Annotated in this window: 47 protein-coding genes (1 of these 47 running past the window's edge); 8 read left to right on the top strand and 39 right to left on the bottom strand. The window is 38.6% G+C overall.

Features of this window, described 5'->3' with window-relative positions; translation table 11 throughout:
• Positions 1 to 124 precede the first annotated feature (124 nt).
• The 5 genes from V7266_RS08465 to pruA form a co-directional block, all read right to left on the bottom strand.
• The gene (locus V7266_RS08465) at positions 125 to 1,567 is read right to left on the bottom strand and encodes an amino acid permease (RefSeq protein WP_335467451.1); all 1,443 of its coding nucleotides are present in this window, start codon (positions 1,565 to 1,567) and stop codon (positions 125 to 127) included.
• A 316-nt stretch (positions 1,568 to 1,883) separates the two neighbouring features.
• Positions 1,884 to 2,138 carry a hypothetical protein gene (locus V7266_RS08470; protein ID WP_335467452.1) on the bottom strand — a complete coding sequence of 85 codons (255 nt, stop codon included), beginning with the start codon at positions 2,136 to 2,138 and terminating at the stop codon, positions 1,884 to 1,886.
• Positions 2,139 to 2,188: 50 nt separating this feature from the next.
• A complete protein-coding gene (locus tag V7266_RS08475) occupies positions 2,189 to 3,454 on the bottom strand; it encodes a Glu/Leu/Phe/Val family dehydrogenase (protein ID WP_335467512.1) in 1,266 nt (421 codons plus the stop codon).
• A gap of 61 nt (positions 3,455 to 3,515) precedes the next feature.
• Entirely contained in the window at positions 3,516 to 4,712 is a 1,197-nt protein-coding gene (locus tag V7266_RS08480; protein WP_420491355.1) for an ornithine--oxo-acid transaminase, read from the bottom strand.
• Positions 4,713 to 4,773: 61 nt separating this feature from the next.
• A complete protein-coding gene (gene pruA, locus V7266_RS08485) occupies positions 4,774 to 6,318 on the bottom strand; it encodes an L-glutamate gamma-semialdehyde dehydrogenase (protein WP_335467454.1) in 1,545 nt (514 codons plus the stop codon).
• Positions 6,319 to 6,527: 209 nt separating this feature from the next.
• Here pruA and V7266_RS08490 point away from each other — a divergent pair, with 209 nt between their 5' ends.
• The gene (locus V7266_RS08490; protein ID WP_335467455.1) at positions 6,528 to 7,943 is read left to right on the top strand and encodes a sigma-54 interaction domain-containing protein; all 1,416 of its coding nucleotides are present in this window, start codon (positions 6,528 to 6,530) and stop codon (positions 7,941 to 7,943) included.
• A gap of 238 nt (positions 7,944 to 8,181) precedes the next feature.
• Positions 8,182 to 8,388 carry a methionine aminopeptidase gene (locus V7266_RS08495; RefSeq protein WP_335467456.1) on the top strand — a complete coding sequence of 69 codons (207 nt, stop codon included), beginning with the start codon at positions 8,182 to 8,184 and terminating at the stop codon, positions 8,386 to 8,388.
• A gap of 58 nt (positions 8,389 to 8,446) precedes the next feature.
• On the opposite strand, the gene V7266_RS08500 is transcribed toward V7266_RS08495, so the two are convergent.
• The gene (locus tag V7266_RS08500) at positions 8,447 to 9,424 is read right to left on the bottom strand and encodes a VanW family protein (RefSeq protein WP_335467457.1); all 978 of its coding nucleotides are present in this window, start codon (positions 9,422 to 9,424) and stop codon (positions 8,447 to 8,449) included.
• Between the two features lie 311 nt (positions 9,425 to 9,735).
• On the opposite strand from V7266_RS08500, the gene V7266_RS08505 reads away from it, so the two are divergent.
• The gene (locus V7266_RS08505; protein ID WP_335467458.1) at positions 9,736 to 10,083 is read left to right on the top strand and encodes a hypothetical protein; all 348 of its coding nucleotides are present in this window, start codon (positions 9,736 to 9,738) and stop codon (positions 10,081 to 10,083) included.
• Positions 10,084 to 10,183: 100 nt separating this feature from the next.
• Here the strand turns inward: V7266_RS08505 and V7266_RS08510 are convergent, their stop codons facing one another.
• On the bottom strand, positions 10,184 to 11,509 hold the full coding sequence (locus V7266_RS08510) for a GntT/GntP/DsdX family permease (RefSeq protein WP_335467513.1): 1,326 nt from the start codon (positions 11,507 to 11,509) through the stop codon (positions 10,184 to 10,186).
• A 148-nt stretch (positions 11,510 to 11,657) separates the two neighbouring features.
• On the bottom strand, positions 11,658 to 13,076 hold the full coding sequence (gene aspA / locus V7266_RS08515) for an aspartate ammonia-lyase (protein WP_335467459.1): 1,419 nt from the start codon (positions 13,074 to 13,076) through the stop codon (positions 11,658 to 11,660).
• Positions 13,077 to 13,453: 377 nt separating this feature from the next.
• On the opposite strand from aspA, the gene V7266_RS08520 reads away from it, so the two are divergent.
• Entirely contained in the window at positions 13,454 to 15,877 is a 2,424-nt protein-coding gene (locus V7266_RS08520) for a cytochrome P450 (RefSeq protein ID WP_420491356.1), read from the top strand.
• Between the two features lie 215 nt (positions 15,878 to 16,092).
• Here V7266_RS08520 and V7266_RS08525 read toward each other — a convergent pair whose 3' ends face one another.
• Positions 16,093 to 16,521, bottom strand: a complete 429-nt coding sequence (locus V7266_RS08525) for a MarR family winged helix-turn-helix transcriptional regulator (protein ID WP_335467460.1) — start codon at positions 16,519 to 16,521, stop codon at positions 16,093 to 16,095.
• 344 nt (positions 16,522 to 16,865) lie between these two features.
• Here V7266_RS08525 and V7266_RS08530 point away from each other — a divergent pair, with 344 nt between their 5' ends.
• Positions 16,866 to 18,053, top strand: coding sequence for an MFS transporter (locus tag V7266_RS08530; RefSeq protein ID WP_335467514.1), 1,188 nt, complete (start codon positions 16,866 to 16,868; stop codon positions 18,051 to 18,053).
• A 61-nt stretch (positions 18,054 to 18,114) separates the two neighbouring features.
• On the opposite strand, the gene V7266_RS08535 is transcribed toward V7266_RS08530, so the two are convergent.
• The 4 genes from V7266_RS08535 to V7266_RS08550 all read right to left on the bottom strand — a co-directional run bounded on the left by V7266_RS08535 (position 18,115) and on the right by V7266_RS08550 (position 25,322).
• Entirely contained in the window at positions 18,115 to 18,999 is an 885-nt protein-coding gene (locus V7266_RS08535; RefSeq protein ID WP_335467461.1) for a YitT family protein, read from the bottom strand.
• A 169-nt stretch (positions 19,000 to 19,168) separates the two neighbouring features.
• Positions 19,169 to 21,046 carry a molecular chaperone HtpG gene (htpG, locus tag V7266_RS08540; RefSeq protein ID WP_335467462.1) on the bottom strand — a complete coding sequence of 626 codons (1,878 nt, stop codon included), beginning with the start codon at positions 21,044 to 21,046 and terminating at the stop codon, positions 19,169 to 19,171.
• A gap of 148 nt (positions 21,047 to 21,194) precedes the next feature.
• Positions 21,195 to 23,222 (bottom strand): YhgE/Pip domain-containing protein, encoded by a 2,028-nt coding sequence (locus V7266_RS08545; protein ID WP_335467463.1) that lies wholly within the window; start codon positions 23,220 to 23,222, stop codon positions 21,195 to 21,197.
• Positions 23,223 to 23,354: 132 nt separating this feature from the next.
• Positions 23,355 to 25,322, bottom strand: a complete 1,968-nt coding sequence (locus V7266_RS08550) for an LTA synthase family protein (RefSeq protein ID WP_335467464.1) — start codon at positions 25,320 to 25,322, stop codon at positions 23,355 to 23,357.
• Positions 25,323 to 25,587: 265 nt separating this feature from the next.
• On the opposite strand from V7266_RS08550, the gene V7266_RS08555 reads away from it, so the two are divergent.
• Positions 25,588 to 26,100 (top strand): DUF3231 family protein, encoded by a 513-nt coding sequence (locus V7266_RS08555; protein ID WP_335467465.1) that lies wholly within the window; start codon positions 25,588 to 25,590, stop codon positions 26,098 to 26,100.
• Positions 26,101 to 26,139: 39 nt separating this feature from the next.
• A complete protein-coding gene (locus V7266_RS08560) occupies positions 26,140 to 26,307 on the top strand; it encodes a hypothetical protein (protein ID WP_335467466.1) in 168 nt (55 codons plus the stop codon).
• A 75-nt stretch (positions 26,308 to 26,382) separates the two neighbouring features.
• Here the strand turns inward: V7266_RS08560 and V7266_RS08565 are convergent, their stop codons facing one another.
• The 18 genes from V7266_RS08565 to V7266_RS08650 form a co-directional block, all read right to left on the bottom strand.
• A complete protein-coding gene (locus V7266_RS08565; RefSeq protein ID WP_335467467.1) occupies positions 26,383 to 27,189 on the bottom strand; it encodes a polysaccharide deacetylase family protein in 807 nt (268 codons plus the stop codon).
• 80 nt (positions 27,190 to 27,269) lie between these two features.
• Complete coding sequence (locus tag V7266_RS08570; RefSeq protein WP_335467468.1) at positions 27,270 to 28,763, bottom strand: UxaA family hydrolase; 1,494 nt, start codon at positions 28,761 to 28,763, stop codon at positions 27,270 to 27,272.
• A gap of 12 nt (positions 28,764 to 28,775) precedes the next feature.
• On the bottom strand, positions 28,776 to 30,242 hold the full coding sequence (locus V7266_RS08575) for a tagaturonate reductase (RefSeq protein ID WP_335467469.1): 1,467 nt from the start codon (positions 30,240 to 30,242) through the stop codon (positions 28,776 to 28,778).
• A 158-nt stretch (positions 30,243 to 30,400) separates the two neighbouring features.
• Complete coding sequence (gene uxaC, locus V7266_RS08580; protein WP_335467470.1) at positions 30,401 to 31,837, bottom strand: glucuronate isomerase; 1,437 nt, start codon at positions 31,835 to 31,837, stop codon at positions 30,401 to 30,403.
• 118 nt (positions 31,838 to 31,955) lie between these two features.
• Positions 31,956 to 33,281, bottom strand: coding sequence for a multi antimicrobial extrusion protein MatE (locus tag V7266_RS08585; RefSeq protein ID WP_335467471.1), 1,326 nt, complete (start codon positions 33,279 to 33,281; stop codon positions 31,956 to 31,958).
• Between the two features lie 137 nt (positions 33,282 to 33,418).
• A complete protein-coding gene (locus tag V7266_RS08590; protein WP_335467472.1) occupies positions 33,419 to 34,534 on the bottom strand; it encodes a glycoside hydrolase family 88/105 protein in 1,116 nt (371 codons plus the stop codon).
• Positions 34,535 to 34,561: 27 nt separating this feature from the next.
• Positions 34,562 to 34,885: a cupin domain-containing protein gene (locus V7266_RS08595; RefSeq protein ID WP_335467473.1), complete on the bottom strand. Its 324-nt coding sequence runs from the start codon at positions 34,883 to 34,885 to the stop codon at positions 34,562 to 34,564.
• Between the two features lie 101 nt (positions 34,886 to 34,986).
• Positions 34,987 to 36,153, bottom strand: coding sequence for an oligogalacturonate lyase family protein (locus V7266_RS08600; protein WP_335467474.1), 1,167 nt, complete (start codon positions 36,151 to 36,153; stop codon positions 34,987 to 34,989).
• Positions 36,154 to 36,172: 19 nt separating this feature from the next.
• Positions 36,173 to 37,132: a pectinesterase family protein gene (locus V7266_RS08605; protein ID WP_335467475.1), complete on the bottom strand. Its 960-nt coding sequence runs from the start codon at positions 37,130 to 37,132 to the stop codon at positions 36,173 to 36,175.
• 9 nt (positions 37,133 to 37,141) lie between these two features.
• A complete protein-coding gene (locus V7266_RS08610; RefSeq protein ID WP_335467476.1) occupies positions 37,142 to 38,050 on the bottom strand; it encodes a dienelactone hydrolase family protein in 909 nt (302 codons plus the stop codon).
• 24 nt (positions 38,051 to 38,074) lie between these two features.
• A complete protein-coding gene (locus tag V7266_RS08615) occupies positions 38,075 to 39,643 on the bottom strand; it encodes a glycoside hydrolase family 43 protein (protein WP_335467477.1) in 1,569 nt (522 codons plus the stop codon).
• A complete protein-coding gene (locus tag V7266_RS08620) occupies positions 39,600 to 40,061 on the bottom strand; it encodes a hypothetical protein (protein ID WP_335467478.1) in 462 nt (153 codons plus the stop codon). The genes V7266_RS08615 and V7266_RS08620 overlap by 44 nt, the downstream gene beginning before the upstream one ends.
• Before the next feature lie 32 nt (positions 40,062 to 40,093).
• Positions 40,094 to 40,237 carry a hypothetical protein gene (locus V7266_RS08625; protein ID WP_335467479.1) on the bottom strand — a complete coding sequence of 48 codons (144 nt, stop codon included), beginning with the start codon at positions 40,235 to 40,237 and terminating at the stop codon, positions 40,094 to 40,096.
• Between the two features lie 319 nt (positions 40,238 to 40,556).
• Positions 40,557 to 41,891: a glycoside hydrolase family 28 protein gene (locus V7266_RS08630; RefSeq protein WP_335467480.1), complete on the bottom strand. Its 1,335-nt coding sequence runs from the start codon at positions 41,889 to 41,891 to the stop codon at positions 40,557 to 40,559.
• Between the two features lie 4 nt (positions 41,892 to 41,895).
• A complete protein-coding gene (locus tag V7266_RS08635; protein WP_335467481.1) occupies positions 41,896 to 43,011 on the bottom strand; it encodes a glycoside hydrolase family 88/105 protein in 1,116 nt (371 codons plus the stop codon).
• Between the two features lie 120 nt (positions 43,012 to 43,131).
• Positions 43,132 to 44,643, bottom strand: a complete 1,512-nt coding sequence (locus tag V7266_RS08640) for an extracellular solute-binding protein (RefSeq protein WP_335467482.1) — start codon at positions 44,641 to 44,643, stop codon at positions 43,132 to 43,134.
• Positions 44,606 to 45,289, bottom strand: coding sequence for a YesL family protein (locus tag V7266_RS08645; protein WP_335467483.1), 684 nt, complete (start codon positions 45,287 to 45,289; stop codon positions 44,606 to 44,608). The genes V7266_RS08640 and V7266_RS08645 overlap by 38 nt, the downstream gene beginning before the upstream one ends.
• Positions 45,290 to 45,313: 24 nt before the next feature.
• The gene (locus V7266_RS08650) at positions 45,314 to 46,171 is read right to left on the bottom strand and encodes an ABC transporter permease (RefSeq protein ID WP_420491357.1); all 858 of its coding nucleotides are present in this window, start codon (positions 46,169 to 46,171) and stop codon (positions 45,314 to 45,316) included.
• 445 nt (positions 46,172 to 46,616) lie between these two features.
• Here V7266_RS08650 and V7266_RS08655 point away from each other — a divergent pair, with 445 nt between their 5' ends.
• Entirely contained in the window at positions 46,617 to 47,501 is an 885-nt protein-coding gene (locus V7266_RS08655; RefSeq protein WP_335467485.1) for a carbohydrate ABC transporter permease, read from the top strand.
• Positions 47,502 to 47,542: 41 nt separating this feature from the next.
• On the opposite strand, the gene V7266_RS08660 is transcribed toward V7266_RS08655, so the two are convergent.
• From V7266_RS08660 to V7266_RS08695, 8 genes are all read right to left on the bottom strand, one after another.
• Positions 47,543 to 49,780 carry a helix-turn-helix transcriptional regulator gene (locus V7266_RS08660; protein WP_335467486.1) on the bottom strand — a complete coding sequence of 746 codons (2,238 nt, stop codon included), beginning with the start codon at positions 49,778 to 49,780 and terminating at the stop codon, positions 47,543 to 47,545.
• 287 nt (positions 49,781 to 50,067) lie between these two features.
• Positions 50,068 to 50,835, bottom strand: a complete 768-nt coding sequence (locus tag V7266_RS08665) for an NAD-dependent epimerase/dehydratase family protein (RefSeq protein WP_335467487.1) — start codon at positions 50,833 to 50,835, stop codon at positions 50,068 to 50,070.
• A gap of 602 nt (positions 50,836 to 51,437) precedes the next feature.
• On the bottom strand, positions 51,438 to 52,613 hold the full coding sequence (locus V7266_RS08670; RefSeq protein ID WP_335467488.1) for an acetyl-CoA C-acetyltransferase: 1,176 nt from the start codon (positions 52,611 to 52,613) through the stop codon (positions 51,438 to 51,440).
• Positions 52,614 to 52,822: 209 nt separating this feature from the next.
• Positions 52,823 to 53,380, bottom strand: a complete 558-nt coding sequence (locus V7266_RS08675) for a hypothetical protein (RefSeq protein WP_335467489.1) — start codon at positions 53,378 to 53,380, stop codon at positions 52,823 to 52,825.
• 40 nt (positions 53,381 to 53,420) lie between these two features.
• Complete coding sequence (locus V7266_RS08680) at positions 53,421 to 54,650, bottom strand: NAD(P)/FAD-dependent oxidoreductase (protein WP_335467490.1); 1,230 nt, start codon at positions 54,648 to 54,650, stop codon at positions 53,421 to 53,423.
• Between the two features lie 45 nt (positions 54,651 to 54,695).
• Complete coding sequence (locus V7266_RS08685; protein WP_335467491.1) at positions 54,696 to 55,565, bottom strand: fumarylacetoacetate hydrolase family protein; 870 nt, start codon at positions 55,563 to 55,565, stop codon at positions 54,696 to 54,698.
• Positions 55,565 to 56,692: a cupin domain-containing protein gene (locus tag V7266_RS08690; RefSeq protein ID WP_335467492.1), complete on the bottom strand. Its 1,128-nt coding sequence runs from the start codon at positions 56,690 to 56,692 to the stop codon at positions 55,565 to 55,567. The genes V7266_RS08685 and V7266_RS08690 overlap by 1 nt, the downstream gene beginning before the upstream one ends.
• A gap of 45 nt (positions 56,693 to 56,737) precedes the next feature.
• Positions 56,738 to 57,671, bottom strand: the 3' portion of a protein-coding gene (locus tag V7266_RS08695; RefSeq protein ID WP_335467493.1) for an acyl-CoA dehydrogenase family protein. The gene runs 770 nt beyond the window's last position; only the last 934 of its 1,704 coding nucleotides appear in the window; its start codon lies off the right edge, out of view; it ends in the stop codon at positions 56,738 to 56,740.

Genomic DNA, 57,671 nt, shown 5'->3' on the forward strand with positions numbered 1-57,671 from the left:
GGAGCCTCCTCGGCGCATTTGCGCCTGCTGGGTCTCCCCTGCCCCGTACTCCCGCAGGAGTCGAGCGCCTTCCGCTCCAATCAACAGAATATAAAAAACAAGATCGATTCTAGGAATCCTTGGTTTATATAATCATTTTTTTATTTTCATTTAGATTTAATTCTTGTTCAGCTAGGCCATCCATTTCACGGTTTTTCTTGATTCTAAAATGGTAGATTAAATAACAAATTACGACAAAAGGAACTCCTAAATAAAGAGCAAGACGCTGTTCAGAATCAAATGCTAAACTTGCCAGCACGAGACAATTTAAGGTTAAGCCTATAATCGGCAATATTGGAAAAAGTGGTGTTCTAAATTTTAAATCCTCCACTTTACCGCCCTCTCGAATAAATTTCCTGCGGAAGGCGATTTGTGAAGCCGTAATGGAAATCCAGCCAACTTGTGCACCAAGTCCGGCAACCGATAGGAGCCAAACAAAAACGGTCTCTTCTGCAAAAAAACCTGATAATAAAGATAATAGGGCAATCCCTATTGTTAAAACAAGTGCGTTAAACGGGACCCCTTGCTTGTTGACTTGTGCCAGCCTAGGACTCGCCATCTTCTCTTTTGACATCGCATATATCATCCGGGTTGCGGCGTATAAGCCAGAGTTGGCTACAGAAAGTAATGCGGTTAAGATCACAAAGTTCATAATATCTGCCGCATACGGAATGCCAATACTGTCAAACACAACGACAAACGGGCTTTCGACCACGCCAGCTTGTTTCATTGGGATTAAACTTGCTAATACAAATATCGCTAAAACGAAGAAAAATAACGTCCGCCAAACCGTTTGTTTAATCGATTTTGGAATGGTTTTCTCAGGTTCTTCACTTTCTCCAGCTGCAATTCCAATTAATTCAGTCCCTTGAAACGAAAAGTTTACGGTAATCATAGTAATCAAAAGAGCTGTGATTCCATGTGGCAACAGACCGTTGGCTGTAAAATTTGTTAAGAATGGAGCTGGCTGCCCGTCTTTCAAACTGATTACACCAAACATAGCAGCGCCGCCAAGGACAATGAATGCTAAGATAGCAATAATTTTAATACTTGAAAACCAGAATTCTGTTTCACCAAATGCTCGGGCAGATAGTGCATTAAGAGAGAACAGAACAATAGCAAATATCGCGCACCATATCCAAACAGGTGAATCTGGGAACCATCTCTGCATAAGCTGGCCGGCAGAAAGTAACTCCAATGCAACGGTAACAGACCATCCCAGCCAATACAGCCAGCCAAGAGCAAAGCCTGTACCCGGACCTATAAATTTTGTGGTATAGGTTTGAAAAGATCCCGAAACCGGCATGGCCACTGATAATTCCCCTAAGCAAAGCATCGTTAAGAACATGATAAAGCCGCCAACAATATAGGAGAGAATAGCACCCATTGGACCAGCCTGGCTAATTGTATAACCAGAACCCAAGAAAAGTCCTGATCCTATTACCCCTCCTAAAGAAATCATAAACAAATGCCTGGACTTCATGGTTCTTTTTAATTCATTTGGTGTCTTGTTTCCTTGTAAATTCATTAAGTTTCCCCCTTTTTTTATCGAAGAATACGCTTACAATATTTTCCCATCCCATTTCCTGTAGAAAAGGAAACATTCAACAGGAACCCCCCTGTTGATAAAAAGATTCCAGCTGCTGTCATTATGACCAACTGCTTAATCTTTTTAATTTTTTCACTATTCTAATCTTTATTTTGCAAGTTTTGTGCCAAATATGATAAACCGTATTGTGAACACTTATTGAACGTTATGCCAATTTTTTTTGCATTATTTTAAAAAAATTTTGCATATAAAATGCAAAAATCCCCTTCCCATCTAATGGAAAGGGGATTCCTGCTCAATCACTTCCTGTAATAATCAAATCATCTTTTATCACTGCAAGAGCAGTTTCAGTATCCACCTTTTGGCCGTCCTTCACATTCAATGAGGTGACATGTCCGCTAATACCAATTGAAATCTCTTCCATTTTACCGTTATTTGTTTTAATTAAAAATAATTTTTCCCATTCATATACATGGTTGTCTTTTTTTGTTAAAACTTTTTCAACGGTACCAGAACATGGACTGTATACAGTTTCTTCAATCCTTGGCAAGTTGTTCACTCCTCATTTTATGATTTCGATCGGCAAAAAGAATGTCTCATCTATACCCAGCCGCGGAAGCTGGAGGCTTCAGCTACTTTTCTGATCCCAACCATATAGGCTGCTAAACGCATATCTACTTGATGTGACTTAGCCGTTTCATAAATGGTTTCAAAGGATTTCTTCATCACCTTTGCAAGTTTTTCTTCTACTTCTTCTTCTGACCAATAATAGCCTTGATTATTTTGAACCCATTCAAAATAGGAAACTGTTACTCCGCCAGCACTTGCCAAAATATCTGGAACAAGCAAGACTCCGCGCTCTGTTAAGATCGTCGTGGCTTCAAGCGTAGTTGGCCCATTGGCAGCTTCCACCACAATCGAAGCCTTAATATTGGCAGCATTTTGCGCTGTAATCTGGTTGGAAATAGCCGCAGGAACAAGAATGTCACAATCTATCTCCAACAGTTCTTGGTTGGTGATGGTATCAGTAAATAATTGCGAGAATGTCCCAAAGCTATCTCTTCTATCAAGCAAGTAATCAATGTCAAGACCGTTTGGATCGTAAATACCGCCATATACGTCAGAAACAGCTATCACCTTTGCACCTGCATCATGCATAAATTTAGCTAGATAACTACCAGCATTCCCAAAGCCTTGAATCACCACTTGGGCCCCTTTTAATTCCTTACCCTTTTTCTTTAAAGCTTCTTCAATACAGATGGTTACGCCAGCTGCTGTGGCTGTTTCACGGCCTTTTGAACCTCCTAGGACTAAAGGTTTTCCGGTAATAAAACCTGGTGAGTCAAACTCGCGTAAGCGGCTGTATTCATCCATCATCCACGCCATGATTTGCGAATTTGTATAGACGTCCGGGGCAGGAATATCTTTAGAAGGCCCAACAATTTGGCTGACCGCCCGTACATAGCCGCGGCTGAGTCTCTCTAGCTCTCTAAAAGACATTTGCCTTGGGTCGCAAATAATTCCACCTTTTCCACCGCCATAGGGAAGGTCGGTTATACCGCATTTTAGACTCATCCAAATGGATAATGCCTTGACTTCTTCTTCATCCACCTCTGGATGAAAACGGACTCCGCCCTTTGTCGGCCCTACCGCATCATTATGCTGAGAACGATAGCCTGTAAAGACTTTTACGGTACCATCATCCATTCTAACAGGAATTCGAACTGTCAATAATCGCAGCGGGTCCTTTAAAAGCTCATACATTTCGTTCGTATACCCTAACCTTTTTAATGCTTTTCGGATCACTGTTTGTGTGGAATAAAATAAATTTAATGATTCTTGTTCCTGTTGTTGTTCCTTAGACATTTCATCAACCAATTGATTCTCAGGCATCTACGCCACCCCTTATTATGCTAGAGTTATATTTTTATGATAAAACGGTTTGAATTCTTTCAATAGCCCAATCAATTTCCTCTTTTGTAATAATGAGCGGCGGTGCAAAGCGAATAACCGTATCATGGGTTTCTTTACATAATAACCCTGCTTCTTTTAATTGTTCACAATAGGTTCTAGCTTCTTCAGTTAATTCCACGCCAATAAACAAGCCTTTTCCACGGATTTCTTTAATGGTTGGAGAGCTCATCGCTCTTAATTTATCAATGAAATATTTTCCTAAATCCAGCGAGCGTTCCGCTAAACGTTCCTCCTCAATGACCTCTAATGCCGCAAGTGAAACGGCGCAAGCAAGCGGGTTTCCTCCAAATGTGGAACCGTGAGAACCTGGATTAAATACCCCCAGAACGTCCGAGTTAGCGACCACACATGAGATTGGAAATACTCCGCCTCCAAGCGCTTTTCCTAAAATCAGCATATCTGGTTCAACATCTTCCCAGTCACAGGCAAACATTTTTCCCGTACGAGCCAAACCAACTTGAATTTCATCAGCTATAAATAAGACATTATTTTCTTTACACAATTCAGAAGCTTGTTTTAAGAATCCTTCAGGAGGTAATAAGATTCCTGCTTCTCCTTGAATAGGCTCCATTAAAAATGCTGCGGTATTCGGTGTAATCGCTGCCGTTAATGCCTCTAAATCACCATATGGAATTAATTTAATGCCAGGAAGCATTGGACCAAATCCACGTTTGTACTCTGGATCTGATGAAAGCGACACAGCTCCCATTGTCCGGCCATGGAAATTCCCTGTGCAGGCAATGATTTCAGCTTGATTTTCTGCAATACCTTTTACTTCATAACCCCAGCGTCGTGCTGCTTTTAGAGCAGTTTCAACTGCTTCAGCACCTGTATTCATTGGAAGTGCCATATTTTTATTGGTTAGCTGGCAAATTTTTTCATACCAAGGACCAAGCTGGTCATTATGAAAGGCGCGTGATGTCAGCGTAACTTTATCTGCTTGGTCTTTTAATGCTTGAATAATTTTCGGATGGCGGTGCCCCTGGTTCACCGCGGAATAGGCGCTTAGCATATCCATATATCGGTTGCCTTCTGGACTTTCTACCCAAACACCCTCTGCTTTCGCAATGACGATTGGCAGTGGATGATAGTTATTGGCACCAAATTTATTTGTTTGTTCAATAATTTCTGTTGTTTTCGTCGTTACCATCATGTTCGTTTCCCCCTTTATTCGTAGGGAGCACCATTGGATGCCCCCATCCCTTCCGATCTTAAAGCATTTCTGAAGTCGTTTTCGCCTGCATATGAAGCAGTAAATAGTCTGGTCCCCCTGCTTTTGAATCGGTTCCAGACATATTGAAGCCGCCAAATGGCTGATAACCTACAATAGCACCCGTACATGTACGATTAAAATAAAGATTTCCTACGTGGAATTCTTGTCTTGCACGTTCAATGTGCTCGCGGTTATTTGAAATAAGTGCTCCTGTTAACCCATAATCCGTGTTGTTGGCGATTTTCATCATATGATCAAAGTCACGTGCCTTACAGAAGGTTACCACTGGACCAAAAATTTCTTCCTTCATAAGGCGGGCATCCTCATCCAAGTCAGCGAGTATGGTTGGTTGGATAAAATAGCCCTTGGCGTCATCCCCTTCGCCGCCAGTCATTAATCTGCCTTCTTCTTTTCCAATTTCAATATAGCTCATAATCTTTTTAAATGATCTTTCGTCAATAACTGGTCCCATGTAAGTGTTTTGTAATTCTGGATTACCAAGTGTAAGTGTTTTTGTTAGCGCAACGGCCTTTTCAAGGACAACATCATACACATCTTGGTGCACAACAGCGCGGGATCCAGCTGAACATTTTTGACCGGAGTACCCAAATGCTGAGTAGACGATCGATGCTGCAGCAAGATCCAAATCCGCTTCGTTATCGACCACAACAGTGTCTTTACCACCCATCTCGGCAATCACACGTTTTAACCAAATTTGTCCTGGATTTACTTTTGCCGCACGTTCATAAATACGGCACCCTACTTCGCGGGAACCTGTAAACGAGACAAATCGAGTTTTCGGATGATCTACTAAGTAATCACCAATTTGAGCACCGCTCCCAGGTACAAAGTTTAGAACGCCTTTTGGCAGTCCAGCTTCATGCATCAGCTCTACAAATTTTGCAGCCACGATTGGTGTGGAATTAGCCGGTTTTAATAGAACCGTGTTTCCAGACACAATTGCTGCAACTGTTGTACCTGCCATTATGGCAAGCGGGAAGTTAAATGGTGAAATGATGATTCCCACTCCAAGCGGAATATAGTTGAATGTATTATATTCTCCAGCCCGGCTTTTTACAGGTACACCCTCTTTCAGACTTAACATTTGTCTAGCATAATACTCGATAAAATCAATTGCTTCAGCAGTATCTGCGTCTGCTTCCTTCCATGGCTTCCCTGCCTCCTTTACTAGATAGCTAGAGAATTCATGTTTACGGCGGCGCAACATAGCAGCTGCACGGAATAGGATATTGGCACGATGCTCTGGACTCCACGTCTTCCACGATTCAAAAGCTGCTAATGCTGACTGCATTGCGTTTTCAGCTAGCTCTTGATTGGCCATTGAAACACTGCCAATAACCTCTTCCTTGTTCGCCGGATTAATTGAAACAATCTTTTCTTCTGTTTCAATAGCTTCACCGTTAATGATCACTGGGTAGTGTTTACCAAGTTCTGATTGGACGTAGGCAAGTGCCTCTTTAAATGCCTGTATATTTTTTTCTTCCGTAAAATTAGTAAATGGTTCATGTGAATATGGATACATTGTTTTTCCCCCTTTTGTTGTACATAAAAGGATATTGCAAGTTCCGTGCCAACTTTATTTTTGCAGTTTAAAAGCTTTTTTACAGTGGTAAGAGCCAATTATTTTTGCGCAAAATTCATTTTTTTAAAAGTAATAGCAAAATTATTTTGCATTAGAATGTTTTCTTTGATTAAATAGATGCATAGAGGAAAAACAAGGGGTATAACACAATGGAAAAATCAAAGAATGACTTAATTTATTTAACAGGGATGTATAAGAGGATCTTGGACGAGATTGATGTAGGAGTCCATGCAGTCGATGAAACAGGAAAAACGATTATTTATAATAAAAAAATGATGCAAATGGAATCGATGGATTTTCAGGATGTCATGGATAAAAATTTGCTGGACGTGTTTATGTTTAAAGACGACCAATCTAGTACTCTAGTAAAAGCCCTCCAAGAAGGAAAAGAAACTAGTAACGTAAAACAAACATATTTTAATAATAAAGGAAGAGAAATTACTACCATTAACAACACCATTCCGATCTATTCCGATCATGAACTTCGGGGTGCCGTGGAAATTGCTAATGATGTTACAAAGCTGGAAAAATTAATCAAGGGCAACATGAAAAAAGGAACTTCTAAGTATACTTTTGATCATATTATCGGCACCAGCCCAGCAATAAAGGAAGTAATCGAAACGGCTAAACGTGCGACCAGAACCTCATCCTATGTATTGATTGTTGGTGACACCGGTACAGGGAAGGAACTTTTTGCACAAAGTATTCACAATGGAAGTGAGCGGTTATCAGGACCGTTCATTTCACAAAATTGCGCAGCCTTACCAGATAATTTAATCGAGAGTCTCCTGTTCGGGACAAAACGCGGTGCTTTCACAGGGGCTATGGATACCCCGGGATTATTTGAACAGGCCAACGGCGGCACTCTGCTGCTTGATGAAATAAACTCCTTAAATTTAAATCTTCAAGCAAAACTGCTGCGAGTCCTCCAGGAAAAAACAATAAGAAGGATTGGGGACACAAAGGACACGGCCGTTGATGTCAGAGTGATTGCGAATATGAATGAAGATCCAATTGATGCGGTAGCTAATAATCGAATGCGAAAAGACTTGTATTATCGACTAGGGGTCGTAACTATCTTTGTGCCGCCATTAAAAGATCGTAAAGAAGATATTCCATTATTAGTGGAACATTTTATTGAAAAATACAATGAACGGTTTCAAATGCAGGTTAAAGGATTATCGGAAGAGGTCAAACTTTCTTTCTTTGAATATGATTGGCATGGTAATGTACGTGAACTGGAGCATATTATTGAAGCCGCTATGAACATTATGATGGATGGTGAAGACTTCATCAGGTATCGCCATTTACCTTACCAGTATCGAAACAAAATGCAGATGAAGGAAAGAATGATACCCCTCTCTACGGTTGAAACCTTTATGAAAGAAACGGGAGATGTTACAGTACCTCTAAAAGAACAAATGGAGTTATTTGAAAAAACCTATATTGACCATGTGCTTAAGAAAAATGATAATAATATTTCCAAAACAGCAAATTTGCTTGGATTAAGCCGTCAGAGCTTACAGTATCGATTAAAGAAACTAAACTTTGACGTAAATAGTTAACTTTTACGATAACGAACTTTGGACTAGCATGGCTCCAGGTTCGTTATTTTTTTTTATACATTTTGTACAACCTTTTACTGGAGGACTCACTTTCTGGTGTGCATTTTCATATAATATATCAGACGCAAAAGGAGATCTATCAATAACCTAGTAAAATTCCCCCATTTTATAAGAAAACATGCAAGCATAATTATTCCATTTTTCCCCCATACTAAGAAAAAACAATGAGGTGAAGAAAATGGGACTACTCAACTCATTTAATCAATGGAAAGAGGCAAAATATCAAAATCATGTCACCAATATGAAGGAACAGGGTAAATGCCCTGATTGCGAGGGCAGAGGTTATACAGTGTACCCTTATAATGAGTTTGCCTACTTTAATTCCTTTGAATGTCCAGGATGCCAAGGCAGCGGCCACTATGCAGATTGGGAAGAAATGAGATAGTTGAAGTGGAATGACCAAGAAAAAATCCCTGCGCGCGGAGCACTGCAGGGACTTTTCCTTATTTTTGTTTTTTCACTTGACCTTGGTATACTTTTGCCGTTCTTACTTCTACAGTGATGGATCCTTTTTTTACAACTGTTTTTAACATCAATGGAACACCCGTTGTGTTTTTAAATCGAAAATCTAACCCGCCATAAGATACCGTTGCATCCCTTCCTGCTGGCACATAACCTACATGCAGAGAGTGATGATTTCTTTCAATATAACTGACAGCTAGTTTATCAATCGCGTTGTAAAGCGTGGAAGAGGTTTGACAAATACCACCGCCGATTCCTTCCACTAACTTTCCATCAAGAGCTTCTGGTGCGGGTTGATAGCCATGCTCGGCATCACTTGGTCCTACAGTTGTGTTAAAGGAGAAAGAGTCCCCGGTACCTAAAATGACATTATTAATCGCTTTTGCCGATAACGTAATATTTTTAGTTCTGCCCGACATTCCCCCATGGAAATAGGTAGTATAAGAAGAAACGACTACCTCTCCTAATTGCGGCGCCTCCTCCGGCTTATAGCCGCTTGCTGTCACATATAAGGGAATTTCAACGTCACCACCTTTTAAAGAAGCCTGAATGATTTTTTCAGTCAACTCTTCCTCTTCAAGCACCGTTTGCGGTGAACCCTTAATGACTTGTCCATTTCCATCTAACTTATCGAGGATCATTCTTTTATCATAACCTGGGGTATCTTTTGTTCCTCGAGCCAATTCCCTTGTTAATCCGGCTATTTCGTCTTTATATTTTTCATCTTCTGTCCCAAATCCCAAATCCTTTGGATTAATTGTTTTAATAACCTTTTTAGTATTTGGATCGATAAGATTGACTAAAACCGGTTTTTCAACTTTCTTTTTCTCCTCTGCTTTAAGGTTTTTCTCTTGCGGGCTTGTTTGCTGCCCTGCTGCCATTGCTTCCTTTTCTTTAGTTGTCTGCTCTGCACAACCAGCTAGTCCAAATACACAACCTGCCATTATTATTGCGATCATTCTTGTAAACCTGCTCATTTTCCCCCATCTTTTCCCCGTTAATTATTTTGGATTTACCTACTACTATCTAATTTGACGATGTACACAGAAATTGGTTTCAGATTTTAACCTAATTATCCCAATTTTATTTCTGATTTTCTGTAATAGATTTACAAATCATAGGTTCATTTTATCACTTTTCTCTGGTAATAAAATTACTTTTCTGATGTTATAAAAGAAAAATAATTCCTTTGCACTAAATCCTTGGAATAAAAACAAGCGATAGGTATATAGTAATACCTAGGTTTTGTTTATTCTTTGGAGGTGCTTAAATGTCTGTTTATATTCATCAGACGTTTGTCATTAAACAAGATAAGTTTAAAGAAGGAATTGATAATTTAAGGGAGATTAAAAAATTCAGAACTGAAAATTATGATCACAAAGTCGAGATTCTTACACCAATTTCCGGAGAGGATCATACCTACGCCCTCCTATCGATTTATGAGGGATTAGCAGAAATGGAATTACAAAATAAAAAAATGTTTGAAGATGAAGAGTACATAGAGCTGATTGGTCCCTTTTTTCTTGAGAATATTGAACAAGGCAGTATGTATACACAAATTTATCGTACCTTAAGTGACCGGAAACCTGATAAAAAGAAGGAAAAAGAGCAAAAATGATTATCTTTGATAAAGAAAAAGGGCCTATAGCCCTTTTTTTGTTTTTCATTAAAAAAAGTACCAACAATCCTCAAATAGTTGGCACCTTTTTAAGTCTCTCTTAAAAAAACATATTCAACAGCAACGCTCCCCCAAACGCCACGAATGAAAGAATCGTTTCTAAGACTGTCCAAGTTTTAAAGGTTTCCGGAACACTTAAACCTAAATATTCTTTAACCATCCAGAAGCCGGCGTCGTTAACGTGTGAAAACATTAACGATCCTGCGCCCGTCGCGATAACCAATAATTCAAGATTCACGTCTGTCATCCCTGCAACCACTGGTGAAACAATCCCAGCGGCAGTAGTAAGGGCAACAGTAGCAGATCCCGTAGCTATTCGAATTAAACCAGCAATTAAAAAGGCCAATACAAGTGGTGATAGCGATAAATTCTCTGCCATCCGTGCGATGGTATCCCCTACTCCACTTTCGATTAGAATTTGTTTAAATCCACCACCTGCCCCAATGATTAAAGCGATGGAACCGACTGGCAATAAACATTCCTCTGTCAATTTTTTAATAACTTCTTTTCCCATCCCTCTCCGTAGGCCAAGGAAATAATAAGCAACAAAGACAGAGATCAAGAGGGCAATAATTGGACTTCCAATGAAAATGAGAAATTTCGTTATCCCCGCGGTTAATTTTAAGTAAGGAGCAACCGCTGATAGAATCATTAGTAACACTGGCAGCAGAATGATGAAAAAAGAAATTCCTGTACCTGGTAACGTTCTAGCTTCCTTACTTATTCGAATCAACTCAGGTTCTCCTTGTGGTACAACTCTTTTGTTAACCCACATGGCAAACAATGGACCAGCAATAATAACGGCTGGAATCGCAATAATTAACGAATATAAAAGGACTCTACCTAGATTTGCCTTGTAGATACTGATGGCTGCCAATGCCCCGGGATGCGGTGGAACCAGTCCATGTACGATGGATAATCCTGCGATACACGGCAAGGCGATTAATAAAATATTTTGTTTAGATGATTTGTGAATTGAAATAACTAGAGGTAATAGAATTAAAATTCCCACTTCAAAAAATACAGGAATACCAATAATAAAACCTGACAGCATCATGGCCCAGGGTAATTTATTAACCCCAAAAACGCGAATAAAATATTCAGCAATCTGCATCCCCGCTCCAGAGTCTGCCATCATCTTACCTAAAATGGTCCCTAGAGCTAAAATCCCGATTAAATGCCCAAGAACCCCGCCTACACCCGTTTCATAGGCAGCGACTATTTTATCCAGCGATAGCCCGGACACTAGCGCTAAAAACAAACTAGCCACAAGCAAGCTGATAAACGCATGCCATTTAAACCATGATACACCTAAAACAACGATGACTATTGAAACAAGTGTCATCAATAATAAAAAGGTATCCATCAACCAACACCATCCTTTACAATTTCGTTGTATATATCGCTCTTATTGTTAACATTTGTTACATTTACATTCGAATTTTCCTATTTTAGTCTTTAAAACAAAAAAAAGCACTCATCCGTAATAAAATATTGGATAAGTGCTTATATTTTTAGTCTCTATCTAAAAGAGCTGCACCAGCAATTCCTGGTTTTGTCATTTCAAATATATTTAATATTAAATCCAGTTCTTCTTCTGTAAGCACATCATGCTGCAAACATAATTCTCGAACCGATTTCCCGCTGACGATTGCTTCTCTCGCAATCCTCGCTGCAACTTCATATCCCAAATGGGGGTTTACGGCCGTGATTATACCAACACTTCTTTCAACGTAATCCTTTAATCGAGCCTCGTTCGCTTCGATCCCCTTCAAGCAATAATCGGTAAACGAACGGAATCCATTGTTCATAATACTGATTGATTGCAGCAAATTAAACACTAATACCGGCTCCATCACATTCAATTCCAATTGACCTGCTTCAGAAGCAAGACAGATCGTATGATCATTTCCAATTACCTGAAATGCAATTTGATTAATAAGCTCCGGCATGACTGGATTTACTTTTCCTGGCATAATGGAAGACCCAGGCTGGCGGGCTGGCAAACTGATTTCTCCTAAACCTGCCCTCGGGCCAGATGCCATTAGACGCAGGTCATTTGCGATTTTTGACATGTTCATCATACAAACTTTTAATGTGGCTGAAACCTCCGTATATGCATCCGTGTTCTGGGTTGCATCCACGAGGTGTTCGGCGTTTACTAATGGAAGCCCGCTAATGTCGGCTAGCTGCTTTACCACATCTATAATATATTGTGGATCCGCATTTAACCCCGTCCCAACTGCTGTAGCTCCCATATTCACTTCATATAAATGATTTCTGGAATTTGAAATCCGCTTAATATCACGTTCAAGAACACGAGAGTAAGCTTCAAATTCTTGACCAAGGCGGATTGGAACAGCATCCTGTAAATGGGTCCGCCCCATTTTGATAACGTTTTCAAATTGTCTCGCCTTCTCTTGAAAAACGGCAAGCATATCATTCATAGTCACGAGTAATTTTTCAAGTAATTTTAGAACAGCGATGTGAATGGCTGTCGGGAAAACGTCATTCGTCGATTGCGACATATTTACATGTGTATTCGGACTTAAGTGAATATAAGCTCCTTTGTCATGACCAAGCAATTCAAGCGCCCGATTGGCGATTACTTCATTTGCATTCATGTTCATGGACGTTCCGGCTCCGCCTTGAATTGGATCAACAATAAATTGGTCGTTCCACTTTCCTGCTATCACTTCATCTGCTGCTTGACAAATGACATCCCCAAGCCCGGAATATAATCTCTTTGTATTCATATTTGCTATTGCAGCTGCCTTTTTTACCATGGCTAATGCTTTAATCAATTCCTCATGAATGGAGTACCCTGTAATTGGGAAATTCTCAACCGCCCTAAGTGTTTGGATTCCATAATAGGCATCCTTTGGGATTTCTTTTTTACCCAAGAAATCTTGTTCGGTTCTGTTTGTAATCATTGCTTTCTGTCTCCTTTTTATAAACAACTATCGTTACAAAAAAATAATAACAATAAAAATGGGCTATGTCTCTAGTTCTGCTTTATTTATTGCATTACACCCTAATTATTCTTTCGATATAATAATATTTCGTACCACGTTATATATCTTTTTATTTGCTTTTGGATAATAAAACAGTAATTTTGTCGTTATCTCCAACTAAATAACCAATAAAATTATATCGATTTTTGATAACCATGTAGAACCCTGTCAAAATATTTATTTTAATAAAATCTTATATTAATAATGCATTCATGTTATAATCTTCTCAATATTATTTTAATATTGTAAATTTTTGAAATAAGGATGTTCAGATGAAGGAGAGGTATAATAGAGACATGGTTACAACTACTCATGGAATTATTCCACAACCTAATACATTCGGCCCGCTCGGTAATCTCCCACAGCTAGACATACAACAACCGTCACAATCCATCATGAAACTTGCCGCTGAATACGGTCCAATATTTAAACTTAAATTCCCTACCGGCACTGGGATTTTTATTTCTTCAGCCGAATTAGTCAAAGACGCCTCCGATGAGTCCCGTTTCGATAAACTTGTCAATGCTCCATTGCAAAAAGTGAGAGCGTTTTCAGGAGATGGCCTGTTTACAAGCTGGACAAAAGAGGAAAACTGGCGCAAGGCACATAATATTCTTCTCCCCAGCTTTAGTCAAAGTGCTATGAAGGGCTATCATGCTATGATGGTTGACGTTGCCCTGCAGCTCGTACAAAAATGGTCCCGTCTTAATTCGGATGAAAGTATTAATGTTCCTGAAGATATGACAAGGCTTACACTTGATACGATTGGTTTATGCGGGTTTAATTATAGGTTTAATAGTTTTTATCGTGAAAAGCCGCATCGATTTATTAAAAGTATGGGACGCGCCCTTGACGAAGCGATGAACCAGAGCAACCGGCTCGGCATTCAAGATAAGCTGATGATTAAGAAAAAACGCCAGTTTAATCTTGATATTGACTACATGTTTTCTCTAGTTGATAGAATTATTGACGAACGGAAAAATAGCGATAGTCATGATGCGGAGGATCTGCTCTCACGGATGCTGGAATGCGCTGACCCGGAAACTGGCGAAAAACTTAGCGACGAAAATATCCGCTATCAAATCATTACCTTTTTGATTGCCGGACATGAAACGACGAGCGGGTTACTATCTTTTGCTCTCTATTTTTTAATGAATCATCCAGAGGTCCTAGCAAAGGCCTATGAGGAAGTAGACCGTGTCCTGACAGGTCCGATTCCAACTTACCAGCAAATCCGCCAATTAAAGTATATTCGAATGATTTTAAATGAATCTTTAAGACTTTGGCCGACCGCTCCACTCTTCTCCCTATACGCTAAAGAAGATACCCTTTTGGCTGGGACTTATCTACTTAAGCGAAGAGATGTGGTCAATATTTTATTGCCGGTTTTACATCGTGATCCAAGTGCCTGGGGAGAAGATGCCGAAGAATTTAAACCAGAGCGGTTTGCCGACCCTAAATCAATACCACATCATGCCTATAAGCCGTTTGGTAATGGCCAGCGCGCCTGTATCGGACAGCAATTTGCTATGCATGAGGCTGTTCTAGTAATTGGGATGATTTTAAAGCAATTTAAATTAATTGATCATACGGACTATCAATTGAAGATTAAAGAAACATTGACCATTAAACCGGATAAATTATATATAAAAGTTCAACCGCGTAAATCCAATTTCACTGTTCCTATTTTAGAGGAGACTATACGTTCATCTGTCTTTTCAGCAGAGAACCTATTTCAAACAGAGATACATAATCAAGTCCAAACAGTTTCACATAACACACCGCTGCTCGTGTTATTTGGTTCAAATATGGGAACTGGAGAGGGAATCGCACATGATTTAGCCGTAACAGCCCGTTTCAAAGGGTTCCAAAGTGAAGTCGCACCCCTGGACAATTTTGTTGACAAACTTCCAAGACATGGGGCTGTACTCATTGTCTGTTCCTCGTATAATGGAAAACCGCCAAAAAATGCTCGTAAATTTGTTAAGTGGTTAAAGGAAGCAGATAGGAACTCACTGAAATCTGTTCACTTTGCTGTATTTGGCTGTGGGGATACAAATTGGGCTAGTACGTATCAAAGTATTCCTACCCTTCTTGATGAAAAGTTAGCCGAAAAAGGGGCAATCCGTTTAATTCAGAAGGGCCAGGGAAATGTCAGTGGTGATTTTGAAGACCAATTCGAATCATGGCATGAATTGTTATGGACGAATGTTTTTAAGGAGTTGGGAATTGAAAATAAAGATAATCATTTTGAGGACACACTTTCGAGTCAATTTGTCAGAATGCAGAATCCAGATTCCTTCATGGATTCGATTTCTATTAGCACCCTTCAAACGGCAACCTTGCCTCAAAATACAGCCGAACTGGTTGTTCGTGTATTAAATCGTTTTGCAGTGGATCCTAATAAACAATTAATTTTATCAGGTGACAAGGAAAAACTGGTTCATCTGCCACTTGATTTTCCTGTCAGGGCTTGGGATCTATTGAAATATAGTGTGAATCTGGAGGAAAAGACAACAAAGCTGCAGCTGCGTGAGCTGATTGAATTTACATCCTGCCCTCCGCATAAGAAAGAGTTAGAGCATCTTGAAAAAAATGAGGAGTTAATGGCAAAACAGGGTTTGGGTTTGTCCATGCTCGATTTATTAGAAAAATACCCTGCCTGTGAACTTCCTTTTGAACGGTTTATCCAGTTACTTCCCCCTTTAAAGGGACAATAAAAATAACGGTTCTACCTATCTGGTGTTTGGCCATAATACTAGCGGATAGACTTTGGATAGTGGCGGATCACTCTAATTTCTGGCCGATAGGCGCAGCTTACAAGCGCATCATTTAACTATCTGGCGTTTGGCACGAATTAAAATGAGGTAACCGGTAAGTTCTTATTTCATACTTACCAGTTACCTCCATCCATTCCATCAAACCTTAATGGTTATTATCCTTCTAAAAACGAATAATTAAATTTTCTAAGCAGCTCGCCAAAAACCCGGCACTCCTCTTCCGGCCAATCTTTTAGTAATTCTGTTATTCGGTCCATACGAGCCTGCATATGTTCATATAATTCCTTTTTACCTAACTCGGTAATTTGAAAGGTGTATGCCCTCCCATCTAACGGATCAGGTATCTTATACAAAAACCCCTTCTGCTCTAAAGCAGCTGCTTGTCTGCTTACTGTTGATATATCTAATTGGAATTCACCCGCTAAGACCTTTACGCCTACTGCCCCTTTCATAGCAATGCGGCGAAGCAGCAGATAGGCAGATCGGTCAAGACTCCCAACTTTTTTATGGTTATTATCAGATGTGGTTCGGCGAAGCAGGATAGCTAATTCAAGTTCAATCATTTCTAGGGCCTTTTCAATCATTTTATTACCTCACAGTTTTAAAATTCCTACACATTATCATATCACACTCGCAATTGATTTTTCATTTCATATAGAAACAGCAAAAACATCATTGACGTAGCGAAAAATAGTTGTATAATACAATCATATAGTTTCATTATACAACTATTTTACCTAAGGAGGTCATTGGATACAAGGCTATAAATACTCGCTGAAGAAAAGTTTTCGAAATATTCCTCATTTTATTATTTATAACCGCGAGAGGGCCAATTAGGTAGATATTTTTACAACAAAAAGGAGAGATGTTAATGTCATCAACACCACAGTCGATTGATACAACCTCAGCAAAAAACACTTCGGAACCAATGTTACAAACATCGTTATTAACACAACCAAAAGCAGTGTGGGCAGTATTTTTTGCCAGCATCATTGCATTTATGGGTTTAGGCCTTGTTGACCCCATTTTACCTGCCATTGCAGAACAATTACATGCCTCACATAGTCAAGTTACCTTATTGTTCACCAGCTATAATGCGGTAATGGCAGTGGCAATGCTTATTACCGGAATGATTTCCTCTAGGCTGGGAATCAAGTGGACCCTTCTTTCAGGGATTGTCATCATTGCGGTCTTCTCTGCACTTGGAGGCTTTTCAAATGGAATTTGGGCGCTAGTCAGTCTTCGCGGAGGCTGGGGTTTAGGCAATGCTTTATTTGTTGCCACTGCTCTTGCAGCCATTGTGTCGTTATCCAATAGCGGAACGGCCAAAGCCATCATTTTGTATGAAGCTGCGATTGGACTAGGAATTTCTGTAGGCCCGCTCCTTGGAGGATGGTTAGGGGCGATGTCCTGGAGAGGTCCGTTTCTTGGGGTTGCATCACTCATGATAATTGCATTTATTGGTTTAATTGTCTTAATGCCCAATGCTAAACAGAATCAAAAGAGCCAGGCGAAAACAACACTTGCAGATCCTTTTCGTGCCTTAAAACACCGTTCTTTATTGGTTTTCGGAATCACGGCTGCCCTATATAATATTGGTTTTTTTACGCTTCTCGCCTATGCCCCGTTTGTGATGGGATTGGATGAACATGGGCTTGGGTTTGTATTCCTGGGCTGGGGTGTCTTACTGGCGATTACCTCTGTTTTTATGGCTCCTAAACTACAGCAGAAGTTTGGAACCATTAAAACCATGTGTGCGATGCTTGTCATGTTCGGTATTCTTCTTTTTGTTATGGGAATATGGACATCTTCACAAGCAGTTATCATTACTTGCGTGATAGCGGCAGGTGCATTATTAGGTAATAATAATACACTCATTACCACCGCTGTTATGAATGCTGCACCGGTACAACGCTCAACAGCGTCAGCCGCTTACAGTTTCCTTCGCTTTATTGGCGGTGCGATTGCACCATTTATGGCGGGTAAGCTTGCAGAAATTTTTAATTCTTCCACTCCATTTATTGTCGGAGGTATTTTTGTCCTTCTCTCTGTTCTGTTCATTTTAATAAACAGAAAGCACATTAACCATGTTGATGATGTTGAATTAGGTCATTAAGTGTACTTAAAGGGATCTGTCTTGGTGACGGATCCTTTTTCTTTACACTTTCCGTAATAAGTCAGTGAATATCGCGCTTCTTAAAGCGGCCACCTCTAACTTCCGCTATGTCAGCAATGGCTAAAAACGCTGTAGGATCAATTTCCTCGACAATGGTCGTCAGTTTGGATTCTTCCAGTCGGGAAATGATACTGAAAATGACTTTCTTATTATCCCCAGTATAAGCGCCTTCACCGTTTAAGTAGGTGACTCCCCGTCCTAAACGGTCATTAACGGCATCTCCAATCTCGTCGGCATTGTCACTAATAATCCAGACAGATTTAGTTTCTTCAAGTCCTTGGACAACCGTATCAATTGCTTTCGAAGCTATGACATAAGCTAAAAGGGAATACATGGCACGGTCCCAGGAAAAGACAAAGCCCGCTGCCCCTAAGATAAATATGTTCATAAACATAATAATTTGTCCAACCGAAAAAGGAACCTTTTTATTAATAACAAGAGCTAGTATTTCTGTGCCATCTAATGCCCCGCCATTACGGATGACCAGACCCACTCCAATGCCTAAAATCATTCCGCCAAATAGGGTGGCCAGGAGGATATCTTCTGTAAAAGGAGGAATAGGGTGAAAAAAGGAAGTAAAAATGGATAAAACAATAATTCCATAAATGGTTGAAAAAGCAAAGGTTTTTCCCATTTGTTTGTAGCCCATATACACAAATGGCAGGTTCAATACAAATAGAAAGAGTCCCAATTTCCATCCGGTAATATGTGCAAGCATGATGGAGATACCGGTAATCCCCCCATCAATAACATGGTTCGGAACTAAAAATATTTCTAGTCCTGTCGCCATAAGAATGGCTCCGATGGTAATCATGATGATTCTCACAATAACCCTTGTTAGAGGAAGTTTTCGGTGTTTTAAATTTTCTTTCATTAAATCTGTCATTCAACCACTCCTTATTAAATTTTATTTTGCCATATAATCATCCAATCTATTAGGTATTACCTAAAATATGTTCTTTATATGATTATATCATATTTTTCATGAAAATTGAACTAGAGTTCATATTTTTCAATAAAAAAGGGATTGCAGCCTGCTGCAATCCCTCCCTTCTTTATACCATTACTTTGCATAGTTGATTTGTAAATTCGACTGGGTCTTCAATTGGTAAACCTTCAATCAGCAATGCTTGATTATATAACAGGTTTGTATATATGGTTAACTTGTCTTTGTCCTTTTCAAAGGCGTCTTTTAATGAAGCAAACACCTCATGATGGACATTAATTTCTAGGATCTTGTCTGCTTTCACATTTTGGCTATTTGGCATGGCGTTAAGGATTTTTTCCATTTCAATCGATACTGCCCCATCAGTAGATAAACAAACAGGATGGGTTTTAAGTCGTTTCGATACTTTTACATCTTTAACCTTGTTGTTTAGAACATTTTTCATAAAATCAAATAGATCTTTATTGTCTTGTTCCTCGGCAGCTGTATCTTGATTTTCATCCGCTTCAAATCCTAAATCTCCGCTGGAAACTGATTTAAACTCTTTTTCTTTATATGACATTAGCATTCTTATCGCGAACTCATCAATCTCATCGGTGAAATATAGAATTTCATACCCTTTATCCGCAACTAATTCCGTTTGCGGCAGTTTTTCAATTCGTTCATTCGATTCACCAGTTGCATAGTAAATATATTTTTGGTCCTCCGGCATCCTTGAAACATACTCCTCAAGCGTGACCAATTTTTTCTCCTTAGATGAATAGAACATTAACAAATCCTGAAGTTCATCTTTATGGGTTCCATAATCACTGTAAACACCATATTTTAGTTGTCTGCCAAATGCTGTAAAGAACTCTTCGTACTTTTCTCGTTCATTTTTTATAATCGACAATAATTCACTTTTGATTTTTTTATTAATATTTTTGGCGATGAGCTTTAATTGCCGGTCATGCTGAAGCATCTCTCTTGAGATATTTAATGAAAGATCTTCAGAATCCACCATACCCTTAACAAAACTAAAATAGTCAGGCAGCAAATCAGCGCATTTATTCATGATTAACACGCCATTTGAATATAACTCTAACCCCTTTTCATATTCCTGTGTGTAATAATCAAACGGGATGTTTTCAGGGATATACAGAATGGCATTATATCTAATAGCACCGTCAACGCTGATATGAATATGTTTAAGCGGTTTGTCAAAACCATATCGTTTTTCGGAGTAAAAATGTTCATAATCTTCGGTAGTTAAATCCTTCTTATTCTTTCTCCAGATAGGAACCATACTATTAATGGTTTGTTCTTCGACTACTTCCTCAAAGTCGTTCTCACTGCCCTCTTTGAGCTTACGTTCTGTTACATCCATTTTAATCGGATAGCGAATAAAATCTGAATATTTTTTGATAATTGACCTTAATCGATATTCTTCAAGATACTCATCATAGTTCTCATCTTCGGTATTTTCTTTTACTTTCAACGTAATCTCCGTACCGACAGAATCCTTTTCACATGGTGTGATGGTATAACCGTCCGCTCCTTTAGATTCCCATTTGAAAGCTTCATCACTACCTAGAGCCTTACTAATCACTGATACTTCATCCGCGACCATAAAAGCTGAATAAAAGCCAACCCCGAATTGTCCAATGATGTCATAGCCGTCTTTAAGTTCATTTTCCTTTTTAAAAGCTAACGAGCCGCTTTTCGCAATCGTACCAAGGTTATTTTCAAGTTCTTCCTTCGTCATCCCTATGCCGGTATCGGTGATTTTTAATACTCGATTATCCTTATCAGCCGTGACTTTTATGTAGTAGCTATCTTGGTCAAAGGTCAACGTATCATCTGTTAAGGCTTTATAGTAAATTTTATCAATCGCATCACTTGCATTTGACAATAACTCTCTTAAGAAAATCTCCCGGTGTGTATAGATTGAGTTAATCATCATATCTAGTAATCGTTTCGACTCCGCTTTAAATTGCTTTGTTTCCATCAAGACCTCTCCTTTTTGCAAAATATACCTTTATTTTAGCACTCTTATCTGCCGAGTGCTAACAATTATTTTAATAACATATTAATTCTTTTATTGTCAAGAAAAATAGTACCTAAGCGGATGCTCGATTTTGAAAACGTAAAATTGCTTATTGAATGATCTTTGAAGCCCTTGCTTGTTCTGCCGTCTTCTGGATTCGTTTGCTCAATGGATTCTTTAAGACTAGTGCTAAAAGAAAGCTGGCAGCCACAAAGACGAGCAGGAATAAAACATCCCTTACCACCACATCTCGTACCATTCCTCCAACCGTTTCCCGCAGCAAACTTACCGCATAGGTGAAAGGCATAAAAGGATAAATCATTTGAAAAAAGGCCGAGGTCGTACTAACTGGAAAAGTCGCACCGGAACTTGAAATTTGCAGCACCAAAAGAATAATCGCTAAACCTTTTCCGATTGTGCCAAAGACCGAGCATAAAGTGAATGTGATAATAACGAATACGAGTCCAATAAAAATACTAAAAAGAACAAACCATAATTTATCAACGGCATAGGTATGGATGAACAACAAATCACCAAGTGATACTATAACAGCTTGAAGGACCCCTATCGTAAGAAAAGTAAGCATCCTTCCAAAGTAAACCTGATAGCTCTTAAACTGTTGATCCTTGTCCTCTACATCCACTCGAAGTGATGCAATCAGGAAGGTAGCGCCTACCCATAGTGCAAGCATCGTATAAAAAGGTGTCATTGCTGATCCATAATTTGGAATAGGGAATATCCTTTTTGTTTTTAATAGAACAGGACTGGATAAAAAGTTACTCTCCTTTTGCGGGTCATGCTTCAAAAATTGAAGTAAATCATTCACATCCACACTGCTTTTTAATCTTCGCATTTTAGCAGCTGTACTTTTGATTTGTGCCTCAAAGCCTGGCAGGTCATTTCTTGCAAAATCAGCTGCTTTATGGACAGCTGTTTCAAATTGAGGAAGCCTTGTTCGAACCAGATTAGCAGCATTTCGAATATCAGCTTCTAGTGCAGGAAGATCATTTCGAACAAAATCAGCCGCTTTTTGAATTTTCCCTTCAATAGTTGAGAGATCATTTTTTATAAAATTAGCAGAGGAGTTAACAATCGCTTCTCCTTCTGATACCTTTTGCTGGAGGTCACCACGAGCCAGTTGAATGGAATTTTGAATACGTACAAGTTCCTCATGAAGTTGTGTTAACTGAGCCTGATTTTCACTAGTTTCACCCTGAGCTGCCGCCAGTCCAGAACGATTGATTGTTTGGTTAAGATCTGCCTCTATTTCAGATAATTGCTCTCCAATTTGGGTAACAATTTCATTTATACGATTCATATCAGCCAATTTCAGTTGAAGTGCCAATACCTTATTGCCTGCTTCATGGATAAGCGGCAAATTAGCTTCTACTTTTAAAATACTGCTTCCTGCCTGATTAATCTCGGGAATCCTTTGTTCCAATTCAATGATCTTTTGTCCCTTTTCCCTAATTTCAGGCAGCTTTCCCTCGAGCTCGATTGCTTTCTTTCCCATTTCTTCTATCTGTGGCAAGGCCTTCTCTAATGTAAAGATTTGGTCCTCCATAGTATGTATGGACGGTAATGCTTTTTCTAACTCAATTCCTGCTTTATAAAAACCTGAAAAAATAGCATCTCCAACAGTTTTCACAAAGGCCTGACTGATTTGAGCTGTCACAGCTGATGCCCCTGAGCTGGCAATTTTCGGAGCTACAGCATTAATCTTTTCATTTACACCAAATAGAATTTGCGGCTTTGTCGGTTTAATTTCAAGTATGCTGGCCATCTTTTTTGAGAAGTCTTTAGGGATAATAAGATAAGCATAATATTTACCAGTTTCCACACCATTCTCAGCGGTAGAGTGATTGACAAACACCCAGCCGAGTTTCTTATTATTTTTTAGATTCTGGACTATTTCTTTACCTACATTAATCTTTTTTCCCTGCACTTCTGCCCCCTCATCCTCGTTGGCTACTGCCACTTTAATCCCAGCGGTTTTGCTGTATGGATCCCACATAGCTTTAATGTTAATCCAAGCATAAGCGGATGGAAGGATCGTGAGTGCTCCCACTAACAAAATAACAATCGGTACACGAAGAATATTCTCCCAATCGTTTGTATAGATTTTCCAAATTTCCAATATCGTCCCCTGCTCCCTGAGAAGTTTCCTTTCTTAGCTTTTCACAAATAGGGTATCCAGATTCAAGTGATATTGGGGAGCAATTTAATGGCTGCAAAAAAAGACTGCCTTAAATCGGCAGCCTTCCAATTGCTATTTGCTATCAGTTGTTTTTTCATTAGTATTCTTGTGAGCAGAATTATAATCATACTTAGTTCGGTCAACAGGAGTAAAGTTTTTTGGTGTATAAAAACGTAATAAATCGCCATTAACTACTTTATCTGAAAAAGTAAGTTTTTCCTGGACCATGTCTTTATATTTTTTTGCTTCGGCCAGTTTATTCGATTCTAGCTTAAGCCCAGTAGTTGAATCATAATATTTACCATCAACCGAGGTAATCGTTGGGCTTACATAATCACCATTTCGGAATGCCACTAAACTATCATGCTGTTTAGACAGTAAATCCGTACCAAATTGAACATAATCTTTTGTATCAACTCCTAATAGGTGAAGAACAGTTGGAAGAAGGTCAACTTGACCGCCATACTCATGGTTTACCCCACCTTGCATGCCTGGAACACGGATAAATAATGGTACACGTTGTAATCCAGCACTTTCAAAAGGGGTAATTTCTTTACCAAGTATTTGTGCCATCGCTTTATTATGATTTTCAGAGATACCATAATGGTCACCGTACATAATAATAATGGAATTGTTATATAGACCAGACTTCTTAAGGTAGTCAAAAAATTGTCTTAATGCTTCGTCAGCATAACGTGCCGTTTGAAAATATCCATCCACAGACTTATCACCTGTTGTAGCAGGTGCGATGGTTGTATCTTTTTGATTCATCGCATACGGATAGTGATTGGCAACCGTAATAAATTTGGTATAGAACGGCTGCGGCAATGATTCCAATAGTGGGATGGATTGCTGATAGAATGGTTTATCCATTAAACCATATTCTGCCTCATCAGAGGAATTAATCTGATAATAATTGGCATCATAGAACTTGTCAAAACCAAACGATTTGTAAATTTCATTTCGATTCCAGAAACTTCCGGAATTCCCATGGAAAACAGCTGAAGTATAGCCGTTCTGCCCTAAAATAGCAGGTGCAGCTTGAAATGTGTTTAACCCCTTCGTTGTAAAAACAGATCCCTCTGGTAAGCCAAACAAAGAATTCTCAAGCATAAATTCTGCATCAGATGTTTTTCCCTGCCCTGTTTGATGAAAAAAGTTATCAAAATACATTGTATTTTGGTCTTTTATCAATGAGTTTAAGAACGGTGTAACCTCTTCCCCATTTAACTTATAATTGATCAAAAAGTTTTGGAAGGATTCAAGGTGCAGGTAAATCACATTCATCCCCTTACCTTTAGCAAAGGAAGCCGGGTTTGGTTCAGCGTAGTTAGACTTTGTGTAGTTAATCACTTCCGTAATATCATCACTACTAGCCATTACTCTTTGTGCGGATGCATGTGTGCTCTTAACTGCATCATAGATCGTGTAATTATACATTCCTAGATATTTCACAATATAATTTCGGTCAAATCCTCTTGTTAACAATTGTGGACGATCCATTTCCGCCAGCGATAAATTCACGCATGAAATCATCAGTGCTAAAGAGTATAATACTGAAATCTTTCTACGCTTTATATCTATTACTTCTATCTTAACAATCCGGAAAGCAAGTAAAGCTATTAAAACAAGAAAGTCCAGAAAGAAAAGTAAGTCATAGGGTTTTAATAATGTAAATACACTTGCACTCACGTCCCCAAAGTTTTGAGTCTGTGTCAGTGTAGGCAGTGTGATAAAGTCGTTAAAGAATCGGTAAAAAACCACATTCGCAAATAATAGAAAAGATAATAAAAAATAAATAACCATCATGGAAATATATTTTTTTCTTCCTTTAAAAAAGGCGGATATTCCTAGGAAAATCAAGGAAGAACCTAAAGGATTAAAAAACAAGAGAAATTTTTGCAATGTATTTTCTATACCCAATTGAAATTGCGTTAATTGGACTATATAAGTTTTTAACCATAATAAGAGAACAGACAAAAATAAAAAGCCAACATATTTATTTAAAATACTTTGACCCTTGTTTAGTATTTTATTCATAATTTCTCATCACCTCATAGTGCATTATTATCACAAAAAAAATTTGACATTTAAATAGAAGATTGAACCCAAATTCACTAACATCTATCTTAACAGGTAAATATGAACAATCCATGAACAAAATTTAAAATGTTGCTTTTAGCAAAATAGAAACTATTGCTTAAGAGAATGAATTCTGAAGTGCGTAGGAAAACTATCTCTGTGCACTTCAAGGAAGGAGGCACTAGTCCTGAACAACTTTTCTAACACCTTAAGGAGGGTAACGATGGGAATATTAAGTGGGAATCCAAAAGACGAACCATTACATTATGGTGAGGTATTTGGCATTTGGGCTTCACAGTTAGCCGGAAACAATATGATTTCTGGTTATAAAGCAATGTTGAATCATGCTGGTGATGAGGATTTAAAAAAGATACTTATTGAAGCAATCGAGACAGGTGAACAGCAAAAAAAGCAGATTGAGGAAATTTTGAAAGAAAATGGCGTTGGTCTTCCACCAGTACTGCCTGACCCACCTGAAGCTTGTTTAGAAGACATTCCTATTGGTGCCAGAATCCCGGATCCGGCTATTGCAGCTACCCTTGCAGCAGACACGGCTGCCGGTTTAGTCGCTTGCAGTCAACTCATTGGAATGTCTATAAGAGAAGATGTTGCCATGATGTATGGACAATTCCATACCCAAAAAGCAGCACTTGGTGCAAAGATTTTACGACTAACTAAAGAAAAGGGCTGGCTGATCCCACCACCGCTTCATCTTAATAAACATCACGACTGCTGAAAGTCATCATGATAAAAAGATTATCAGGAGGTGAATGGTATGGCTGCACAAAATAATAAAAATCAGAATTCAACTAACAGTCCTCAAGGATCTGGTACTGAATACCACCGTGAGCACGCTGGTAATGTTCCAGATTACGGTGGTAATAGTATGGAGCAAATTGCCAAAGAAGAATTAAAAAATGAAACTAACAATGCCAATTCGTAGTTCGATGTAAAAGCCCAATTTATGGCGTTATTTTTTAAAAGAAACCAGTCGAAGGCTCGACTGGTTTCAAAATAACTAGTTTTTCACTAGATTTATTTGTTCTCCTGCTTTTACCTCGACGATTTGTTCATCGACACTTAACCAAATAGACATAGCCGAAGGATTAAAGACAAAATGACTGTTCGCAGAGAATTTTAGGTTTTGAAATGCCTTCATATAGTCGACAATCTCGAGATTTGTTGCATACCAGATATCGTCTCGTTTACCGATATACTCACAATAGTTCTCGATTAAATCCCAGTTATGATCTTGTTCAAATTCATAGCTATGCCCCCATACATACATCATATACAAATATTGTTTTTTATGGAGCTTGACAAAATCCTCAGCTAGTTTTAGTAAATTCTGATTATGGTGACAAGTTGGATTCCATTCATTAAAATCATCCGGTATCGAAAAATTGCCTGTACTGTGGACCGTCCTGGCGTACTCAATTCCTAAGAATGGAAGCATCTCTTTAATAAAACGGTTGTATGAGCCATTTGGATAGGATAATCCCCTAACAGTATAACCTACAATCTTTTCTAAGTTTTTACGATCATCCATAATTTCTTCAATTAATTGCTCTCTTGGCGACCTGGAAATCGTCGGATGGGTGACTGTATGAGTAGATACTTCATGTCCTTGATAAAGTCGTGACACTTCCTCTCTCGGAATACGTCCCCCTGTCCCGAATAATCCAGAATTCAAATGAAAGGTTCCCTTTATCGCATAACGATTAAAGATTTCGACAAGTTTTCTATCTGCTGATGTACCATCGTCATAGCTCATCGTTACTACTTTGTTCTTCCCTTCCGGAAATGTCATGATTACTTTAGGCATCTTGATCACCTCTTTATATAATAATAGAAATACATGAGAAGAATCCCGGCAGGATTTCCCATGCAAGGAATAATTCTAATCTATAATGTTACGCCGCTTTTAAAAATAGAAATTTCTCTAAAGTCGTTCATTTCATTATTGACGAACTTCCCACTTGCCACTTCAATTATATATTGAACGAAATCCTTTAACACTTGTTCCGGCGAAACTTCATCTTCAAGTAAGATTCCGGCATTAAAATCAATCCAATGAGGCTTTGTTTCAAAGATTTGGGTATTGGTAGAAATCTTCATTGTCGGTACAAAGGTACCAAACGGTGTCCCACGCCCCGTTGTAAACAACACCATATGACAGCCCGCCGCAGCAAGTGCGGTCGAAGCGATCAAGTCATTTCCCGGTGCACTAAGAAGATTTAAACCTTTTGTCTTAAGTACCTCACCATATTTTAAGACATCCACCACAGTTGAAGACCCAGCCTTCTGTGTACAGCCAAGTGATTTGTCCTCAAGAGTGGTAATTCCTCCTGCCTTGTTACCCGGTGAAGGGTTTTCATAAACAGGCTGATCATGCTTCAGGAAATAACCCTTAAAATCATTAATCAAATCCACTACTTTATGAAACACCTCTTCATTTGCAGCACGCTCCATTAAGATGGTTTCAGCCCCAAACATTTCCGGAACTTCGGTCAGGACAGTCGTCCCTCCTTGGGCAATTAAATAATCAGAGAATCTTCCCAAAAGAGGATTGGCCGTAATGCCGGAAAATCCATCTGATCCACCACATTTTAAACCAATTTTCAATTCGGTTAAATGAATATCCTCCCTTTTATCTTCTTTAGCATTTTCATAGATTTCCATGACTAGCTTGAAGCCTGCTTCAATTTCATTGGTAACTTCTTGGGAGACGAGAAATTTAATCCTATCCTCATTTACTTCCCCAAGAGCCCTTTTAAATTCTTGCAGCTCATTGTTTTCGCATCCTAAACCTAGGACCAGGACACCCCCTGCATTCGGATGATTCACAGCATTTAAGAGAATCTGTTTCGTATTTTCATGGTCATCACCTAATTGAGAGCAGCCATAACTATGTTTTAGAACAAGAACATTATCGAATGGGCTGATATCACCTACATGCTTTTCGAAACGTTTGATAATTTTTTCAGCAATACCGTTTACACAGCCAACGGTCGGGACAATCCACAACTCATTACGAATCCCAACTTCTCCATTTTCCCGGCGGTATCCCTTAAAAGTCCGTTCCTCAAAGGTATAAGAAACTTCAGTTTTAATGGGATTGTATTGGTATTCCTCTGTACCAGACAAATTGGTTTTCGTATTATGGGTATGGACAAGCTCGCCAGAATAGATCGGTGTGACAGCGTGACCAATGGGATAACCGTATTTGACAATATTCTCGTCTTGCTGGATATCACGTATCGCGACTTTATGTCCCCGGTATACATCTTCCCTTAATTGAACGATGGTCCCGTTGACATTCAGCTGATCATTTTTCTTTAAATTTTTCAATGCAAGAATAATATTATCTTTCTCATGGATTTGCAGGAAATCTTTCAACTATACCCCACCTTACCTAATCGATGTTCCATAAAGTTCTTTAAGTGTATTTCTAACTCCCTTTTGTTCCATTTGATGAAGGTTAGCGGACACAGCATCCACCAAACCCGGAATTGAAGTCAGGTCCATTTCCCAAAGTGTTTGTTCACCTAAAACTTTTTCTGCTAGTTCCTTCACTTCTACTAGATTATCCTCATATTGCCGCCAAATTGCTTGGAAAAATTCCAATATTTCAGGTTGGTCCTGCAATTGAATCGGTTCCTCTTCCCGCTTGCCGCGATAAAAATAAATTAAACTGCTTAAAGAAAAGATCATCCGTTTTGGCAGTGACTCATTTTTCTCCACATAATCAAGCAAAGCCGGTAAATTTCTTGTCTTAAATTTTGAAATCGAATTTAAAGAAATACTCATTAAATAATGCTTAATAAATGGATTGGCAAAGCGGTTAAGTACGTCACTTGCATACAACGAAAGATCTTCCAAATCTCCCTCAAGCGTCGGGACAATCTCTTCTGTAATCATTTTTCTTATAAAAAGACCGAACTCAGCATCCTTCACTGCCTCTTCAACCGTTTCCAAGCCGGCTAAATAGGCCATTGGGGTCATCGCCGTATGAGCACCGTTGAGAATTCTCACTTTTCGAGTGCGAAATGGAGTTAAGTCGTTAACGATTACAGTGTTTAAACCCGTTCCGGCAACAGGGAGTTCCTGTTTTAAAGATTGCGGACCCTCTATTGCCCAAAGATGATACTGTTCTCCAACTACCATCAATTCATCCTGAAACCCAATTTCAGCCGTTTTTTCCTCAATTGAGTCCGTTGGGAAACCAGGGACAATTCGATCAACCAAGCTTGAACAAAAGGTATTAGCCTGATGGACCCAAGCAGTAAATTCACTGTCTAAATTCCAGTGACTAGCATACTTTAGGACAACTTCTTTCAGCTTTCCGCCATTATTTTCAATCAATTCGCAGGGAATCAAAATACAACCGCGATTTACATCTCCATCAAATGCCAGAAAACGGTGATATAAAAAGGCTGCTAATTTTCCTGGAAAACTCCTCTGTGGCCGGTCCTCTAACTTATCCTCAGGATTAAAAGCAATCCCGGCCTCTGTAGTGTTGCTAATGATAAAACGAAGTTCATCACTTGCCGCAAGTTTTAAATATTCCTGATAATCCGTTTTAAGGTTTATTCCTCTGCTTATAGAATCAATTACCATATGTTCATTGACAGGTTTTCCACCTTTGAGTCCCTGTAAATAAAGGGTGAATAGGCCATCTTGATTATTTAACCTTTCAATCTTTTCAGAACCCCTTGGCTGAACAACAACGACGCTGCCGTTAAAGTCCGTTTTCTCATTTAAAACCTGGACCTGCCAGTCCACAAAACCTCTTAAAAAGTTCCCTTCCCCAAATTGGAGGATTTTTTCTGGATAGGTATTATAATCTTTATAAGTCCTTCGATTTAATCTTTGCATATTCCCACCCCTGTTAAACTATAAAAGTATTAATGCACACGTGAACAATGTTTTGCAACCCCTGACTCTACAAGGGGAGTGCTACATGTTTAATACATAATGGTTGAAGCTTACCTGTTTTTTTTGCTCTTCGGCTTCAACCATTATGTTCAATAATATTAATTTAAAGGAAGGCGATCAGCTGTTGTTACTTCCGTAAAATTAAAATATTCTTTGGCGTTATAATAGGAGATTCCCTGAACAATCTTACCAAGCAATTTTAGATCATAAGGCACTTCTCCATCCTCTACCCATTCTCCAATCAAGTTACAGACCAGCCTGCGAAAATATTCATGTCTTGTATAGGATAAAAAGCTTCTGGAATCTGTAAGCATGCCGATAAACCTGCTGAAAAGACCAACATTAGATAAAGCTTTCATTTGAGCCAGCATACCGTCTTTTGTATCATTAAACCACCAAGCAGTTCCAAATTGGATTTTTCCAGGAGTTTTTCCATCTTGAAAACTGTTGATTATGCTAGCAATCACATAGTTATCATTCGGATTCAACGAATAAAGAATTGTCTTCGGAAGCTTGTCATCCTGTTCCAAAGAGTCAAGAATCTTAACTAACGGTTTGGCTATTTGATCGTCATTCATGCTGTCGTATCCTGTATCTGGCCCCAGCTTGTTAAACATTTTCGTATTATTATTTCGATGAGCATTGATGTGGAATTGCATTGCCCAGTCAAGGTCCGCGTATAGTTTTCCAAGAAATATTAGCGTGTAAGTCTTAAACTTTCTCTCCTCTGCTAACGTAACAGTATTTCCTGTTAATCGATTTGAAAAAATTTGAGCAACCTCTTCAAACGAGGCTTCTTCATACACAACTGAATCCAGGGCATGATCAGAAACCGTACCTCCTGCACTATGGAAGAACTGGACACGGGATTCAAGTGCTGCAAGGTAGTCTTCATAATTATTAATTTCGATATCAGAGGCATGCTCAAGCTTTTCGACCCATTCCGGGAACCCTTCAAGGTTTATCTCAAGACCTTTATCTGGTCTAAAGCCTGGAACTACACTAACCGGAAAGTCCTTTTCCCCTTTTAATAAAGTGTGGAATTCCAAACTATCCACCGGATCATCCGTTGTACAAATAACCCTTACATTTGACTTGACGATTAAATCTCGAACACTAAAGCCTTCCCCGTTCAGTAAATCATTAACTTTCTCCCATATGGCTGGTGCACTTTCCTCGTTTAAGACATCATAAACACCAAAAAATCTTTGTAATTCTAAATGAGTCCAATTATATAATGGATTGCCGATGGTCATAGGAATGGTTCTTGCCCATGCGAGAAATTTCTCATAATCGCACGCACTTCCGGTTATGTACTCCTCGGAGATGCCATTTGCCCGCATGACTCTCCACTTATAATGGTCTCCGTAAAGCCATGCCTCCGTAATATTTTTAAATTTTTTATTTTCGTAGATTTCCTTTGGACTTAAATGACAATGGTAATCTATGATTGGCATTTCCTTTGCAAAATCATGATACAACGAGACAGCTGTTTCATTTTTCAATAAAAAATTAGTCCCCATAAACTTTTCCATAATCAACCCATCCTTTGTGCAAAATTTGTTAACGTTAACATTTTATAATAAGTTTAGTCTATCAGAATATATGAAACTAGTAAACATTTTTTGTTAACGTTAACATTATATAGATAAATTATACCGCCTTTTGTTTTTCCAGCTCATACTTCTGTCTTTGTGAAACAACCAGGAATACAGCAGCCAATCCGATTAATTCGCCGACTGACGCCGCAATTGCCCCTGCTTTTCCATTTAATTCAGGATGTAAGTAGACCACTGGGATTATCACTAGAATGACAGCTGCCACGTTGCAAATTTGTGGTTTTAGAAGAGATTTTGTGCTTTTCTGAAGCATAAGAATTCCGCCAAAATAATCCACCCATGGAAAGACAGCTGTCTTGATTAAACAAAACTTTAAAACGTTCAGACTTTCAGCTGCAAGTCTTGTGTCAGCCCCCATCACCTTAGTCATAAACCAAGGCCCTGCCGCAGTGAAACAAAGGGCACCAAGGAAAAGTGAAGGGACAATACTAAAGACAATTACACATTTGATTACAGCTGGTTTATTATGTTTGTAAAACTGCAGGACAACTTGATGGGTGTACATAAAAAAGCTAATTACTAAATTGGTAATACTAAAGGCCAAGGCAAATGATGCAATACCGAGGTGAACATCTTGAATCTGACCTAGGAACGAATAGATAATCGGAATTAAGATCGTCTGAAACGACATGTAAAAAACCAAGGGAAAATAGAAGGAGCTAATCTCCTTTTGTTTTAAAGGGTTTCCAGACTTACAGTTTCCTCGGACAATTGTTTGACCGCGCCAGACACTGACCAAACATTCAATCGCCATTCCAGCCAAAAAGATAATAGCTCCTGCCACACTTGTATTGGCTATGCCAAAGTGGATAAAGCAAATGGCAAGACCAAACATACCCATAAGTCTAATGATTACGCCAAGTGTTACCCATTTCGTCTCTAATTGGTTAATGATCACTCCTTGGTACAATCCGCGCAGTCCTGAAAAAAGAATCACCACTGCAAGGACAAGAAAGGTTACCTTTAAAGAAGTCGATGAATCGGCATCCGCATGAAACCCATAAATAAACACCCAATCCCCAAGCTTTGAAAAACCAATCAAAGCACATAAGGCAGAAATGAAAAAAGATATCTTTACAAAGAAGGCAGCGATATTAAAAAATGCTGTACTCCCCTTTGCTAAGGCCGAAGTCGTTTGTCTGAAAACAATTGCGGGTCTTTCCAAAATGCTGAAAAGAGATAAGGCAATGGCATAATTGGCAATGATCATTTCCGCATGGTGGGCTCTGCTCAACGTTCCATTTATGATGACATGAGAGACTGCTGTCAAGCTGGCGGAAATGGCTAATGGAATAAAGAAAATCATAATTTTGGTAAAACCATAATTTTCCGGTGAATTCTCCGTTTTTGCTCCCTCCAATCTTTTACTTTCTCCATTTTTCGGATAGTTAATTTTACCATGAATTACTCCAACATATGCTTATTTTAACTTTATAAATAGAAGGTAGGAGTAACTACCTAAAGCCCATAAATTCCATTATGGGCTCTAGGTAGTTATTATTTTAAGTCCAGCAAATTGACTAGTGCCATACTGGCTAAGATAAACGCCCCTACACCGTGCAGGTCATTTTCGGAAACAGGGCGGGCAGCATAATAGTCATACACACCAGCTGAGGTTCCAATACAAATCCCTCTCATAATTAATGAATCTCCGGTAACTTCAATCATTTCTTCCAATAACCCCTGATAGCCTTTAACGGCGGCTTCGAGATATTCCCGGCCGACATAACCTGCCTCTACAGCCCTTGCGATGGTGTAAATAAATAGGCTGGAGCAGGAGGATTCTAACCAGTTATCCTCTTGACTGCCTTTGTCGACGATTTGATACCATAATCCCGTATTTTTTTCCTGAAATCTCACTAAACCCTTTATTAAACTCTGTAGGGATTCGATTAGTACGCCTCTCCCTTTATGCTCTTTAGGAAGAAGTTCAAGAATATCGATCAAGGCCGTACCGTACCAGCCGACAGAACGTCCCCAAAACTCCGGTGAACAGCCCGTTTCAGCATTTGCCCAAGGCATTTTTCTACTTTCGTCATAAGCATGAAATAGCAAGCCAGTTTTTTCATCTTTCATGTTTTTACGCATGAGCTGTTCTTGATATAAAACCATTTCATCCAGCCCTTGCTCGTTAAAGGCCTGCTGGTACATAAGGGAAAATGGGCCAGCCATAAACAAACCATCAAGCCACATTTGATAAGGATATTTGTCTTTATGCCAAAAGCCGCCTTCCTTTGTTTTATTCAGGGTAAGGAATAGATTCCTTAGTTTGTCCGCTGCTTTCTTATAGCGCTGGTCCTTTGTTGCATTCAGCAATGGAAACAATAGGATTCCCACCTGAATCGAATCAAGCTGGTCGCGTTCAAATAGAAAATTCCCATCTTCATCTGTAAGATTATCAATATAGCTTTTTAGATATGCAAAGTATTCCTGGTTTTTGGTCTTTTCCCAAACTCGCTGTACCCCGTAAAGGTACACTCCCTGATGGTAATGCCAAACATTTGCAGGCGGCAATTTATCAGGTGTAAAGGTTCTCATTAATGTTCTTGCTGCTTTTTCCGCCATTTCTAAAGCAATCTCAGCAGTAACAGTTGTAGTTTTTGAAATACTCATGAATGTACCTCCAATAAATTAAATTTTCTAAAGGTAATCTTCGCGTTGCGGTGTAAAAATATCTAAAATAATGGATTCATTTTCAAGGGCCTTTACGCCGTGTAATGTGTTAGCTGGTATGTATATGCTGTCACCTTTTTCGACCCGCTCCGTTACTCCATCCAAAGTGAACTCAAAACTTCCTTGTACGATATAACTGATTTGTTCATGGTTATGGGAATGGATCTCACCTATCGCATCCTTTTGAAACGTGACCTCAGTCATCATCAGCTTGCCGCCCCGGGCCAAAAGCTTTCGGCCAGCCCCTTTGTCTGCTGGTACAATCTCAATTGTATGACCTTTAACTATCATAAATTAACCTCCAATTTTTAAGAGTAAGTCAGCCAAAAGCATCTTGAGGTGATTTTCTAGACAAATATCCCTTTGTGTTCCCACTTCAGCCACCTATTTCTTCATTCACTAATTGGATCTGGTATATTAACCAAATAAAGATTGGTGGTACCCTCTCTGTCTGAAGTGAACAGGATTTTTTTATTATCCCAGCTAAAAGTTGGATGACAGTGCGTCTGGTGTGTGGCCCAGCTCGTATGGTGTGTGCAAAGCCTCTCAACAGAAGCTTCCCTGCCCGAAATGTCGATCAATACAAGATCTTCTACTTCATCTCCAACAATCAAGGTACATTCCTTATTACTGTGATAGTGATTACAATAATAAGGCAAATCAATTGTTCGAAGGATTGTTCCTTCATGGTCGGCTAGGCCAATAAACGGTACTTGATCTGTTGCCTCTTCCTTGATTGTGGCCTGTGTTTTATCCACCGTAATGGTTCCATCGTGACCTTTACGGCGATTATCAAAAAAGATTTTCCCGTTCGTTGTCCAGAATTCATGCCCTACACAGTCATCCTCCCCTTGCCTAAAAACGGGTTGGACACTTCTGCTTGTTAAATCAAGCAGCCAGATTCTTTGGTGAACAAGATTCCATGGTCCTTCATGACAAAACATAGCTATTGTGCTATCAATTGGCGAAAACTGAAAATGACCGAGCCAATGAGTATCTTCAAACACATCCATGACTTTTGAACCGTCCATGCTGACTAGGGTAATCCACCCCTTTTTTGTAGCATACATGGTTTCTTTAAATCCCTTATAATTTGCCCCGTAATGGATGGGAACTCGTTCGTTTCTTGCAAAACCGATATATTTTTTATCCGGGGATATGTGTGGTTGACCCAAACGGATATTTTCCTCCTCCTCATAAACAACGGTACTTTCCAATGTTCTCGTATTTAATTTTTTTATCACTTTACCCGTCCCATATACAACAATTTCGCTATCAGGTGTTTTTGTATGCTGTCCTGCATTAATCCCTTCTTTTTCATCTGTCAATTGAATGATTCGTCCTGAATTTAAATCCATTTTAAATAGATTATATTTTTTGGGTACTGCTGATGAACGGTCCGAAAGAAAATAGATTTCCTCGTCACCAAGGGTGAAAGAATTATCGGTAAAATAAAAATGATAGTTATTCGAGCCATCGGCTGTGAGCTGCCATACTGGATTACCTATCTTCTCATCAACATATTTTATAAACTCTGCGGGAAACTCTCTTCCAATCAAAACTCTTCCTCCTTTTACATTAAATCCAGCATTCATTAGCCCCATAGATATTTTCCAAGGTATATTCTTTTGCTTCTTCATCCGACAGAATTTTTGCCCATGGTACTCGCTCCTCCATACAACCTCCTGGGCCACGGCTATTGTACTCAGCATAAAAAGCAGTTTTTTCAGCATGGTGTTTCTCCCAGTTATGCCAGCCTTCTTTCTTGATATGCTCACCCATCCAGCAGTTGAGGAACACGGTTTTTGCATAGTCTCGCCACGGCCGGCCCAAGTAAACGGTTTGTGGAGCCGCATGACTTGTTAATTTGCAATTGAAAAAGACATACCCGAACTTTTGATCAATCGGCGTCGAAGCGGCTGTTATATATCCGTTGACTTTCTTTGATAAATCTAAACTATGAATCTCACAGTGTTGAAAAACAGATGTAGCAGATCCGAAAATAAAATCGACCTCCCCCTCTATATAACAGTCGCGAAAATAACTTCTACCTGCCTTCTTCTCCATACCATCCCGAGGACCGCCAAAGCGGTCTCCTTCTATGGGCTTTGGCGGTAGCGGGGCAGTAAATAGAGTGTCCTGTTTTCCCAAAAAAGAGCAGTCCTGAAACTGGATTTGATCTGCATCAACATAGACGGCTACTGCTTGCCCGACAATCGGTCCAGGTCCTGCACTATTTTCAAAAGTAATATTTTTTGCCAAGAAGCCATCTCCGGTAATAATCGTGCTATATGATCCAAAGGTCCCTATCTTTTCTCCATTGCTCTGCAGCTTTCTGGCATAATCATCAAAGGTTATTTTTACGTTATCTTTGTGTGATCCGAGCAGGGAAACAAACCGTTTATCAATGGTTAGTTTTTCTTTGTATACTCCATCCTTTAAAAAAATTTCGAATCGATTCTTATTATCTTTTGGGATTTGATTTATTGCTTCTTGAATCGTTTTAAAGTGGCCACTTCCATCTTGTGCGACTATCATAGTATCACCCTATAAATTATTTAGTAAGAACGAGCAGACTTCCTCTCTCATTCCTGCTGTTTCAATATGGCCGCATTCATACCGGACCATCTTCCAATGTTCCGGTACACCGATTTTTTCGTATTCAGCCTTTAATTCTCCGTCAATGATGCCAAGTCCCTCAAACGGTGTTAGTTTATCTTCATTCCCAACGACACTAAGATGATGGCGCGGGACTATTAATCTTTGGATATCAGAGGTACGAAAATATTTTAATAGGCTTGGAACGTACGAGTAAAAACCATGATGATCTAGACCGCGATTAGCAACTAATGTTTCTGCATCCACTTGGGCTGCAATATCAATACATACTTTTACTCTTTCATCAAGAGCAGACAGCCACCATGCCATTAATCCTCCCATTGACATTCCGAGGGCAGCGATCCTTGATGAATCAACATCGTCCCTAGCCGTTACATAATCTAAAGCACGGATGTTATCATAAATCATCCTGCCCCACATTACTTGCCCCTTCCAAAGCAATTCTTTAAAAATTTCACTTTCAGTTTTTCCTCTTCTTTCACCAAATCCAAGCATATCAATGCATAAAACACCATATCCCATCGAAGTTAACTGCAGGGCGTACGATGATTTTTGAAGATAGTCACTGCTTTGAATCAGTTCCGTTTTCCCTAATGAATAGTTTCCTCCATGAGAATGATTAAATAACACCACAGGCATTTTCCCAGCTGGGTTCTTAGGACGAGCAAAATAAGCAGGAATGAACCCGCTTCCCTCAACATCTAGTAAGAGTACTTCAAGTGTGTAATCACCTTTATTCAGTTCGTCTATTTTTTTTGCCGTTATCGGTCGGCTTCGTTCAGGCAAGTCTCCTAATATCCCATATAATTTTTCACGGTTGTTAGTTTTATGTTCCATTTGTTTTCTCCCTTAGTTCTCATGTTATAACATGTCAAGGCCTTGGTATTCAAAAAAATCAAAATCGGCATAGGAACCCGCTTTTCGGTCCATATCATGAATGCCAATTCCTACAAAGTTACCCGTAAAACCGCCAGACAAGAATAATACATCTTGAGGTTCCCCGATTTGTTGCCAAACAGTTTTTCCACCCATACGATAATAAAAATTAGCAGTGGGTCCGTCTACCACGACCTGTAACTCTACTTCACCAATATCTATTGGAAAAATTAAAGGAAACAATTCAAATTCCCCGTCTTTACATTTCATTAGTCTAATGACACGCCCCCTTTTCTCATCATGGGTCAAGTACGCATAAAGATAATTACAATCATTTAAATACAACATTAATCCCGCCATTTGATTAAAAGTTGTAGGGTTATAGTCCATTTTCGTTACCGTCCTAAACCGGAAATCTTTTTGACGAATAGCCAGAAGGTGATGATCAAACAGGGATTGGATGGAATCACCTGAGAATAATCGTAAATATCCATGGCGACTTATTAAATCGCACCAAGATTCATCGGCTAAAATGCGAACCGTATTCCACTCTTTGCCTAGTACACAAATAAAATCATCTCTAAAGTTAGTATTATTCCTTTGTATAACTGGCTCTGCAGTTACGATATCTATTTCAACAAGCGGTCCATTCCCATCTCCGGCTAATCGCAGCCATCCATCTTCGTCCCAGTAAACTTCTTGAATTGCGGTTTCACGACCTAAAATGGCTGCTTTGCCAAGTAATGGACGTGTACATAAATAAACCATATACCAGTTGCCCAAGGGAGTTTGGACAATACTGCCGTGACCTGAACATTGCAATGGGGAGTCTGGTTTATCACTTGCTGTTAAGATAGGATACTTTGGGTCCAATTCATATGGACCCGTTATTTCTTTTGCACGACAAACCGTAACCGCATGACCTTTCCCTGTTCCCCCCTCTGCGGTGAGTAAATAATAATAATCACCATAATGGTATATATGAGGAGCCTCAGTTTTGCCTAGTTCAGTACCATCAAAAATTTTATAAACAGGTCCAACGAGAATTTGATTTTCGGCATCATATTCTTGTAAGACTATTCCAGCAGATTTATTGCCTGTCGTCATACGATAATCCCATATTTCGTTAAGCAGCCACTTTCGTCCATCTGTATCATGAAACAGTGACGGATCAAAACCGCTGCTATTTAAATAAACAGGCTTTGACCAAGGACCATTGATACTTGGGGATGTAATTAAATAATTATGGCAATCTTTAAATGGACGCTTTGTGCTTTTTACATCTGTATAGATCAGATAGAAAAGTCCTTTTGAGTAACTTATTTGAGGTGCCCAAATACTGCCGTTCTGTGGATTTCCTCGTAAATCTATTTCATTAGTTAAAATATCGGTTTCATGTTCCCAATTTACTAGATCCTTTGATTGATAAATGCGGACTCCTGGCAGCCATTCAAAAGAAGAAACAACAATATAATAAGTATCCCCAACCCTCAAAATATTGGGATCAGGATTAAATCCTGGTAAAATTGGATTGACAATTTTCGTTCGAAACATAGTCTCCTCCTTCTTTTTCTATTAACTTTCTGAATAAACAGAATACGGCTGCTAAAAAAAAGAGAAAAGCTAATGGAAATGCCAGCATTTGGGTACCAATCAGAGTGGCTATGCCAGCTAATGTATAGAACAAAGCTGCCCTTTTCGGAAACCTATTTTGCCAAATCAGAAGAGTAGCTAGAGCAACTAGTAGAAGCACAATTAACAGGGTAATACCAAACCATATAGCTAGTGCTTTCACTGCTTCAAAGCTCTCTGATATATACTCTTTAGATTCACTTTCCTGTAGAATCGGAAAAACTGTCTTCGCAAAAATACTTTCCTCCATAGAAGTAATCGTCAATGAAAACCCGCCTAAAAAGATTAAACAAAGGGCAGCACCAGCTATTCCAATTATAACTTCCCATTTCCGGTTCATTCTCCTTGTTCCCTTCCTACGAATCTCGTGTCTTAATTTGTTTCTGATGGTACATGAAATTGTTTTTTTGCAAAGTTTAATTGGATATGAGAAAAAGTAGCCGTATTTAGATTATCTAAATGATTATTTACTTTGTTTCCATCCACAGCCATTCCAATGTAAACCTTCTTATTCATTTTTATTTCACGTTCTCCTATTAGGGTCCAGTTGATTCCATCAGTTGAACCTTCAGCCCTAAAAATATCGCCTGTACGTTTTAATTTAAGCTAGTAACCCAACAGTTTTTCATTATCTTTAAATGGAATATCGTTAATTAAAGCAACTCCTAATTCCGTCGCACTACTAGGTGAATCTAGGGTTTCATCTATCGAGTCGATGGTTCCACCTTGTTCATAACGGGATGCTAATTCATATCTAAACTTCTCCTCCTGACCATATGGGGGCTTTTATGTGACCGTTAACACTTTTGATTTAATCACAGATTACTAAGCTCTATTACTTAACCTCGACTTCCTTTAGAAGTACTTCCTTTGCTTTTGTATTCTTGGACTTGCAATCGGTAACCTCTACATCTTCACTAAATTCAATGTGGAAAGCAGGACCTTCATGATTTTCGATACATACTCGATTAAATAGGATCTCTTTTGCAAAGCCAACATAAAAGCCTCGATTATTCATATCTTCAATCCCTGCCATCATCGCAGGTTTCCCCGGAATGGCGTTTTCTGCCATAGTGATATCAATTTGATTAAACGTAATCTCCGATACATATTGTTCAGCTAATCCATAGATGAACCCTGCGGATGCATGGACATTCCGGGCTGTAATATTAGCAAAATGAATTCGTCTAAACATTGGAGTTTCTCCTGTTATTGGATAGGGATTTTTCTCCCAAACATATTTATCCTTACCTCGAGGCCCACAAAAGTAATACAAGTTTAAAATAAATGGACAAATCACCTGGTCCATGACAATATTGTCGATACGGATATCCTCTACAACACCACCGCGTCCACGTCGCGACTTAAACCGAATTCCCCTATCTGTATCTTGAAAAATACAATTACTAATGGTTACATTGCGGATATCGCCACTCATTTCACTGCCAAATACCACTGCTCCATGACCATGAATCATTGTACAGTTTGTAATAGTAATGTTTTCACAGGCTACTCTTTCAGCGGTATCTTCCGTTCCTGATTTAATGGCGATACAGTCATCTCCTACATCAATGTGACAATTGCTGATTCTTATATTTGTACACGATTCTGGATCAATTCCATCCGTATTCGGTGAATCTAATGGATTGATAATAGAAATATTATCCACTGTAACATTGTGACAACGAATTGGATTTACGGTCCAGCTTGGTGAGTTGACTAATGTCACGTCTCTTATCGTGATGTGCTCACAGCCGTCAAAACTAATCAATTTGGGCCGTGGGTACACCAGCTTCTCACGTTGATCTCGAAAAATTTGCCACCAATTCAACCCATTCCCATCTATCTTTCCAAAACCTGTTATCGAAATATATTTTGCATCTTCTGCATAAATACAAGAAGCATATACTTCTCGTAAAACGCCTTCCCAACGAGAAGTAACAACTGGGTAGTCGTCTTGTTGATCTGAAAATTTCAGAGTTGCCCCAGCGGACAAATGCAAGTTAATATTATCTTTTAAAAATATCGCTCCTGTTAAAAATTCTCCCGTTGGAATAACGATTTGGCCGCCACCATTCTTATATGCTTCATCAATGGCCTTTTGTATAAAGTTGGTGCACAAACTACCATCGTCAGTTGCACCAAAATCAGTAATATAATAGGTTGTCATTTTCCTACTCCTCGTTCATGACTTCTTCAAATTCTGCTAAAGCTTGTAAAAATGCACCTAACCCTTTTTGATCATTACAAATAACCGGTTCACTGATGTAATATGTATAGGTACCATCACGTCGGTCAGCTCCTCCTAATCCGGCTACTTGACAACTCTTATTTAAATTCACCCAGCCTTCCTTCGTTAGCAAGACAAATTCATCCAACAGTCCTTGATGAGATTTCTTTAATTGTGCTTCCCATTCCTGTCGATCAAGAACCTCCAGACGAATCCCTTTCGCTATAGCGCATACATACATGCTGCTGCACGAAGCTTCTAAGTAATTTCCTTTTTCATGTATCTTATCTGTTACTTGGTACCATACACCACTTGCTTCATCTTGATAGCTTACTATCGCCTTTAATGTTTTCTCTAGTATTTCTACAAGGAAGTTACGGTCTGGTGTATCGGTAGGAAGAATTTCTAATGTATCTACTAATGCTAATAGATACCATCCAATAGAACGTCCCCAGAAATTTGCAGACAACCCTGTTTCTTTATTTGCCCATGGCTGTACTTTTTTCTCATCCCAAGCGTGATATAATAGACCAGTCTTTTCATCTAGTAAATGCTGATAACTGACTTTAAACTGACGGATAATATCCTCCAATTCTTCACCATTTGCAAATGTTAATTGATACTCGGCATAAAAAGGAGTACCCATATACAACCCATCTAACCAAACTTGAAAAGGGTAAATTTGCTTATGCCAAAATGCACCTTCAGAAGTTCTGGGATGTTTCTCTAACTGTGTAAATAATAAATCAGCAGCTTTTTTATACTTTTCCTCACCGGTTTCTTTGTAGAGGACAAATAACAATTTTCCATTATTGATATGATCAATATTAAATTCTTCTATTCGATACCCCTTTATCGCTCCATCTTCATTGATAAAATAATCCATATTTTTCTTTATATACTCAAAATACTTCTGTTCTCCCGTTTGCTTCCATACTCTTTCAAATCCTTTTAGTACTACTCCATAATCATAAGACCATTTTCCATTGTAGCCTTTGTCTTCATAAATTTGAGGAAGCCTTTCCATAATCGAGTTTGCTGTTTTAACTGACCAATTCATTCTTTTATTCTCCTATTCTTATTTATTTCCTTTACACCTTATCTACCAGTTTCTAAGCAATGATATAGAATGGAGGTCTTACCATTGAACTAATATTCAATAGAAAAACCTCCATGTTTTTTATTTTGCTGCTTTGTAAGCGGCTTTATATTCGTCTTTTATAGTTTTTCCACCTTGCTCATTCCAATTTTTAACCGCTTTCTTAAAGTCCTCAAGTTTGATTTCACCTAATATATATTGATAAGTAGCATCGGTAATAATCTTTTGTAATTCGGAACCCTGTGTCGTATTGGTTGTGGATTCTAATGGAACAGCTGGGTTAAATACCGCATGCTTGGCGTTTTCAGCAATCAACTCATCTCCTTTTGCCTTAAGTGGATCCGGGTCTTTTAAATGAAACCCAGATTCCTTCGGACGTGAAGCGGCAAAAGGCTGGACTTCTTGCTGCCATAAATCTTGGTTAATAATTTCATAGGCACCATCTCCAGTAATTTTATAGTGTGTACCTTCCATACCATATGTCATTAATTTATATACTTCGGGATCTAATAAATCATTTACAAATTTCAGAATTCGTTTTAATTCTTTTTCATCTTTTACCTCTGAACGAGGAAATGCTAATAAACCGCCAACACCATTTCCATCAGACCAAATCGATTGCTCAGAATTAGAAGCAGACGTAACATTATTTACTAATGCTAATTCCATATTATCTTGGATACCATTAGCCATTGATTTTAGATTTTTACCGTCAAATAATGCTCCAACATAAATACCTGCTTTACCTTGTGCAAAGTTTTGCTGTTGATCAGTTTTGGCTGTTACAGCAAAGTCTTTGTTAATGAACCCTTTATTATATAACTCTTTCATGTAATCCATTGTCTCAATATACCCATCCGTTTCAAACTCGGCTACGAAATTCCCCTTGCTATCCACTTTCCATACATTCGGTGTACCGAAGTAAGAACTTAAAGTTTTGAACGCACCATATTTTAAATCACTCCGATCCATAAACCCTGTTGTATCATTTTTCCCATTACCATCTGGATCCTTTTCCGTAAATGCCTTTGCCACTTCCATTAATTCATCTGTCGTTTTAGGAAGAGCCAATCCTAATTTATCTAACCAATCTTTACGAATAACGACACCATTTCGAGCTAAATCCTTTTGAAATGGGACGCCATAAAGTTTACCTTCGATTGATGCTGAAGTACGTATGTCTTTTGGAATAACTTTTAAGTTAGGAAACTCATCTAGATAATCTTCCACATTCCAGAACATTCCTGATTTCAATGCATTACGGACAGAAGAATTATCTAAGATTGTTAAAGTAACAATATCTGCTAATGAATCAGAAGCTAACGCAGTATTAATACGTTCCTCTTTTGAAGCATCTGGAATCCAAGAGAACTTAATTTCTGTATTGGTTTTTTTCTCGATTTGATCTAATACAGTATCTGTTGGCGGGGAAGCTGTATGCAAAATGTTTAACCAAGAAATCTTTGCTTTACTATTATTATCCTTTTTTCCAGAAGAAGTTCCTTTGCTAGATGTTGCACCACTGCATCCGGCCAATAAAAGTATGCTTGCCATACTAACACTGGCTAACTTTGATACCATTTGTTTTTTCATCCCTATTCTCCTTTACTATTAGGTAAATATTTTTATCTTCTATTACCTTAGCATTGTCCATTTCCATTCTTGTAAAGACTTGATTAGCTGTCCAAGTAATCAAGTAGAATAGGAAACTAATACCAAGAAAGGTTAGAATCCCTGGAAAAAATTTTGCCACAGACCAATAAATTAAACTTGAAACTAAAATAAGGACGAGTGAATATTGTAAACAGGAAAAACCGAATAAGAAAGACATCTTGAATTTAAAGAAGATTCCTTTCCAATTATAATGAGCCATAATCGGAAAGATAAAGATTAGTGATAACAAATAAATGAAGCTAATCATAAACAAAGCGACTCTCACGTACCAATTGGTTACATGTAATAAATCAACGAGTAAAACAACGCCCGAAAACAAATAGATCCAACTGATCATGACAGATTCTCTAAAACACTCCTTGTAATACTTCCAGTAAGTATAAAATACAGGCACGGTATTGCCTCGAATCCATTGCCTGCAAATACTTACTAAGGCGTATGTAGAGGGGCCGATACCAAATATGACTAATCCTAATAAGGTAAAGAGAACCCACAAAAGGTTTACATATACCAAGTTTAGGATACTAATAAAAATGTGATTGACCTTTTCCACTGATTTCAGCATCGTCGTCCCCTCTTTCTGGTCATTCTAATACACGCCATCTTCACCAAATTTTTTCGCTAATTTATTGGAGAGGATCACCAATACCAATCCAACGATTCCTTTAAACAATCCCACTGCAGTACTGAAACTTAACTGACCATTCTTTAGTCCTGCCGTATAAATATAGGTATCAAATATTTCTGCCACACTACGATTAAGCGAATTGAGTAAAAGATACATATGCTCGAAACCTAAATCCAAGGTGCTTCCAATTTTCAAGATTAATAGTGTTATAATTACCGGACGAATGGCTGGTAATGTAACATGCCAAGTTTTTCGAAGACGGCCTGCACCGTCCATTTCCGCTGCCTCATATAATTGTGTATCCACCGCTGTAATAGCAGCTAAATAAATGATGGTTGACCATCCTAATTCCTTCCATATTACTTGACTGATGTAAACCGTTCTTGTCCAATCAGGTGAAGTTAAGAAGCTGATTTTCTGAAAACCAATCGAGGCTAAAAACTCATTGATAATACCTCCATCCATATTCATAAAGATATAAGTGATAGATACAATGATCACCCATGACATAAAGTGAGGAATATAAATGAGGGTTTGAATTCCAGATTTAAAATATTTATTCTTCACCTCATTAAGCATTAGTGACAATATAATCGGTAATGGGAAGAAGATAACAATATTCAAAGCAAATAAAATTAACGTATTGTTTAATAACATAAAGAAAGTTGGTTCAGTAAACAATCGAACAAAATGTTTTAGCCCCACCCACGGACTGCCTAAGATTCCCAAGTAAGGCTGATAATCTTGAAAGGCAATAACGAGGCCTGCCATCGGTAAGTACTTAAAGATAACAAAATAAAGTACTCCAGGAAAAATCATAAGGTATAAGAGTTTATTCTTTTTTATACCTGCCAAGATTTTTTGTCTCTTTTTGATTCTTTGCTGCTTTGTGGTCAATATTGGCAATGTATGATCAGTCTGCTTCACAGCACCTTCCATTTTTCTCCTCCTTCAATATAAATTGATTTCCTTTCTTGCTCTAAGCATACTCATAATGGAAAATTACGTACATAATCATTTTATGATTACGTTTTCAAAATGGCTTGTCATCAGGGTTTTTTAGATAGAATCCACCATAATGATTATTTTTTTGCTATGTTGATTATTAGTATTTTTTCTTTTAACAACATGATAGTAAGCGTTTTCTAAGCTATTTTTTTAATGATGGGATACTGATTATATACGTAATTTCTATCGAATGATAAGGTATGTGTATCTTCATAAAGATAAATAGTTTCATATTCTTTTTTCGAGGGGGATCTAAATGATGAACAAGAATGCGAATAAATTAAAAAAAGGAGGACGGGTCTTTCCCATAGTTAATGCTACCATTTTAATCCTGGTTGCCCTTATTTGTTTTTTACCATTTGTCAACGTAATCTCCAGTTCTTTTGCATCCACACAAGAGGTTGTTGCAAGAAGGTTTATATTATTTCCACGTACATTTTCTCTGGATGCTTATCGGTATATATTATCAACACCGACGCTCTTTAAATCCTTAGCAGTTTCTGTAGGGGTAACCGGTATAGGAACATTGGTTAGTATGATTCTTACTTCTTTAATGGCATACGGATTATCACGAAAATATCTATTTGGTAGAAACTTCTTTAATTTTATTGTTGTTTTCTCAATGCTATTCAGTGGTGGAATGATTCCTACATTTTTAGTTGTTAAAACTGTTGGATTAATTGATTCTTATTGGTCATTAATCTTGCCTGTGGCTATCAACGCTTTTAACTTAATTATTATGAGAAACTTCTTCCAAGCCTTACCTGATAGTTTAGAAGAATCTGCAAAAATGGATGGATGCTCAGATTTTGGTGTCTTCTTTAAGATCATGCTGCCGCTAGCATTGCCATCTATAGCGACTATTGCATTGTTCTATGCCGTAACATACTGGAATACGTATATGACAGCTATCCTATACATTAATGATTCCACTAAATGGCCTATCCAGGTTTTATTACGTCAAATTGTCATCGTATCGAGCGGCATGCAAGCTGAGGGATCCTCAGTGGATGTAGTACCACCTGCCCAAACAATAAAAATGGCTGTGATTGTAATAGCTACCGTTCCAATGCTAATCGCTTATCCATTTGTTCAAAAATACTTTGTCAAGGGTGCACTGGTTGGATCAGTAAAAGGATAAAAATCCCAAATAAGAAGGCTTCTGCTGCAGCAGAAGCCTTCTTATTTGGGAATTAGTTCTTTCCTATAATCTCCTGGGGTCTTTCCTAATTTCTTTTTAAAGAAGCGAATAAAATTTTGAGGATTCCGATATTGCAATCGTTCAGCAATCTCTTTTATAGCCATATTGGTTTCTTTCAACCACGTCTGTGCCATGTGTAGGCGATAATTCATTAAATAATCCACAAAATTTTCACCATATTCTTTTTTAAATACATTACTTAAATAATTAGGGTTGTAATGCAGACGATCCGCAATAATATCAAGGGAAATCTCCTGATCAAATTCAGTTTGGACAATATATAATATCTTATCTGATAAGGATTTAAATCCTCGTTCTGTTTTGTCATGAGTACTAATAATTACTGGTTTAATTAAATCATCAATTAACATTTCTTTAATCTTCTCTGGATAATAGGCATTCATGGCAGTTTGATATAATTTCTTTATGTTTTCAAATATTCTTGATTCAGCGCCTAATAGTTGACCTAATTGGACAAGCTCATTTATCACACGTATTAAGGTAACACCTAAGCTAATAGGATTTTTATTCAAGCGAAAGATTTCTTCGACTAGATGATCAACCAAGCGGAAAACATTTTCCTTTTCACCAGAACGAATGGCATTCATTAGCTCGTTTTGTAATTCAACAGGAAATTTCGAAATAGTAGCATCATTTAACATGGATGCGATATCTTTATAGAAAATAATCGATGCTGAGCCTACATTTACTCGATAATGAAGTGACTCTTTTGCTAAATCTACTGCCTTTTTACTATCTATTAAAGATTGATAGACAGGGCTAATTCCCACGCTAATGATAATATTAAGAGATTTCTTCACCTCTATTTGGATTTCTTCATAATATTTCATAATGCGACGCTCTGCTTCTTGATTATTATTTTCTAAGATAAAAATTGTTGCTTGCATTTCATCATTTAATACAATCGGAATTAAGCGTTCATCTTGAGGAACTATTTCTTCCACTATATTATTAATAGCCAATAAAAAAAGATCTTTATCAACAACTTGTTGATCATCAATACTATCAATTTGGATCAAACCAGTATAAAATACCTTATCCTCTGCAAAATCATAACCAAATTGCTCTAAACGATGAATGACATCATTTTCGCTTATTCGTTTCCTAAAGATACTTAAGACAAATAAGGTCTCTAGCTGAGGTTTCTGTATGGATAGACTAGCTGTCAAAATCTCATTTTGCCCAACTATTTTATCGACAGAGTCAGCCAAAAGGGAAAGTTCATTTTGTTTATTATTAACTTCTGGCATAGCCAGTTTTTCTTGAATTTTCTTTATCGGACGTGAGAATGATTCGGCCAACAAATATGAAATAATCCCAACCAATAAAATTAACAGGGCTGATGTTATTAAGAGACCTACTCTTGTATTATAAATAATACTGCCAATCTCACTTTCATTTATTTCTACTAAATAAAGCCAATGGTTATATTCGGACTGCAAAATCACATATTTTTTACCATCTCTCGTTTTATAAACAGTAGCATTTTGCCCGCTTTCCTTAGCGGCCGTTCTTAATTCCTGATAACTATGATTAGTAATTTCATTATCTGTTATCTTGCTAGAATAAAGCAATTTATCTTGTCTGTTATAAATTTGGACTAAATGATTATTATCACTAACAATCTGATCAATACTTCTCCTAGGAATAGTGGATATTCCCAAAGCAAATTTTTCTCTTTGATAAATAGGTAACGTCATTACCATTTGTATTCCATTTTCATCAGGTTTCCAAAAAAGGCTTCTTCTATTGTCTGTAATATAGGTATTTTCGTAATCCGTAACTTCTTTCGAGGTTAACACTTTCAAAGAATCATGAACAATTCCCCATTTCTGTGCCAAGCTAATTAGACTATAGTGACTTCCTTCTATCCCCATCATTTCTATGTAACTTAATTCTTTTTTGATATCTCGATATATATCAAAATCTTTTTCTGACAAAGGTTTTTTAAAGACAGCTTCAAAATTGGCAGTAGAACTGTAGGCAGTATATCCATACTCTATTGTTCTTACCTTCTGTTCAACGTTTTGTTGGATTTGTTTTGTATAATTTTTCTTATCCTTTAGGAAGCTTTTCTCTACTGAATCATAAGTAGAGTTATAGATAAATATGCTAAATCCTGTAACAAGGCCTATCCCTAATAAGAAAAACGGGATAAATAACTTGTAAAACACTCTGGTTTTTCTCAAAAGGTTCACTCCTTAGTTGACTTGTTTTTCACAATATCAAAATCGTAAGCGCTATCAAAAAACATTAAAAATTAATTCTGTTTGAAATAGGAGATAATTAATTTCTCACTCTAAGTATTTCTTTATCATAATATTATTGATGTAAAAAAATGATTGTTTTCTACCTTAAAAATAGTAATAATTAAATATTACCATATTTTACTTGAGTTTTGGAACCCTTCTTTTTCACGTGTGCATTAAACTAGAAATAGTGTGTGTTCCCGCTATTTAGCGGGAACACACACTATTCTTCTTAATTACTCATCTATATTATTATTTATTACATCCATTGCATTTACCTCAGAAACAAAACCTAATTCTTTCCAGGCGTTTTCAGTTGACCATGGTTTTCCGGGATTGTCTGAGACACCGTAATAAGTACCAAACTTTACTGTAGATTGAAGAGCCAAATCAAACAATTGGACAGTATCCTCATGTGATAATAACGTACGATGCAGTCGAGGGTCCTTTTTCACATTAATGTGCTCTCTGTTATGAACACTTCCAATCCGTAAGTTTATGACAGAGTTTGGGCAATCAGGTTCACGTGCTATGATATGACCAATATTCTCAGAAGCAAGTTTTAGAACTCCATATAATCCTCGAGAAAACGGATAATCATCTATGGTAATCTCTCTCCCTAATGCTGAAATCCCGTTACGTTCATAATAATCGGTCGTATGGTTACTGCTGGCAAATACTACTTTTGGAATCCCTAACGTTTTGGCAGCATGTAATATATAAAATGAAGAAATAAAATGAATGTTTATCATTTTATGAAATTGATCTATATCCTCTAAATCTTTTTCAGTTTTGATTGTAAGTAAATTAATGATAGAAGTTGAGTCTTTTGGAATACTCTTTAGTAACATCTGATAGTCTGTCGCATCCACCTGTAGAAAATGGTCTGACTCCTCTGGGACATTTTTATCAAGGATAAAGACATCATATTTTCCCCCAAGCCCTTTTCTTAATATGGTTCCAATTGTTCCTGATCCGCCGATAATAGTCACCTTTTTTTTCATATCTTCCTCCATTTTACTCAAAGGTTCAAGTTTTGATATTTACTAACATGACCTTTATTTTCAAAATAATACCACCGTTTTTCAATCTAGAATTAATGTAAAAGATCAAAAGTGCAATCACCTTGGTCAGCCCTGACAAGCATAAGAAGGGCCGGCCAAAAGGTTGCTTATTAACCTTTTGGTCGAATTGGCTGTAGACCATCGAGGGGCTAGGTGCTGGAGCTGGACGTTTCTAAACCTGTAAAAAGTTAGCCACAAATATTAACTCTATACTTCTCGGGCCAACAAAAAAGTTCATTCCGTTATCAGAATGAACTTCCATTTTTTTAAATAGGCTGAGCATTTTATTATAGATGGGACCAACATATTTTCAAAAACACCTAATTTAATCTTCCCATTTGTCAGTGACCTAATCGAATTTTGTCCACATGTTTTACTCATGTGGACAAATATCTTGAGCAATATAGCTGGAACTGCCCTCATAAGGTGTCCATGCGGACAAAGTCTTCTGTCATATAGCTTTTCCAGTCCTCATGGAGCTTTCATGCAGATAAAACTTCCAATCTCAAGACCAATCCAATCTGCATGCCCCATATACCTTCTTATAATCTCTCCCAAATAGAAGCGATTCCTTGTCCTCCACCAATACAAACAGCAGAGGCCCCGTATTTTCCACCACGTCTTTGTAATTCATAGACAAGTGAGAGGGTAATCCTTGTACCACTCGCTGCAAGTGGATGCCCGAGCGCAATGGCGCCGCCATTCACATTGCCAATCTCTGGATCAAAGCCTAGCTCTTTCTGACAGGCTAGATACTGAGCGGAAAAGGCTTCATTGATTTCAATTAAGTCCAAATCCTCTAGTTTTAATCCACCTTTTTGTAAAGCCGTTTGAATGGCCGGAACCGGTCCAATCCCCATATATTTTGGATCTACCCCTACTACGCCCCACGATACGAGTCTTGCAATAGGTTTCAACCCTTTTTCAGCGGCAAAGTCACTGGAAGTTACAATAACAGCTGCTGCACCATCCACCATCCCGCTTGCGTTTCCAGGTGTTACAACTCCATTCTCGATAAAACGAGGATTTAGTTTTGCCAGCTTCTCCATACTTGTTTTGCGCACATGTTCATCTTGGTCAACGACTCTACTTCCTTTTCTTTCTTTTACAGTAACGGGAACTATTTCTTCTTTAAGATATCCTTTTTCAATCGCTGAGAGTGCCCGTTCATGACTCGATAGGGCATGACGATCAACTTCTTCACGGGAAATATCATATTTTTTTGCTAGATTTTCTGCCGTGTCAGACATGGTTACCTCACCAACCGTATCGTATAAACCATCCCAGACCCAGTCCTCAATAACAGGACCGCCAAGTCCACTTCCCCATCTCATCCCTGGGATTACGTGGGGAACATTACTCATGCTTTCTGTCCCTCCGGCAAGAACAGCTTTTGCTTCACCTGTTAGGATATAACGAGCTGCAGTTAAAATGGCTTCTACTCCACTGCCGCATAAACGATTTATCGTTAAAGCTGGAACGTGAATAGGCACTCCAGCCTTTAAACCAACATGACGAGCCAGAAGATGAGCATCCTTACTTGATTGCTGAACATTTGCAAACACAACTTGATCGATTTCTTCCGGATTAATCATTGCTTTCTGGATCGCACCACGTGCTGCCTCTGCCCCTAAATCGGTCGCCGAGATTCCTCTAAATGTACCAGAAATTTCTGTAAATGCTGTCCGAGCCCCGTCAACTAAAACAATATTATTCATGTGATTCAACTCCTCCTCCAAAGCGCTTTCATTTTTTTATTAAGTACTACTCACTTTATTAATGATTCTATCTTTATTGTAAATACATGCCTTTCATATTGTTATCCTCAGTTCATACGAAAAAGGGTACCTTGCTTCCTACATTTTGCGGGGTTTGCTTATAAGAAATAAAGCTGTCAATCTAGTTATTAGACGACAGCTTTCTATTTTTATAATAGATAGATTGTGTTCCCATTAGGACCTAGTGGCAGATGCCCTTCTTCTAAAAGTTCGATTAGATATGATAAAGATTGATGATCACCAGCTAATTCAGCAGTACAGGCTAAAATACTTATATACATGGCATGACCAACTAAGAATTTAACCGTATTCTCATCCTTGAAAGTCATAAAAGCTTGTTTGTAGGCACTATGAAAAACGGCTTCAGGCACTCTATCAACAATCTCATTTAGAAGTCTTTGATTTTCAAGACTGTCAATTTTCTTTTTCCATAGTCCCGGCAATTCCTTCAGTACCTCCCAAAGGGCACTGCCTTCAAATGAAAGTGTTTTGATTGTTTCAGATACCTGCTCTATAGAAATCCATTTGATTTCATAGTCATGTACCCCAAGTGAACTCATAAACTGTGCTAATTTGCCTTCAACATCAACGGAAAATTCACCAGCTTTTGAATACCAGTTAATTGATGTCAAATTTTCTATTAATTCATTGACTGAACGGACCGTTAGGCCATATTTACCTTCATTAAATAATTGGGCCAAAGCCATATTTTGTTGCTCCTTTCGGGCGGTTTCATTGTATATTAGCTTAGTATTTCGTAGTTAATTCCGGCGGACCAAATTTTGGTCCATACGGGCCTTCCTCTAACCAACGACCCAGCCTCGGCACAACTGATACAAGTGAAGCAGCAAGCTCCCGCTTTAGATTCATTTCCGAAGAATTCCCTTGAAGATGGTGTAATGCGGTTGTTGAACAATCACGATTCCAATTAGCAGCAATACGTCGTTCCCTTGCTGCTAAATGAATGGCGTCTCTTCGTTCTTCTTCCGTATTGGCTTGAATTGCGCTCTCAATCCCCGATACTGCCTTAAGTGCATCTGGAACCCCGGAGTTTAGTCCGCGGGCACCAAATGGAGCAAATAAATGTGCCGCTTCCCCAGCAAGAAGGACTCTTCGCTTAGGATCTGTCAATGAACTTGCCACTACCTGATGGAAACGATAGGTAGAGACCCATGTAACGCGTTCGGCATATTTAGGATCCATCACTTTTGGCAGCCATTGTTTCACACCTTCCATACTTGTAAAATCGTCTGGATTATCTCCCTCTAATAACTGAAGGTCAACACGCCAGCCTCCCTTGAACGGAACAAACATGACATTTCTACCACCGGTTGCGGGATGTTGATAATGAAAAGTACGTTCAAGCGGCAGTGGATTCTCCTCATCTTCTTTTACGTCTAAAACAAGGAATGTGTCTGCCGTACGTGGTCCTTCAAATACAAGACCTGCCTGTTCTCTAACAACCGAACGGGCACCATCACATCCAATAATGTATTGAGCTTCAAATGTTTCACCTGAGGCTGTTTCTAAAATGGTACCGTTATCGTTGATTTCTAATTCCTTAACCGGAGAATCCCAAATTATTTCTACACCAGCATCCATACAGGCATTATAGATGTGTTTCTCAATTTCATCCTGATGAAGTGATGTGAAATGCGGCAATTCAGTTGAATCAGTATTATTGGTGATTCCATAATTACGTACATATACTTCTTTTCCTTTATATAAAGTCCGAACGACTGGCCAGATAATTCCGTCCCGGGCAAGTGTGAAGCCAAGACCCTTTGAAGTCTCCTCTAAATGCTTCAAGGTGGCATTGTGTAAGTAAATGGCTCTGCTTCCCGGGCGCGGCCGTCCGAATGGATCGGCTTCCATCACAACGGAAGAAATCCCTTTTTGTTTTAATGCAAGACCTGCAACAAGACCAACTGGTCCTGCTCCCACAACGATCACGTCATATTTTCTTCTCTTTTCCATAGTTATCGGCGCTCCCTTTTATTAGAAAATAGATTTATTCATAAATTATTTACTAGTCTCATACTCTAAGTATTTGTCCGAATATCTAACATCCAAGGTAAATTCGCCAACCCTCTCAATTTGAATCCGTACTGTATCCCCCGATTCAATCGGTCCTACTCCTGCAGGGGTTCCTGTTGCGATAATGTCCCCTGGTTGTAGTGTCATATTTTGATTGGCTAATTCAAAACACTTAAAGCAGTCGTAAATCAAATACTTGGTATTCCCGTCCTGACGCAATTCATCATTTACCCAGAGCTTCATATCTAACTCATTGGGATTTTCAATTTCATCGGAGGTTACAATCCATGGCCCAATCGGAGTAAAGGTATCGAATGATTTACGCCACGTTCTTTCCTCGTTGCCTCTTATCGATATATCAAGTAAGGCAAAATAACCGAAAATATAGTCCTTTGCTTCAGATGAGGATACATTTTTCGCTTTTTTCCCGATAACGTAACCTAACTCTGCCTCATGGTCTGTTCTGCGATCCTTAAAAGGTAAAACAATAGGATCATTGGGACCTGATAGCGAATCTGGTGATTTTAAAAACAAACCAAGTTCTTCTATCGTTCGAGGGGCGTTATTAAATAACTCATTCATTTCTTTTTGATGGTTTCGATAATTGACGGGTGCTGCCCAAATCTTGCCTGTCCCAGGAACTGGTGATTTCAATGTGACGTTTGATAGAAGATAGGAAGGGCAAGTTTCGATATCCCTCTCTATCTTCACTTTTATTTCATCAAAGTTATCAATCAGCCGAAGAAAGGATTCACGTGGATTCTCGGCATTCCAGCCTGCTAAATTGGAAACATCTACGACTGAATCCCCCATTACTACGCCAAGGACATCTTCATCAAAAATGGCAATTTTCATTAATAGGCCCCCTCCTCGTTGTCTGGCACGAAAACTTTTTCAATGATTTGATGTCCGTCGTTTTCCTTAAAGGGCTCACTGTACTCCAATTCCAATTTCTCCAAAACTGGTTTGTCATTAAAAGAAAACAAATAAACATCTTCTTCTCCCGTATTCACATGCTCATGAAAACTCCAGGGAGGCAGGATAAAGAAATCCCCCTTCTCCCATTCAAACTTCTGGCCATTAATAACGGTATAGCCGTTCCCTTCAAGAACATGATAAATCGCACTATGTACATGACGATGAGCCAAAGTTTGCATGCCAGGCTCAAGCTTTTGCATCATTGTTCCGATTCGGGAATCAGCCGATCCTCCCGTTAGTGGATTTATATATTCAATGGCAAATCCATCGAACGGGTCCTTATCGTTTTCCTTCATCTTATCAAGCAAGAATTTCACTCTTTCAAACTTATAGCCATAAATGGGAGATGGGTATCCCGGACTTTTCGTCTCGTTTAGCTTTTTAAAGGCACCCATGGAAAATTGTGTAGTAGAATAGTTTTCAGGAACTTCCAAAGGATAGGACTCTTCTTCATATGGTTCAAAGAAGGAAGCTGCTAATGTCTTTACAAGACCCACATCTAATCCATCCAGCCAAAATACCGGCTCCGTACCTTCGTGTTTGTGCTCATGCCATGTCCAAGCAGGGGTCAAGACCATATCCCCGCGTTCCATATATGTTTTTTCCCCATTCACGGCTGTATAAGCCCCGCTGCCCTCGATGATAAAACGGATCGCAGACTGGGAATGATGGTGTGAAGGTGCACTTTCCCCCGGCAGCAGTAACTGAATACCCGCATATAAGGTATGAGTCCCGTAACCGACAAGACCATGCTTTAAAAGGCTGGGATTTTGCAGGTACACCACTCTCCGTTCCGCATCTTTTCCGGGTTTTAAAAGCTCACCGGCTTTTAAGACATATTCACGGATTACTTTCCACTTCCACAAATAGGGTTCTACATCATGAACCGGTTCTTTGGTTACCATATGGCCAAGGTCATACCATAGTGGTCCTAAGTGATTTTTCTTCATTCCATCATAGTAAGGTTGTAGACTATCTCTAATCGAAATGTCATTTTTAGACATAAATTCCTCTCCATTCTGATACAGCCCTCAAGTGAATTAGTGAATCTAACAATGGTATCGTTCTTTCTCGATCACACATTCGGCAATTCTACGTTTGACGAATATGATATTTTCTGAACTGCTCATGATTAATAGACTAGCAATACGAGAAAAAATCCCCTCATCACCAAAATGATTGATCATATTTAATGCTGTTAATGCGAGTTTCTGGGAAGCTTCATGTGTATAAACCCTTGTACAATCAAGCTTCTGCCGATTTTGCTCTTCACCTGTGTTCAGTATAGATTTTTCCGTCCGTAAAACCGCACTTTCAATTCCATAAATACTAATGACCAAATCGGCCAAGAAAGCGGCAATTTCTTGCTCTGTATTAAAATCACTCAGGGAATTCTTTTTAATGGATTCAATTGCTGCATGGAATAATTTTTTCATTAGTTGAAGAACCTGCTTCTCACGTTGGAGCAAACCAATTTCCAATTCTATCTCTTCACTTGGTTCAACATGGTTTTTCAACACCGTTGCAGCTATAAGAATTCTATTAATCTCATTCGTCCCCTCAAAGATACGATTGATTCTAGAATCACGATAAAGTGTTTCAATTTCATATTCGGCCATGTAACCATAACCGCCGTGAATTTGAACTGCTTCATCAACGATCTGATCAAGGAATTCTGTCGACATTACCTTATTTATAGAACATTCGACTGCATAACGGGCAATGGTTGCTCCAAAATCATGCCCGCTTTTCTTCATTTCCTCGAAACCATTCTGCATTAATCCTGCTGTCCGATAGACAGCGCTCTCATTAACATAAGTTTTAATGACCATATCAGCAATTTTACTTTTAATTAGATTAAAACTAGAAAGCGGCTGGCCAAACTGTCTTCGTTCATTTGCATACTTAACCGCCAGCTCAATCGAGCGTTTAGCCGAGCCAAGGGAAGTGGCCGAAATTTTGTGGCGGCCAATGTTTAACACA

The organism is Neobacillus drentensis (genome assembly GCF_036965645.1).
GTDB classification, from domain to species: Bacteria; Bacillota; Bacilli; order Bacillales; family Cytobacillaceae; genus Neobacillus; species Neobacillus drentensis_D.

Bases quoted from the DNA above. Each gene is read 5' to 3' on its own strand.
- V7266_RS08610 (WP_335467476.1), bottom strand. From the start codon at position 38,050: ATGGAACATAAAACTAACAACCGTGAAAAATTATATGGGATATTAGGA.
- V7266_RS08615 (WP_335467477.1), bottom strand. From the start codon at position 39,643: ATGTTTCGAACGAAAATTGTCAATCCAATTTTACCAGGATTTAATCCT.
- V7266_RS08590 (WP_335467472.1), bottom strand. From the start codon at position 34,534: ATGAGTATTTCAAAAACTACAACTGTTACTGCTGAGATTGCTTTAGAA.
- V7266_RS08475 (WP_335467512.1), bottom strand. From the start codon at position 3,454: ATGTCTAAGGAACAACAACAGGAACAAGAATCATTAAATTTATTTTAT.
- V7266_RS08505 (WP_335467458.1), top strand. From the start codon at position 9,736: ATGTCTGTTTATATTCATCAGACGTTTGTCATTAAACAAGATAAGTTT.
- htpG (WP_335467462.1), bottom strand. From the start codon at position 21,046: ATGGAAACAAAGCAATTTAAAGCGGAGTCGAAACGATTACTAGATATG.
- V7266_RS08555 (WP_335467465.1), top strand. From the start codon at position 25,588: ATGGGAATATTAAGTGGGAATCCAAAAGACGAACCATTACATTATGGT.
- V7266_RS08535 (WP_335467461.1), bottom strand. From the start codon at position 18,999: ATGACAGATTTAATGAAAGAAAATTTAAAACACCGAAAACTTCCTCTA.
- V7266_RS08595 (WP_335467473.1), bottom strand. From the start codon at position 34,885: ATGATAGTTAAAGGTCATACAATTGAGATTGTACCAGCAGACAAAGGG.
- V7266_RS08575 (WP_335467469.1), bottom strand. From the start codon at position 30,242: ATGCAAAGATTAAATCGAAGGACTTATAAAGATTATAATACCTATCCA.
- V7266_RS08605 (WP_335467475.1), bottom strand. From the start codon at position 37,132: ATGATAGTCGCACAAGATGGAAGTGGCCACTTTAAAACGATTCAAGAA.
- V7266_RS08665 (WP_335467487.1), bottom strand. From the start codon at position 50,835: ATGAAAAAAAAGGTGACTATTATCGGCGGATCAGGAACAATTGGAACC.
- V7266_RS08645 (WP_335467483.1), bottom strand. From the start codon at position 45,289: ATGCTGAAATCAGTGGAAAAGGTCAATCACATTTTTATTAGTATCCTA.
- V7266_RS08525 (WP_335467460.1), bottom strand. From the start codon at position 16,521: ATGATTGAAAAGGCCCTAGAAATGATTGAACTTGAATTAGCTATCCTG.
- V7266_RS08565 (WP_335467467.1), bottom strand. From the start codon at position 27,189: ATGCCTAAAGTAATCATGACATTTCCGGAAGGGAAGAACAAAGTAGTA.
- V7266_RS08495 (WP_335467456.1), top strand. From the start codon at position 8,182: ATGGGACTACTCAACTCATTTAATCAATGGAAAGAGGCAAAATATCAA.
- V7266_RS08635 (WP_335467481.1), bottom strand. From the start codon at position 43,011: ATGAATTGGTCAGTTAAAACAGCAAACTCGATTATGGAAAGGCTTCCT.
- V7266_RS08630 (WP_335467480.1), bottom strand. From the start codon at position 41,891: ATGACAACCTATTATATTACTGATTTTGGTGCAACTGACGATGGTAGT.
- V7266_RS08655 (WP_335467485.1), top strand. From the start codon at position 46,617: ATGATGAACAAGAATGCGAATAAATTAAAAAAAGGAGGACGGGTCTTT.
- V7266_RS08500 (WP_335467457.1), bottom strand. From the start codon at position 9,424: ATGATCGCAATAATAATGGCAGGTTGTGTATTTGGACTAGCTGGTTGT.
- V7266_RS08480 (WP_420491355.1), bottom strand. From the start codon at position 4,712: ATGGTAACGACGAAAACAACAGAAATTATTGAACAAACAAATAAATTT.
- V7266_RS08530 (WP_335467514.1), top strand. From the start codon at position 16,866: ATGTTACAAACATCGTTATTAACACAACCAAAAGCAGTGTGGGCAGTA.
- V7266_RS08550 (WP_335467464.1), bottom strand. From the start codon at position 25,322: ATGAATAAAATACTAAACAAGGGTCAAAGTATTTTAAATAAATATGTT.
- uxaC (WP_335467470.1), bottom strand. From the start codon at position 31,837: ATGGAAAAGTTTATGGGGACTAATTTTTTATTGAAAAATGAAACAGCT.
- V7266_RS08490 (WP_335467455.1), top strand. From the start codon at position 6,528: ATGGAAAAATCAAAGAATGACTTAATTTATTTAACAGGGATGTATAAG.
- V7266_RS08680 (WP_335467490.1), bottom strand. From the start codon at position 54,650: ATGGAAAAGAGAAGAAAATATGACGTGATCGTTGTGGGAGCAGGACCA.
- V7266_RS08520 (WP_420491356.1), top strand. From the start codon at position 13,454: ATGGTTACAACTACTCATGGAATTATTCCACAACCTAATACATTCGGC.
- V7266_RS08465 (WP_335467451.1), bottom strand. From the start codon at position 1,567: ATGAATTTACAAGGAAACAAGACACCAAATGAATTAAAAAGAACCATG.
- V7266_RS08640 (WP_335467482.1), bottom strand. From the start codon at position 44,643: ATGAAAAAACAAATGGTATCAAAGTTAGCCAGTGTTAGTATGGCAAGC.
- V7266_RS08675 (WP_335467489.1), bottom strand. From the start codon at position 53,380: ATGGCTTTGGCCCAATTATTTAATGAAGGTAAATATGGCCTAACGGTC.
- V7266_RS08620 (WP_335467478.1), bottom strand. From the start codon at position 40,061: ATGAACCGGAAATGGGAAGTTATAATTGGAATAGCTGGTGCTGCCCTT.
- V7266_RS08625 (WP_335467479.1), bottom strand. From the start codon at position 40,237: ATGAATAAGAAGGTTTACATTGGAATGGCTGTGGATGGAAACAAAGTA.
- pruA (WP_335467454.1), bottom strand. From the start codon at position 6,318: ATGTATCCATATTCACATGAACCATTTACTAATTTTACGGAAGAAAAA.
- aspA (WP_335467459.1), bottom strand. From the start codon at position 13,076: ATGATTACAAACAGAACCGAACAAGATTTCTTGGGTAAAAAAGAAATC.
- V7266_RS08650 (WP_420491357.1), bottom strand. From the start codon at position 46,171: ATGATTTTTCCTGGAGTACTTTATTTTGTTATCTTTAAGTACTTACCG.
- V7266_RS08685 (WP_335467491.1), bottom strand. From the start codon at position 55,565: ATGAAAATTGCCATTTTTGATGAAGATGTCCTTGGCGTAGTAATGGGG.
- V7266_RS08690 (WP_335467492.1), bottom strand. From the start codon at position 56,692: ATGTCTAAAAATGACATTTCGATTAGAGATAGTCTACAACCTTACTAT.
- V7266_RS08670 (WP_335467488.1), bottom strand. From the start codon at position 52,613: ATGAATAATATTGTTTTAGTTGACGGGGCTCGGACAGCATTTACAGAA.
- V7266_RS08560 (WP_335467466.1), top strand. From the start codon at position 26,140: ATGGCTGCACAAAATAATAAAAATCAGAATTCAACTAACAGTCCTCAA.
- V7266_RS08510 (WP_335467513.1), bottom strand. From the start codon at position 11,509: ATGGATACCTTTTTATTATTGATGACACTTGTTTCAATAGTCATCGTT.